The organism is Paenibacillus nasutitermitis (assembly GCF_014641075.1).
GTDB lineage: Bacteria > Bacillota > Bacilli > Paenibacillales > Paenibacillaceae > Paenibacillus_Z > Paenibacillus_Z nasutitermitis.
Genome location: NZ_BMHP01000002.1, coordinates 1 through 57,671 on the forward strand (window position 1 = coordinate 1; position 57,671 = coordinate 57,671).

General features: G+C 44.9%; 49 protein-coding genes and 1 pseudogene. 9 read left to right on the forward strand and 41 right to left on the reverse strand.

From position 1 onward, the window contains the following. Positions 1-425: 425 nt before the first annotated feature. On the forward strand, positions 426-869 hold the full coding sequence (locus IEY46_RS10090) for a hypothetical protein (RefSeq protein ID WP_229750214.1): 444 nt from the start codon (positions 426-428) through the stop codon (positions 867-869). Between the two features lie 384 nt (positions 870-1,253). Here the strand turns inward: IEY46_RS10090 and IEY46_RS10095 are convergent, their stop codons facing one another. Further along, complete coding sequence (locus tag IEY46_RS10095) at positions 1,254-2,228, reverse strand: stalk domain-containing protein (RefSeq protein WP_188991873.1); 975 nt, start codon at positions 2,226-2,228, stop codon at positions 1,254-1,256. Positions 2,229-3,075: 847 nt separating this feature from the next. On the opposite strand from IEY46_RS10095, the gene IEY46_RS10100 reads away from it, so the two are divergent. Continuing rightward, positions 3,076-4,104: a hypothetical protein gene (locus IEY46_RS10100; protein ID WP_188991875.1), complete on the forward strand. Its 1,029-nt coding sequence runs from the start codon at positions 3,076-3,078 to the stop codon at positions 4,102-4,104. A gap of 1,135 nt (positions 4,105-5,239) precedes the next feature. After that, positions 5,240-5,611, forward strand: a complete 372-nt coding sequence (locus IEY46_RS10105; protein ID WP_188991878.1) for a hypothetical protein — start codon at positions 5,240-5,242, stop codon at positions 5,609-5,611. Between the two features lie 169 nt (positions 5,612-5,780). On the opposite strand, the gene ltrA is transcribed toward IEY46_RS10105, so the two are convergent. Both ltrA and IEY46_RS10115 read right to left on the reverse strand, forming a co-directional pair. Further along, positions 5,781-7,172 (reverse strand): group II intron reverse transcriptase/maturase, encoded by a 1,392-nt coding sequence (gene ltrA, locus IEY46_RS10110; protein WP_188993680.1) that lies wholly within the window; start codon positions 7,170-7,172, stop codon positions 5,781-5,783. Between the two features lie 585 nt (positions 7,173-7,757). Further along, a complete protein-coding gene (locus tag IEY46_RS10115; protein WP_188991879.1) occupies positions 7,758-8,096 on the reverse strand; it encodes a helix-turn-helix domain-containing protein in 339 nt (112 codons plus the stop codon). A gap of 153 nt (positions 8,097-8,249) precedes the next feature. Between IEY46_RS10115 and IEY46_RS10120 the strand changes: the two genes are divergently transcribed. Further along, a complete protein-coding gene (locus IEY46_RS10120) occupies positions 8,250-8,567 on the forward strand; it encodes a hypothetical protein (RefSeq protein WP_188991881.1) in 318 nt (105 codons plus the stop codon). Between the two features lie 51 nt (positions 8,568-8,618). Here the strand turns inward: IEY46_RS10120 and IEY46_RS10125 are convergent, their stop codons facing one another. Continuing rightward, a complete protein-coding gene (locus IEY46_RS10125) occupies positions 8,619-8,882 on the reverse strand; it encodes a helix-turn-helix transcriptional regulator (RefSeq protein WP_188991883.1) in 264 nt (87 codons plus the stop codon). A gap of 527 nt (positions 8,883-9,409) precedes the next feature. Here IEY46_RS10125 and IEY46_RS10130 point away from each other — a divergent pair. The 4 genes from IEY46_RS10130 to IEY46_RS10145 are packed head-to-tail and all read left to right on the forward strand — an operon-like array spanning position 9,410 to position 14,577. Continuing rightward, positions 9,410-10,072, forward strand: coding sequence for a TnsA endonuclease N-terminal domain-containing protein (locus IEY46_RS10130; RefSeq protein ID WP_188991885.1), 663 nt, complete (start codon positions 9,410-9,412; stop codon positions 10,070-10,072). Beyond that, complete coding sequence (locus IEY46_RS10135; protein WP_188991887.1) at positions 10,069-12,057, forward strand: TnsB C-terminal domain-containing protein; 1,989 nt, start codon at positions 10,069-10,071, stop codon at positions 12,055-12,057. Before IEY46_RS10130 ends, IEY46_RS10135 begins: the two co-directional genes overlap by 4 nt. Positions 12,058-12,070: 13 nt before the next feature. Beyond that, entirely contained in the window at positions 12,071-13,057 is a 987-nt protein-coding gene (locus IEY46_RS10140; protein WP_188991889.1) for an ATP-binding protein, read from the forward strand. After that, on the forward strand, positions 13,057-14,577 hold the full coding sequence (locus IEY46_RS10145) for a hypothetical protein (protein ID WP_188991890.1): 1,521 nt from the start codon (positions 13,057-13,059) through the stop codon (positions 14,575-14,577). The genes IEY46_RS10140 and IEY46_RS10145 overlap by 1 nt, the downstream gene beginning before the upstream one ends. A 453-nt stretch (positions 14,578-15,030) precedes the next feature. On the opposite strand, the gene IEY46_RS10150 is transcribed toward IEY46_RS10145, so the two are convergent. From IEY46_RS10150 to IEY46_RS37025, 17 genes and pseudogenes are all read right to left on the reverse strand, one after another. Further along, positions 15,031-16,020 carry an alpha/beta hydrolase gene (locus tag IEY46_RS10150; protein WP_188991892.1) on the reverse strand — a complete coding sequence of 330 codons (990 nt, stop codon included), beginning with the start codon at positions 16,018-16,020 and terminating at the stop codon, positions 15,031-15,033. Positions 16,021-16,693: 673 nt separating this feature from the next. Next, entirely contained in the window at positions 16,694-18,064 is a 1,371-nt protein-coding gene (locus IEY46_RS10155; RefSeq protein ID WP_188991894.1) for a sensor histidine kinase, read from the reverse strand. After that, entirely contained in the window at positions 18,061-18,735 is a 675-nt protein-coding gene (locus tag IEY46_RS10160; protein WP_188991896.1) for a response regulator transcription factor, read from the reverse strand. Before IEY46_RS10160 ends, IEY46_RS10155 begins: the two co-directional genes overlap by 4 nt. Positions 18,736-18,924: 189 nt before the next feature. Next, positions 18,925-19,065 (reverse strand): annotated as a pseudogene (locus IEY46_RS10165) (Virginiamycin B lyase); the annotation flags it as partial. 1,041 nt (positions 19,066-20,106) lie between these two features. Further along, positions 20,107-22,836 (reverse strand): family 78 glycoside hydrolase catalytic domain, encoded by a 2,730-nt coding sequence (locus tag IEY46_RS10170; protein WP_188991898.1) that lies wholly within the window; start codon positions 22,834-22,836, stop codon positions 20,107-20,109. A 53-nt stretch (positions 22,837-22,889) separates the two neighbouring features. Continuing rightward, a complete protein-coding gene (locus tag IEY46_RS10175) occupies positions 22,890-23,621 on the reverse strand; it encodes a sugar isomerase domain-containing protein (protein ID WP_188991900.1) in 732 nt (243 codons plus the stop codon). A 5-nt stretch (positions 23,622-23,626) separates the two neighbouring features. After that, complete coding sequence (locus IEY46_RS10180) at positions 23,627-24,538, reverse strand: ROK family protein (protein ID WP_188991901.1); 912 nt, start codon at positions 24,536-24,538, stop codon at positions 23,627-23,629. Beyond that, complete coding sequence (locus tag IEY46_RS10185; protein ID WP_188991904.1) at positions 24,525-26,447, reverse strand: DUF4838 domain-containing protein; 1,923 nt, start codon at positions 26,445-26,447, stop codon at positions 24,525-24,527. Before IEY46_RS10185 ends, IEY46_RS10180 begins: the two co-directional genes overlap by 14 nt. 53 nt (positions 26,448-26,500) lie before the next feature. Next, positions 26,501-27,691: an N-acetylglucosamine-6-phosphate deacetylase gene (gene nagA / locus IEY46_RS10190; RefSeq protein WP_188991906.1), complete on the reverse strand. Its 1,191-nt coding sequence runs from the start codon at positions 27,689-27,691 to the stop codon at positions 26,501-26,503. 63 nt (positions 27,692-27,754) lie between these two features. Next, complete coding sequence (locus IEY46_RS10195) at positions 27,755-29,146, reverse strand: ABC transporter substrate-binding protein (protein WP_188991908.1); 1,392 nt, start codon at positions 29,144-29,146, stop codon at positions 27,755-27,757. 102 nt (positions 29,147-29,248) lie between these two features. Further along, the gene (locus IEY46_RS10200; protein WP_188991910.1) at positions 29,249-30,151 is read right to left on the reverse strand and encodes a carbohydrate ABC transporter permease; all 903 of its coding nucleotides are present in this window, start codon (positions 30,149-30,151) and stop codon (positions 29,249-29,251) included. A gap of 12 nt (positions 30,152-30,163) precedes the next feature. After that, complete coding sequence (locus tag IEY46_RS10205; protein WP_188991912.1) at positions 30,164-31,042, reverse strand: carbohydrate ABC transporter permease; 879 nt, start codon at positions 31,040-31,042, stop codon at positions 30,164-30,166. A 49-nt stretch (positions 31,043-31,091) separates the two neighbouring features. Further along, positions 31,092-32,960 carry a glycosyl hydrolase family 28-related protein gene (locus tag IEY46_RS10210; protein WP_188991914.1) on the reverse strand — a complete coding sequence of 623 codons (1,869 nt, stop codon included), beginning with the start codon at positions 32,958-32,960 and terminating at the stop codon, positions 31,092-31,094. Between the two features lie 237 nt (positions 32,961-33,197). Further along, positions 33,198-34,208: a LacI family DNA-binding transcriptional regulator gene (locus IEY46_RS10215; RefSeq protein ID WP_188991916.1), complete on the reverse strand. Its 1,011-nt coding sequence runs from the start codon at positions 34,206-34,208 to the stop codon at positions 33,198-33,200. Between the two features lie 225 nt (positions 34,209-34,433). Next, positions 34,434-35,327: a Vgb family protein gene (locus IEY46_RS10220; RefSeq protein WP_188991918.1), complete on the reverse strand. Its 894-nt coding sequence runs from the start codon at positions 35,325-35,327 to the stop codon at positions 34,434-34,436. A 23-nt stretch (positions 35,328-35,350) separates the two neighbouring features. Then, positions 35,351-35,986, reverse strand: coding sequence for a streptogramin A O-acetyltransferase Vat(I) (vat(I), locus tag IEY46_RS10225; RefSeq protein WP_188991920.1), 636 nt, complete (start codon positions 35,984-35,986; stop codon positions 35,351-35,353). 742 nt (positions 35,987-36,728) lie between these two features. After that, positions 36,729-37,151, reverse strand: a complete 423-nt coding sequence (locus tag IEY46_RS37025; RefSeq protein WP_373288787.1) for an S-Ena type endospore appendage — start codon at positions 37,149-37,151, stop codon at positions 36,729-36,731. A 185-nt stretch (positions 37,152-37,336) separates the two neighbouring features. Here IEY46_RS37025 and IEY46_RS10235 point away from each other — a divergent pair, with 185 nt between their 5' ends. Beyond that, on the forward strand, positions 37,337-37,723 hold the full coding sequence (locus tag IEY46_RS10235; RefSeq protein ID WP_188991924.1) for a DUF3992 domain-containing protein: 387 nt from the start codon (positions 37,337-37,339) through the stop codon (positions 37,721-37,723). A gap of 132 nt (positions 37,724-37,855) precedes the next feature. On the opposite strand, the gene IEY46_RS10240 is transcribed toward IEY46_RS10235, so the two are convergent. The 20 genes from IEY46_RS10240 to IEY46_RS10330 form a co-directional block, all read right to left on the reverse strand. Continuing rightward, positions 37,856-38,110, reverse strand: coding sequence for a glutaredoxin family protein (locus IEY46_RS10240; RefSeq protein ID WP_188991926.1), 255 nt, complete (start codon positions 38,108-38,110; stop codon positions 37,856-37,858). A 113-nt stretch (positions 38,111-38,223) separates the two neighbouring features. Continuing rightward, on the reverse strand, positions 38,224-39,147 hold the full coding sequence (locus tag IEY46_RS10245; RefSeq protein WP_188991928.1) for a DUF8832 domain-containing protein: 924 nt from the start codon (positions 39,145-39,147) through the stop codon (positions 38,224-38,226). A gap of 270 nt (positions 39,148-39,417) precedes the next feature. Continuing rightward, positions 39,418-39,768 carry a metal-sensitive transcriptional regulator gene (locus IEY46_RS10250; RefSeq protein ID WP_188991929.1) on the reverse strand — a complete coding sequence of 117 codons (351 nt, stop codon included), beginning with the start codon at positions 39,766-39,768 and terminating at the stop codon, positions 39,418-39,420. A 76-nt stretch (positions 39,769-39,844) separates the two neighbouring features. Continuing rightward, a complete protein-coding gene (locus tag IEY46_RS10255; protein WP_188991931.1) occupies positions 39,845-41,290 on the reverse strand; it encodes an MFS transporter in 1,446 nt (481 codons plus the stop codon). 996 nt (positions 41,291-42,286) lie between these two features. Continuing rightward, positions 42,287-42,616: an ArsR/SmtB family transcription factor gene (locus IEY46_RS10260; RefSeq protein ID WP_188991933.1), complete on the reverse strand. Its 330-nt coding sequence runs from the start codon at positions 42,614-42,616 to the stop codon at positions 42,287-42,289. Further along, a complete protein-coding gene (locus IEY46_RS10265) occupies positions 42,613-43,128 on the reverse strand; it encodes an SRPBCC family protein (protein ID WP_188991935.1) in 516 nt (171 codons plus the stop codon). The genes IEY46_RS10260 and IEY46_RS10265 overlap by 4 nt, the downstream gene beginning before the upstream one ends. Before the next feature lie 16 nt (positions 43,129-43,144). Further along, complete coding sequence (locus IEY46_RS10270) at positions 43,145-43,606, reverse strand: SRPBCC family protein (RefSeq protein ID WP_188991937.1); 462 nt, start codon at positions 43,604-43,606, stop codon at positions 43,145-43,147. Positions 43,607-43,846: 240 nt separating this feature from the next. After that, on the reverse strand, positions 43,847-44,125 hold the full coding sequence (locus tag IEY46_RS10275; protein ID WP_188991939.1) for a hypothetical protein: 279 nt from the start codon (positions 44,123-44,125) through the stop codon (positions 43,847-43,849). A 20-nt stretch (positions 44,126-44,145) separates the two neighbouring features. Next, positions 44,146-45,426, reverse strand: a complete 1,281-nt coding sequence (locus tag IEY46_RS10280; protein WP_188991941.1) for an ArsB/NhaD family transporter — start codon at positions 45,424-45,426, stop codon at positions 44,146-44,148. Positions 45,427-45,529: 103 nt separating this feature from the next. Continuing rightward, on the reverse strand, positions 45,530-46,687 hold the full coding sequence (locus IEY46_RS10285; RefSeq protein WP_188991943.1) for a cation:proton antiporter: 1,158 nt from the start codon (positions 46,685-46,687) through the stop codon (positions 45,530-45,532). 310 nt (positions 46,688-46,997) lie between these two features. Continuing rightward, on the reverse strand, positions 46,998-47,246 hold the full coding sequence (locus IEY46_RS10290) for a YczO family protein (RefSeq protein WP_229750215.1): 249 nt from the start codon (positions 47,244-47,246) through the stop codon (positions 46,998-47,000). 207 nt (positions 47,247-47,453) lie between these two features. Continuing rightward, positions 47,454-48,350: a hypothetical protein gene (locus IEY46_RS10295; protein ID WP_188991945.1), complete on the reverse strand. Its 897-nt coding sequence runs from the start codon at positions 48,348-48,350 to the stop codon at positions 47,454-47,456. A 128-nt stretch (positions 48,351-48,478) separates the two neighbouring features. Then, positions 48,479-49,585: a hypothetical protein gene (locus IEY46_RS10300; RefSeq protein WP_188991947.1), complete on the reverse strand. Its 1,107-nt coding sequence runs from the start codon at positions 49,583-49,585 to the stop codon at positions 48,479-48,481. Positions 49,586-49,632: 47 nt separating this feature from the next. Continuing rightward, entirely contained in the window at positions 49,633-50,955 is a 1,323-nt protein-coding gene (locus tag IEY46_RS10305; RefSeq protein ID WP_188993684.1) for a deoxyguanosinetriphosphate triphosphohydrolase family protein, read from the reverse strand. Positions 50,956-51,089: 134 nt separating this feature from the next. Continuing rightward, positions 51,090-52,367: a 2-oxoglutarate dehydrogenase complex dihydrolipoyllysine-residue succinyltransferase gene (gene odhB, locus IEY46_RS10310; RefSeq protein ID WP_188991949.1), complete on the reverse strand. Its 1,278-nt coding sequence runs from the start codon at positions 52,365-52,367 to the stop codon at positions 51,090-51,092. Then, a complete protein-coding gene (locus IEY46_RS10315; protein WP_188991951.1) occupies positions 52,360-55,284 on the reverse strand; it encodes a 2-oxoglutarate dehydrogenase E1 component in 2,925 nt (974 codons plus the stop codon). The genes odhB and IEY46_RS10315 overlap by 8 nt, the downstream gene beginning before the upstream one ends. A 244-nt stretch (positions 55,285-55,528) precedes the next feature. Further along, positions 55,529-56,032: a hypothetical protein gene (locus IEY46_RS10320; protein ID WP_188991953.1), complete on the reverse strand. Its 504-nt coding sequence runs from the start codon at positions 56,030-56,032 to the stop codon at positions 55,529-55,531. A gap of 207 nt (positions 56,033-56,239) precedes the next feature. Then, entirely contained in the window at positions 56,240-56,374 is a 135-nt protein-coding gene (locus IEY46_RS36745) for a hypothetical protein (protein ID WP_268239501.1), read from the reverse strand. Between the two features lie 132 nt (positions 56,375-56,506). Next, positions 56,507-56,941 carry a disulfide oxidoreductase gene (locus tag IEY46_RS10325; protein ID WP_188991954.1) on the reverse strand — a complete coding sequence of 145 codons (435 nt, stop codon included), beginning with the start codon at positions 56,939-56,941 and terminating at the stop codon, positions 56,507-56,509. Continuing rightward, positions 56,941-57,654, reverse strand: a complete 714-nt coding sequence (locus tag IEY46_RS10330; protein ID WP_229750216.1) for a DsbA family protein — start codon at positions 57,652-57,654, stop codon at positions 56,941-56,943. The genes IEY46_RS10325 and IEY46_RS10330 overlap by 1 nt, the downstream gene beginning before the upstream one ends. Between the last annotated feature and the right edge of the window lie 17 nt (positions 57,655-57,671).

Sequence of the window (57,671 nt, forward strand, 5' to 3'; positions counted from 1 at the left end):
ACAGATAACAAGAAGCACGGATGAGTCGGAACGGCACTATCCTTACGGACGAAGATCCTGTCGGGCAGCATATCTGACCTCCACCTTATGGACAGGTTGAATGAAGGAATGTGGGAGCGTAGACTCTGTGAGATGTGGGAGGGTTCACCGCCATGAGCCATGTGGAGATCCAAAGGTGCAACCATACTTTACCTGAGTAGCCACTTTCTACAAGGAGTGGTCTGGGAGGAGACTTATTGTGCCTCCAACAGCCCCATAAATTTCTTCATTTACAATTTCGTTCTATTGAGATGTTATCTGTTAAGAAGAACACTTGGCCAAAAACCTAAGAAAATGCGAGAATTTAAGAGCAAAGTGATTCTCCATAGAGGGAGGATAGTTCCAATTATGGTAATATGAGGTTAAGCGTGAATGGAGGCCAAATTATGTTAAGATCTAGGTATGGGATTATTTTCATCGTATGTATGATTGCACTAGTTGGTTGCTCTAAAGATAACAATGTCAAAAAAAATGAGTATAGTTTGCAAGATGTTATTGTAGCTATTGAATCACAGAATTTAAAATTGGCATCATTCGGGATGACAGGTACTTTACCAACATTGAATGGAATTATTCCAGAAGTAAACTCGATTGAAGGCGAAGCAACAGCAGATCACACTGATCCTGAGTTTGTTTATTTCTATATTTTTAGTACTGAAGCAGCTCGTAAATCCGGAGTTAAAGAATTTAATAAGCAGATGAAAGACGCCAAATTCACAACGTATCCTTTTTTGCATGAGAAAGGAAATATACTCACTATTTATTGGGCTAAATCAAAAGAAAAGCCACTCTTTAATGAACCGATTAAATCAGCAATTGAAAAACTCTAAAGGTCAACTGACCGTCAAGAGAAATTGCGATTAGCCGTTCAACTAACGGGAAACGTTAGTTCAACTTCGAAGGGGCTGCGCCACGCGGTAGCCCCAACTTATTTTTTATCCGAAAAAATCACGTTAAACGCCAAGACTCTTATTATGATCTGGGTCTATTCAGTTAATCCTCCGATACTGCCTGACGGATGTGTCGGAGGATAAGAACATATAACGTATCGGGTCCGCGGAGTTCGCGGATTTTTGTTTTTTTCGTGATACATGTTCTTTCCCAAGACATGTATCGGTATCCGAAAAGGACAAGAACTTATAATCTTATCCCATCCCTTTTGCCTACCGGCCCCTCCTGATAGAAGCAATAGACTTGAACATCCGCTGAGGCTGTTAATTTTGCGGGATGGGAACGACCTCCTTGCGCACCTCGTCCGGCTGCGTCACGGTTAGCTTTCCGGACGAGTCGGTCACGGAACCGCCGACTGTATGCTCGAAGCCGATCCGGGTGACCTTACCGTCCAGTCCGATCAGGCCGCTTTCCTCCGTGCTGGAATCTCCGGCAATGCCTCTGCTATAGAATACCAGGGGCTTGTCGATTTTCGGCGTCGGACCCGTACGGTCCTTCAGCTTTTCCTCCAGCAGCAGTTGAAAGCTATCTCCAATGGTTCCGTCAAAATGGGCCTGCCATGTCGCGACAAGGAAATCGTCCTTGTATTCGTAATAGGTCGCCGTCTCGTTGCCCTCGATGGTGAAGAAGCGGAGTGCCTCTCCTTCGGGAAAGAGGAAGGCGGTACTGTAGTCCTCGAATTCGTGGAGCGTCCGCAGTGGCGTATGCTCGTAATGGGCTCCAGTGAACATCGCTACCATGACCAGATTCCTGCTTGCGGCCAGATCGCCGGTATAGAGCGCGTCCCGCTGCTTATCCGAGAGTGGCGACTCGATGGCGACCGTGTTGTTTTTCCATTCCACCTTGTAGCCGTACTGCTCGGAGACGAAGCGCAGAGGCACATAGACGCGATTATGGACGGCCTTCACTGGCACGTCGAGCGAAATCGGACCCGACGAGGACGAGTTATTCCCCAACGTCTCGGTCGCGGCCGTCTTCTTCCCGACGGTCAGCTTAATCGTCTGCGACCATTTGCGGACGACCACGGTGTCCGTTTTCGCATCCCAATCGACGGCGGCGCCCAGTGCTTCGGAGACAGCTCGGATCGGCACGAGCACCCGTCCCTGATCGTAGATGGGCGGACTGTCGGTCGCGATCGGCTTGCTCCTCACCGTAATGCCGATATCCACGGTGGCGAACGCGGTTGTACCGACGGATAATGCACCGATGACGGCGAACGTGCATAGAAGCTTTTTCATAGTACCCACTCCTGTTCTCATGACGGCAGCGTTCTTTCCGAATGCATACCAACAATCTCTATTCGTATGTTAGACGCGGGTGAACTTGAAAAAGTTTCCATCCATAGATTGGCTGACTACAGACTCATGGATCGGCTGCCTTCGTTGCGCTAACGGGCAGTTTAATACAACTTTTACTATTTTTGGGCGTCTAAATAGAGACGGGAAGGTATAAATTTACAATATGAGAGAGGACTTCTTGTCATAAGGATGCAATTATAAGATAGAATGTTACTTTTATGGCACTAATGCTGGCTTTATGTTGTATTCAGAATAAAAGAATGGAGAACTCTGTTAGGGGGAAGGGATTATTAAGAAGAGATATGTGGTATTTCTAATCGCACTGCTATTGCTGCTAATGGCTTTTACAAAGCCTAGTTCTAAAGATTATAAAATGTTTCTACAAAATGTCCAAGGGCTTAAATGCAATCCTGCCGATAGTTCGAATTGCTTTCATTCTGAGAATGATTTGTTGGCGTCACATCTTACGCATTTATTTTTTTATATGACAGCCGAATCTTATATTTTCGGGGACGTGGACAATAAAATATGTGTAATAGGTATTTTTAATCATTTCTTTGTAATCGAAAATAATCTTCACCCTGATTCAGATAAAAATTAATCGCAATTTCATTGGTTTCGCTAACGTGTACGATAGCTCAATATCTACATCTAAGGCAGCCGGCCAGTATGAGCGGCTGCTGCCTTCATTAAGCTTAAGGGCAGGATTGCGTAATTCTTTTATATTGACGCAAGAACAAACGTTCCCTAATATTAATGTTAAAGTAATACAATTGGAGGATACTGAATGAAAAAAGTTAATGTGCATTCACAATCGCGTTATTGGAGCTTAGTAGATGATTTGGACCAATTTGACCTTGGTGATTCAGATGCACAAGTAAGTGAATGGCACAACTTTAAAGCATTAAACTTAAATAAAAATGGTGTTGCCACCTTTTTGAAAAGTGATATAAAACTAGAAGCATTTCGCTTACAAGCATATGTCGCAATTCCAGAGGCTCCGGGATTTATTGGACTTGTCTTTGGTGCGCGTGATTCATCAAATTATGAATTGATATATCTTTCTCCAGGCAATAACGATGGAAACGGAGAAATCCAATATGATCCTGTAATGAACGGGTCAACAACTTGGCAAATTTATAATGGTCCGAATTATTTAGTGAATGCACCTTATATAGTAGGTGAGTGGATTAAATTTACTCTTGAAGTGCATCAAAAAATTGCGAAAGTATATGTTGGAGATACTGAAACTCCTCAAATGATCATTTCTAGTCTTCAACATGGAACTGTAGAGGGTAAGATTGGCTTTTGGGGGTACTTGCCAGTTTATATTCGAGATTTATCGATAGAGGATCTTTCTGATCAATCATTTGATGAATACGAGAATAACCCAATAATAAGCAAAGGGTTTATAACAGATTGGCTTGTATCGGATCCTTATTTTGAAGATTCACGTATAAGTAATTTAAATTGGACGAAAACTGTGACCGAGGAGAATGGTACATTAAACTTAAACAGACTCTATGCATCTGTAAAAGATTCAATCGTTCAAGCGAAAAGTTCTGTTTCAGTGGTTGAGGAAACTCAATCAACAATATCTTTTGGTTTTAGCGACCATCTTAGACTATGGATTAATGATCAAGAAATTTATAATGGATCTTGGTTGTGGAGTCCACCGGAAAGTGATGGTCGGATTCGTCCTGAACATATCACTATTCAAGTTAAATGGAATGCAGGCACTAACTCAATTCGCGCAGAAATTACTAGTAGAGAAACAGTATTTGGCTGGGGTTTTTGTCTAAAAACAGGGATTTAGTCTTAAACTAACGGGCAGGATAGTTTAATCCCCTCGCGAATACTTCAAGTATGGAAAGTCACGAAGTTCATATTCGGATTCCTTAAGAAGGTGGAAATCATTTTTGAGAAGATGTATGCAAAAAACGTAATGGATTCATTTTATTACCTTTTCATTTTTATTAGATCTGAGCCACTGAACCCTGTGCTATATCAAATTTTATATAAGTATAAATCTTGGTTACACAAAGACCTTAAGATTAATTACCGCTCAGTTAATACATTGATAAAAGAATTGAACTTAGTTGATGATCATCAATGCAAAACTCGTATAATCTCAAACCTTAAGAAAATAAGCGTTTTTGATAGAGCTAGAAATATTGAAAGAATCTATTTGAGTATTCTTCCGATCCAGTACATAATACAAAGTTTAATAAATGTAATTGATCAGAAGGAGACAGAAAAAATTAGAATTATGGCAAGTTCAGTACATAACTACCCATCATTTATTTTAGGTAAGTATTATTGTAATTCAATTGATTTCTGGAACGAACATATTAACTACTACAATAGAACTTTTCAAAGCGATTTTATGTACGACTGGAAGCATTTATTTTTAGAGTATTACCCAAAGAACGAGAATTGATTGTTAAGCTAACGGAGAACGTTAGTTTAACGAACAGGCAGCAATTGTACATTTATCACCCATAAAAGAACTCTCCAAAAGCGGATATTTCTTACATTTTTGTCCATGTTTTTGCGGGTGGTGTCAGCTACGCTGGTACTACCCCAGTTTAGCAGGAAGGCGGCACAAGTCGTAGCGCCTAGCGATACGGCTGGACCCCAAGAACGTTATCAGGGGATGGGAACGATAATTATCCGAAAGGTGCTGATACTGCTAATCCTAATTAGCGGACATTGTTCTTCCTGATGGAATATGTTATGTATTAAAAACCTTTTCGGACAATCATCTGCCGAGCATTCAATGATAGACTCAAAATAATATACAAGCAGATGGTGGCATATAAATCTAGAAAGGAGATGCGGACGATAACAACGGAATGCTATACCTTGGCGGATGCAACTTAGGGGTAATTGAGTCTAATTCAAGTTTAGAGGCGATACTCTAAACCAAGCGAAAAGGAAGGGGACGTGCAATGCATATCCGGAAAAATGCATTTATTTTTATTTTAGTTTTTGTTCCTTTAATGACAACTTTACTTGGATGCTTCAACAATTCCAGTCAGTCAAATGATGCAAATAATAATGAAATTCTAGGATTAACAAAGGAGATAAGAAAAATAACGTCGTCTCAATTGGCTCAAATAACAAAGGATATGACATACAGAGAAATGATAAATACACTAGGTAACACCAAGGATATTGGATCTGGAATTAAAATATTCAGATATGAATATGAAAATGGTCAATTCCTTGACATTAACATTTATGAGCATAATCTTGATGTGAGAATTCGTGAAGAAGTCTACAAACACATTCAAAACATGTTGAATAATAAGAAGCCATAATTCAAAAAGATCAGCCTAGAAATGCTGGCTAAATGATCTGCTAACCTGAGAATCTGCCGATACTAAAAATAAATGATTGAAAAAATTAGTATCGAGTAGGAGGGGGCGGCTAGCCCCCGTCCTCTCACACCACCGTACATGCGGGTCCGCATACGGCGGTTCCAAAAGGTTAACAAAGCTCCATATAACGAGAAAGTAAACTTTTCAGCCCTTTCGCTTCCCAATAGGAAGTCGGGAGGGCATTATTTGTGTTTCGAGACATCTCCCATGCCCCTCTTCTGGAGTTGGCCATGACAAAACAGGCCCACTCCGGAACTCCCAATGCCCGAAGCTCACGGATGCGCGTTCGCACGCGTTTCCATTGCTTCCACAGGCACATGCGGAGCCTTCGGCGGATCCATTGGTCAAACCTCTCGCAGTGGCCTTTTGCCGCTGCGAGCCGGAAATACCCGATCCAGCCAATGAGGTAACGGTTTAGTCGCGTAATCCGACTCTCCAGCGACATCGATCGCGTTCGGTTCGTTAGCTCGCGCACCTTCTCTTTGAATCGCGAGATGCTGTGCGGGGCTAAACGAATCGTCGCTATCTTGTCCTTTAGAAAGCTAAATCCAAGGAACTTGCGGTTCCAGGGACGGTCTACCGCGCTTTTCTCTCGATTCACGTTCAGTTTTAGCTTTCCTTCTACGAAGCGTGTGACCGACTCCATCACGCGTTGTCCTGCACGTTTACTGGCAACGAAGAGGTTACAATCGTCCGCGTAGCGAACGAAACGTAATCCTCGTTTTGTGAGTTCCTTATCCAGATCGTCCAGCAGGATGTTCGCGAGAAGCGGACTTAATGGCCCGCCTTGCGGCGTGCCTTCTTCCGTTTTCGCAACCACACCACCTGTCATTACCCCGGCGTTCAGGTAGGACCGAATGAGGGTTAAGACACGCTTGTCCGTTACTCTCCGAGCTACTCTTGCCATGAGCATGTCGTGATTCACACGGTCAAAGAACTTCGCCAGATCCATGTCGACCACCCATCTGAGGCCGCTTTGGATGTACGTTTGCGCTTGTTTCACGGCGTCATGCGCCCGTTTTCCTGGGCGAAAGCCGTAGCTGTACCAGGAAAAGTGGGCGTCAAAGATCGGGTTCATCACTTGCAGAAGAGCTTGTTGAAGGAAACGGTCCATCACGGTCGGGATGCCGAGCAGCCTTACGCCGCCTCCGGGTTTGGGGATTTCCACCCGTTTGGCAGGCGTCGGTCTGTACGTTCCCACAAGAAGTTCGGTTTTCACCACTTCCCAGTGGGTTTTCAGGTAAGCCTGTAGGTCGGCTACGGTTACGCTGTCCACACCAGGTGCTCCTCCGTTTTGGACCACTCGCTTGTACGCGAGCCGAAGGTTATCTCCTTCGAGCATTCGCTCCAACAGGTCGTTAGGGTCTTTGCGAGAGGAAGGGGCGAGTTGTGCCGACGAAGAACTCGGCGCTCCGGCATACCTTGACGGCTTCACCGCTTCTCTTTGCCGTGAGCTCTCTGGCGAGATTTTCTGCTGTCGTTGCTCTTCATGCGAACGCATCGTTTTCCTCTCTCCTTTCGGTTTGGTCCTTCCGGTTTCCGGCGTCCCGTACTCCCGTACTATGACCTCTGCTGACTCCTGCGGGTTCAGCACAGCCTCTCGGCTTTGGTTACGAAGTCTAGTTCGCGTTTCCCGCAGGTCTCCCCAGATAAGAACGTCATCTTTCCGCCCGCGCCTGCCCAAGTATACGGCTGCGGCCCTTGGCAGCTTTGGATTTCGTCATGTTATGGTGACTCATCCGACTGCAACCGCCTCAAATTGGATTCGTGTACCTCAGGCCGTGCTTTTGCCTCCAGCTTCCTTCAGATTCCGCCTCACAGCGGACACCCTTGCTCTTGGCTAATGGTAGGCGCTTGCCAGCCCCCATTCCGGACTTTCACCGTAGAGATGACGCCCATGCTGGGCGTACATATAAAGAAAGGAGCCTTCGATGGCTCCTTTCTTTCAGGGGGCGATTTTTGCACCTTTAAAAGGGTGAAGGGGAGAGAGTGAGAGCAATTTGCTCTCAAAATGTCCGGCGTTAAGTAAGAACCCAAAACTGAATAAACTGCCAAAAACCCAGCATCAATACTGATGCTGGGTTTTTCATTCAAAAAATTCATTAATAAATAAATCCACTTTCTTTAAATCATTTACCTTCATTGTAGCAAGTTTTTGGGTTAATTCATTAATTAATACATCCTTACTATTCTGGGTAGATCGAGTATATTTCCCATATGAAAATAATTCCACAATGTTAGTACCTAGTGCAGATGCAACTTTTTCTAGATTTAAAATAGAGATGTTTTTTTCTGCTCGTTCTATTCCGCCGATATAGGAAAAGTGACAACCAACCTTTTCTGCTAGCTCTTCTTGTGATAATCCAAGTGCTTTCCTCATGTCACGTATACGCTGTCCAAGTAATTTAAGAATCGTAGGTTTCATAATTACACCTCATTAGTAGTGTAATCATTGAGCGAGAAGGCTTACATCCCCGATTAAGTATCATTTCATTAATTTAATACTTATAAGTATTAATTTATGTAATAATGAGCATGATGAGAGTAACACTTCAAAAATTAGAAGAGGTGATTGTAGATGCACGACGACACCAGCCTTAAAATAGGAATCGCAAAAGTTACACCAAACGGTCTGATCTTTAATGACAATGTATATTCAAGCCCCTCAATGTTAAAAAGCCAGTGGTTCCAATTTGCAGATCGCGATGGGGAGTGGGAGCTCCCAGTTTTATACCTTACGGAAGAGAGCAATCATGTTTTTTTGTTTGATCAAGATAAAATGGAGATTGCCTCAGCGGTAATCAACGAAGTCAAACTTAGTGATGAGGTTCTTCAAGCATATTATGAAGCCTTAAACAATCTGAAAAGTCGACTGAAGGGAAATAAGAAAAGATGAGCTTCATTCATATTAATTATTTCGTGATGATGCAATTAAAATATTAAACACTTAACTTTCTTTAATGTTGTTGGGAAGAATTTTATGGATTGGTACATCTAGTACGAAACAAATTTCGTAAATAGCGTGTAATGTAATATTCTGCTGACCATTCTCAAGATAAGAAATGGAAGGCCTAGAGAGTTTTACTCGCTCACTAAGCTCCACTTGTGTAAAACCTTTACTTCTGCGTGCTCCTCTAATCCGCCTTCCAATTTCGGAATATAACTTTGATTCGTTTCTCCAATCAACGTGGTCATAAGAAGCTTTTTTCATCTCAAATTCTCCTCTAATAATCTCTCTTTTTCACTAGTATTCCCACAAAAAATAGATTCTAGAACTCTAACAAAGAAAAGAGAAATTCATAGGATTCAAAATCAAATAATTAAATGTTTATAAAACTGAATACTAAACTGAATATTTAACTCAATATCATATATATATTAGTTAGTCTATTAATATACCACTAATTAAACTGGGATCCTTCTATAAGATGAGCCCATTTTCAATATATATCAAAAACCTAAAAAAGTGCTTTATCAGGTCAACATAATAAGATCTCCATCACAATTTGTAAGTTCAGGCCACATTAAATATTAGCTTTGATTAATGATATTTCTTAAAAATGTATTTTTAAGCCACATTTTGGAGATAGATATCAAAAGGAATACCAAAGCAGTTAACGATCAAAGAAGAAGAAATAAATGGAAAACTAATAACTTAAGATGAACATGATGTAGTGGAAAAGCGATTCAGAACATCAAGAGTCTAAACGATAACCGCGAAAGGTTGGTCAATATTAAATGAATTACAAACCAATCATAGTCCCTCGAAATAAGAAATATGGAAATAATTACTGGGAGACAAGAGGTCCTAAGGTAGAAAAGAGGGACGTTATTTTATATAGTGACTTGGAATTTGATCACTGGTTGACTGTCGAATGCGATCACAATGTAAACACATATTGTGAACAGCCCAAAGAAATAACCTTCGTTATAAATGGTACGCTGCGTAAGAGCATATTCGACATGGTGATATGCGATTTTAACAGTTTGCCAACATTTGTTGAAGTGAAATATGAGTGCGAATTAAAACCTTCCCATAAAAAATATGAGCGTACAATGAGACAAATTGAGGCTCAAGTTAATTGGTGTAACCATAATGGGTTTTCCCATGAAGTTCGCACAGAAAAGACAATAAGAAAGGGAAGGCACACTATTGAAAACAAGCTTAGAATAATTTCAAATATACAAAATATTCAAAGGCCAACCCATTGTACAGTAGTTTCTAAATTACTCGAGTCTCACAGAAAAATTAAGGTATCAGATCTTTACATGTTGCTCCATGGGCAATTAGAGAAGTATGACATCTTAGTAACTCTGCACTGGCTCTATTATGAAGGAAAAATCGCCGCTGACCTGGATGAAACTATTTGGGGAGACAAAATGGAGGTGAGTTTAAGGTGAGAATTCGTCTAACAGAAATAGAGGGACTTTTTGAAGAACAAAAGAATCCCCAATTATGGCCGACCGTTGATGAATATGAATTAGACGAGGTGGATAAGGATGTTTACCTCAGAAGAAAAACTGCCGTTATGATGTACTTCAAAAGGGAAGGAACTTCAGAAGTTATCAAGAATGCAACCTTAATTGGTAGACAAGAATTGGTCCGCCTTATTAAACGTTGCATGATTCTTGATGAAAATGGTGTTGTGTGGGGATTCAGGGGGTTAATCCCAAATAAAAAAGTCAAGCCATATAAATTAAAGATAGTTGAAAATAAGCGAAATGAATCAAGAAAGTCCGGAGAGTTTATCCTACTCCTAGAAAAACATCCTGACCTCAAGGACTTAATCGATGACCTGTATCTAGGTCGCAATAGGAGGTCCCTTGAACCGGCAATGAAACCCAGGTACATTCATAAGAAATTAATTGATGCATGTAGGGAGAAAGGATTACCCCACTCGGAGTATCCATTTACAACCAAGTGGATGGGATATAGAGCATTACAGAGATATTTGAGACGCCTTGGATATCTCCATTTTAGTGCAGCAGTTTCAAGACATGGAGAGGATGCTTTACAAAAAGCTAGAAGTGCAGGGGAAGGCGAACAAAACCATCCTTCGATCTTAATGCCATATCAAAGAGTCCAATTTGATGGACACCGCATTGACGGCAGATTTGTGGTGGAATTAGTAACACCAGAAGGGGACGTGGTGACGGTGGTCTTGGATCGATTCTGGATCTTAACACTTCTTGATGTAGCTACCCGTAACATTATTGGGTATGTAATTAGCTTAAATAAAGAATACAGTGCCAGTGACGTTATGCGTTGCGTGCGCAATGCCGTTTTGCCTAAAGAAAAAATAAAGCTTACTATTGAAGGATTAACTTATCACGAAACAGGTGGGTTTCCTTCAAATGTGTATCCAGATGCAACTGCCTGGGCAGTTTGGGATGTGTTATGTTTTGATAACGCAAAAGCTCATTTAGCAAATATAGTTAGAGACCGGCTAAAGCATTTAATTGGCTGCACAACGAATCTTGGACCAGTTGCTCTTCCCATGCGTAGAGGGTTAATTGAAAGATTCTTCAAAATACTTGAGGAATCAGGTTTCCATCGATTACCGAATACGACAGGTAGTAATCCAAATGATCCAAGAAGGACCTCGCCAGAAAAAAATGCTGTTAAATGGAATATATCCTATGAGCATTTAAAAGAACTGGTGGATGTATTAATTTCCAACTATAACGGTACACCTCACGGAGGTATTTATCATCAGTCGCCTCTTGAACTACTCGAAAAACGCATGAGCAGCGGATTACTTCCACGAAGATTGGAGGAAGGGAGGAGATCAGAAATGTTGTTCTTACAAACCTCTATAACACGAACTGTCCGAGGTTCCATTACATCGGGTAGGAGACCTTACATTCAATATGAAGGAGAGGAATACCGCAGTGAGAAGTTATCGAACTCAGCTCATCTAATTAACACAGATCTGAAGATCCATGTGAATGTTGACGATATCCGAACCATAAAAGCATTCCTTCATGATGGCAGTGAATTTGGTTATTTAACTGTCGCTGGAAAATGGTCCCTCACTGCGCATTCCTTAGAGACTAGAAGAGCGATTAACTCATTAGTTCATCGCAAGTTACTGCATTTCACAAATAATGATGATCCAATTTTCGTCTACACAGATTACTTAATGAAAAATGCAAAAAAAGGAGGTAAGAAAGGAACATTCAACAAGATCACCAAAGTTAATGAGGCTGCTTCTAAGAATTCACCGGTTAATGCACCTGAAGAATATACTCGGGCATTAGAAACAGCCCAGGCACAGGAAGCTGCCTTGGATAAGGTAAGAGAAATGAATCAAATCCAACAGCAAGAAATTGAAATAGGGCACTATGAAAAAATGCTAATTAAGTTCAAAACAAAATACGTCTGACAGGAGCAATAGAATGGAACGACCAAATATTATAGTGGGAACACATCCAATTGAGATGGGACACTATCTAATGCCTACAAAAGAGGTTCTCCGTCTAATGGAGGGTATCTTCAAAATCGTAAATAATCGGATACCCGGTATGATTGTTTACGGTCGTCCAAGGCTAGGTAAATCTTCTGCTGTTAAATTTGCAATTGATTACCTCCCTAATCAATTAGGTGTCTCATTACCTCTTTTGATTGTAAATACAAAGTTCTATAAGAGTCCAACAGAAATCAAATTTTACAGTGATATGCTTGCTGACTTCAAGTTTCCGTTTTCCAATAAAAGGGATCCTTCGGAGCTTAGGAGGCAAATTGTCTCTTTTATGCTTGAAAAGGCAGAGAAGTCTACACAACGCAGGATAATTCTTGTTATGGATGAAGCACATCGATTAACTGAGCATCACTATAACTGGCTGATGGATATTTATAATGACCTGGATAAAGAAAGGATTAGCTTATCGGTTATTTCTGTTGGACAAGAAGAGTTACTAAACAGAAGAACCTTTTTTCTTAAGGAAAAGAAGGCACAAATTATTGGGAGATTTATGACTCATGAACACCGTTTTTGCGGGTTACGGTCACTCGATGATATCCGGTTTGTATTGAAATGTTATGATTCTGCTGAAATTTCACCATATCCTACGGATAGTGATTGGAGTTACAGCAGGTACTTCTTTACCGAAGCATACGATAAAGGAACTCGATTAGAGCACGACGCAAAAGTTCTATATGAGTTGTTTAGCGAAGTTCGAAAAGAACATGGTGTTTCTGCGGAGTTCGAAATCCCAATGGAGTACTTCGCATTTACTGTTGAAAATGCCATGAAAATTTACGGTGCACATGGTGATCGGTGTGATTGGATTTCCCGAAATCAATGGAAGCAAGCGCTAAAGCTATCCGGATATATTGAATCAGAAATTTATATGGCATTAGCGAACGAAGGGGCAGATTCATAATGAAACAAATAAATATTATTTGGAGAAAGGAGTGGACCAAGGAGTATGAAAGTCCTTGGTCCATCTTCGAGAAAGTATCTTTGGCAAATCTTGCTGCTCGTAACGTTATAATCCGTGAATTCGGTAGTAGTGATGTAAAAAAGTTGAAGTCGGCAATAGGTAACATCTGGAGGGAGTTTATCACCCTTGAAGGATTTGACGAAGATATTCTTACGAATGTCTTAGGCTTTAATCTAAAATATCAGAATAATCAAACCATCAATAAGATTATCGGTCCATTGCACAAATACCACCATTGGCCAAATATTTGGTTTAGAAATCATTTGAGATGGTGCCAACAATGCATCAGTTCCGGCTTTCATAGCTGGCTGCATCAATTTATATTGATTGACAAGTGTCCTTATCATGAGATGGATTTGATGGAGGAATGTCCGAAATGCTTTAAGCAAATTCCTTTTCTATTAAGTGATGTTCGCCTCAGCAAACCGTTTACTTGTAAATGTGGTTTTGCTTTGTCTAATCCAATTAAATGGTTATGGCGGGATTGGAATAAAGCTTATGTACTTCAAAATTCGTCCGTTCTCCAATGGATATCAAATTATGGGGGAGCTGTCGAGGATGAAACATGGCTTTTTCTTCCACAACATACCAGCTTAGAATTAATGTGTTGTATAAAGCCGCAGCAAATACGACGCTTTTCCAATCAACACAATAATATGATACGAGGGAGTAATTTCAGGTTAACACTAGAACAGAACAAGGCAATATTCGATGATAATAAAGATATATTTAAGTCAATCGATCGATACTTACGTAAGACGATTCTATATAAACATAGCCATTGCATTAAACAATTTAGGGAACTCCGAAATACGGGTCAAGTAGAATTTCCTAGGATTTGTCCATATGCTTATGCTTATGTTTTTTGGAGACAATCTATTTTGAAGAATTCCAATTTCTATCGTGTTAATAGAAGGGCAGACGATATAGAAAATGACGATATAAAGACATTAAGTGAAACCCATTTACTTTTTGCCACCAAACTGATTGGAGACGAGCTCAAGTATCTGTACGAGCAATACTTAGAGATAAATAAGCTTAAAGAGAGGAATTTCCAATTATTGCGATGGATATTAAAAAAATTCACAGCAGATTTTTGTTTTAAATTTTTTGATGAATGGTTATTGATTGCAGGTGATAGAAGTGAATCTAAAACAGTTCCCAGATGGACCAATATCTATCCAATGAAGCAAGTCAGCATTTCAAAGTTTATAATCAAGCTGAAGAAACCAACCGAAGATTTCATAGAGGTTGCGTATTACACAAAACAAACTATGAAACAGCAAACCATTACAGAATACAAATGTCCGAATTATTCGCAGCGAAGTAAATACATTATTAACACAATGAGGACCTATGATCCATTAGGAGTTGCAATGGATGTATATTCAAGTCCAACCAGCGAAAACAAACAATTTAAAAAATACGTAGACCAATATGTAGCTCGATTAGAAATATAAAACAAATCAACAAATCAGCGTTACCGAATTAAAATGGTAGCGCTGATTTGTTTCCGGGAAGGAAAAGCCCAGAAGAGCGCGACTCACCTTAGTATAGAAGTTCTTGTCGTTTTTGTATAGAAGTTCTTGTCGTCCGACAACAATATTATTAAAATGCTTGTAATGGGGTTTTTCTGGTTTACATACATATGTACAAAATACGGGTTTTGTGTAAATGTACATCAAAATCCGTGACAGATAACTTTCTTTGTCACAGTCTTCCTTCTTGTGCATGCCCCCCCTTATCAGAAATGCCTTGGTCTTCTGCTTCGGAATGTTAGGTTGATAAATTTGGTGTTATTTAATAGTGACGCTGATAAGTTCCTTGATCGATTAGTTTCAAACTAATAGCAGTTTTTGGTAATCTGATCAGCAAAAAACCGTCCACCACAAGGACGGTTTTTACATGCTTTTTCAGTGCACTTCCTTTATTTCGTTCATAAATTCTCTAAGGTCTTTAACGATCTCTTTGGATTTTGTATGATGCAGATAATGATCGCCATCCAGAGTAATCACTTTTCCGTGCACGGAATCTTTAACTTGTTCTTCATGCAGCGGTATCCAATCTTTGACGCCTGTGTTGTTCGATTGTATAAAAAATAAAAGCGGAAGATTTTTTTGGAATTTTAAATTTCGAGCTGCAACAAAATTAGGATAAATATGTTCCATTTCATTTAAAGTGGTGGATTCATACATGTTTTTGAGAGAAAGCAATCTTATTTGTTCTTTTGTCTCATTATCATACGGCAGTCCAGCATATGGATTCTCACCAAATTTAAACATCAATCTGCCGAAACCTGATTTTTTAAGCAGTTTAAAAGTTTTTATTGGAAATTTAACATCCATACCGCCTTGCGTTGGAACGCTGCTATCGATCCCGACAAATGCACTTACTTCGTTTTCATATTTATTCACATAATCCAGTCCATAAATGCCTGCAATGGAGTGACCCATTAGAATATATCGGTCAATACTAAGACTCTGTAAGGCTTCGTGAATTTCACTCACAATATTCGCTGTGCTTCGTTCCTTTTCAGTTCCATCACTTAATCCATAACCAAATGGCTCAACCATGACGACTTTGTAAAATGGTGATAACTCTTCTATTAGCGGCTTAAAATCAAGAGCCGGTGCTGCTGTTCCATAACCTGGTAGTAGTACGACTGTTTCTTCGCCTTTTCCTTGAATCAAAACATTCATATTATTCCCATCTACAGGTACTAACTGTCCATAGGATTCGATTCGTTTCGCCTCCGAATTACTACTGATTACATTCGTGATATAGACAATACCTAGAAAAAGAACAATGGCGATAACGATTGCTCCTATAATTTTAAGTAAAATGTTTCTCACTTTTTTTATCATCGATCCATTCCTCGTTTTCTTTTCCTCTGGTTGTGTCACTGTCATCTTCTCCTGTCTTGAACTGTTCATTTTGATTCCTTCATTTGCCGCTAATGAGATTTAACTGACACATCACCTATTAATGAATTAATTTATTTCTTTCATAAATCTTCTAAAGTTTTCTGCTATTTCGTGCTCGGGTATCCATCGATCCGTTGTTGAATGATTCGCGTGGATAAAGAAAATAACAGGAGATTGGAAGGGAATGTCAGCTGTCAGCAGCTTTAAAATTGGCATACATACTCTCGGCCTCATTCAATTGAGTTGAATAATTCATGTTTTTGTGTGTCAGAATTCTCAATGGTGACATTCATCTGTTTTCCATCTACAGACACATATTGACCAAAAAGCTCCATTCTTTTTTGCTCCGAATGACAAATACTTTAAGCAAAATGTTTAACACTATCATTGTTTTTGTTCCACTCCCTGTTTTCTTCTCTGTTTCTTGTGTCAAACTCATCTCCTCCTGTTTCAACTCAAATTGGGCTAACGATCCGCTAATAAAATTCTACAAGACGAAGATGTACTCCCTATGACGACTGTATGAACAGAGTATGAACTGACAAAAAAATGCCACGTCTCACATACAAGGAAGCTTGTATGTGAAACATCGCATCAGAATACGGTTTAGACAATCCGACGGATATTTTGAACCTCCACATATCCTAAAAGCCTAACTAACGGTTGGTGGAGTGATTGGCAAAGTAACAATGAAGGTCGCTCCTCGACCTGGTTCGCTTTCCACACGGATGTCACCTTGATGAAGCGATACGATCTGTTTAACGATGGCAAGTCCCATACCGCTGCCGTCATACTTGCGACTGTGGGAACGATCTGCCTTGAAAAAACGCTCGAATATCCGCTTCTGGTCTTCGAGGGGAATTCCAATACCCTTGTCGGATATTTGAATGGTCACGCTTTTGATATCCTGCTTGATGCTGACGTGAATAACGCCGCCGTCCTTGGAGAATTTGATGCTATTGCCAAGCAGGTTCGTCCATACCTGGTTTAATTGATCATGATCAGCCGATAATCGAACAGCTTTCAAATTAAGCTCGAACCGGATGTTGCGAGCCGACCATTGCGGCTGGATGGCCACGATGACTCGTCTGATCTGTTCATCAAGGCTGAATGTGGTGAGCCGCTGCTGCTGTGACTGCGATTCAAGCAGACTCAGCAGTAGCAAACTATTGCTCATTTTGGACATCCGATTTGCTTCAGCGATGATAATATCGAGATATCGGCTTCGTTCATCAAACGGGAGGTCTACTTGCTTGAGCGCTAAAGCATAACCGGATATGGAGGTAAGCGGCGATTGAACTTCGTGAGACACGTTCGCTACGAATTCCCTTCGCATCTGCTCAAGCTGCTGCAGATCATGCATCATATCTTCAAAGCTGCGAGCTAATATGCCCAGTTCACCCTTTTGCTTAATATTTAGCTTGACATTGAAATTACCGCCTGCTATTTGCCGGGTCGCATTTGTCAGCTGTTTGATCGGTTTGATCAGGAACATCGCAGCAACCAGAATCAACAGACTCCCAGCCAGCAACGAATAGGTGGAAAAGTTCAATATCCATTTTATTACAAACGAGGTGGAAGGCGGAGCGATCCTTTCTATAAACATCGCTTTCGGGCCGGTATCAGTTGTGAGCGGCAATCCTAAAAGTGTCGTTGAAACACCAGTAGGATTGGTTTGTACAACTTCCCCATTCATTGCTTTTTCCACTTGTTTCATGGTCACTGTGGCAAGATTATGTCCATGAAGCGCTCCGTAAGACTTGAACTGACCTGTTGTATCGTAAATTCGAATATGATACGATTTCAGCTGATTCATATTGCTTACATATGTGTCCGCTTCGCCTGCGGGAAATCTCTCGTAAATCCGGGCGATATCCTGGCCGAAATAAAGCAAGGGGAGTTGCATATTTTCATTCAATTTATCTTTAAATATCCAAGTTGCCAAAAAAAAGGAGATGATCGTGCCCCCGATAACGGCAACAAGAAAAATCAGAACCACGCGTGTATATAGGGATCTGATCATTCGTATACCTCAAGCCTGTAGCCAAGCCCGCGCACCGTCTCAATACGAAAAACGGATGTAGCTGTGAATCGCTCGCGCAAGCGTTTAATATGTACATCTATCGTTCGATCATCTCCAGCATAATCGATCCCCCAAACCTGGTCGATCAACTGCCCGCGTGTATAGACTTGTCCGGGTGTACTGGCGAGCTTATACAGCAATTCGAACTCTTTGAGCGGCAGCGTGAGCGACTCCGTCCCTCTCATTACCTTATAGGTCTGCCGGTCAAGGATAATGTTGCCGAACTGGATCGTCTGCGCGGTACCCACCCGATATCGTTTCAGTAATGCCCTGACCCGGGCCGTTAACTCCAACGGATCAAAGGGTTTCGTCAAATAATCGTCCGTCCCAAGTTCGAACCCTTTAACTTTCTCCCATGTTTCCCCTCTTGCAGTCAGCATAAGCAGCGGGAGATCAGGATTGGCCTTTCGAAGCTCTTTGCATAACGTCCACCCATCCATAACCGGCATCATAATATCGAGTACAACAAGATCGATCTGCTTCGAGGCATAGACGGTTAGTGCTTCCTTGCCATCTGCGGCTTCGGCTGTTGCGAAACCTTCGTTGCGAAGAAATAAACAGACGAGCTCGCGAATGTTTGCATCGTCGTCAGCAACCAGTATTGTAGGCATTCGTTCCCTCTTTCCCTGTTTCCAGTCCCATATTGAAGTAATCATTATACTATATGTGAATTTGAATTACCCCTATTACTCCTATAATTTTAAACGTACAACCCAACGACTATGGGCATCATCATACATTCTAAAAATCATATAAGTTAGGCCACTCTAAATATTTAGAGTGGCCAAATAAACGAAAGTTCATTCCGAAACGACCCTCAAACATGCAATCTGATTACACTCTTCAGCGAACCAAACATTACCTTCAGGATAAACCGTAATGCCATGAGGTTCTGCATTTTTTGTTGGTATTTCATACTCTGTAATAGGTAAGGCTATGGTTTGCTCCTGGTTCTACCCACTAAAAGCCCCACGTTCTCCCCGCTAACGCCATCTAATGCTGACCATAAAAAAGGCCAGCCAGTTATACCTGGTTAACCTGTTAATAGGAAGAATTCGATATTTACACGGCAATTAATGAGAAAATTATCTTATCGCCCCACACTCGGTTCTCTTATACAATACAAGTTGTATATTCTAGTTTACATATTATTTATTATGTAACCTTATCTCTCAATGATCAATCTAATCGAAATCCAGATTCCGATAGAAGAAAGAGCGGATCGTCTATGAATCCTAAATTAGTCGTATCTTTACTTGCTCTGGCTGTTTTTCTCATTGGGACTGTGGAGTACATTATAAGCGGAATTCTCCCTCTGGTCGCAGCCGATCTTGGAATAACGACATCTTTGCGGGCATGCTCGTTATGGCATTCGCCCTTTCCGCAGCCCTTGGCACTCCTATCGTCATTGCCCTAACCATCCGAGTAGATCGTAAAAAATGCTGCTTTCGATGCTCGGTATCTTTATTTTGAGCTGCTTCCTCTTTTATTTCAGCCCCTCGTTTGAGATGATGCTGGTGACGCGAGTGAAAAAGGAACGAGATTCACCATCTACACCGGTCTTTCACTTCAAGTCGGCATGCTGTTGCCTTGGATAAACGGTTTGATTTACGCTATCATCCCGTTGGTCATGATTTGGATGATGGGCACATGGATGATATCCCCTTATCCAATTCGGTTTTGCTATCGGATCGGCAATCGGGGGAATGGTGATCGGTGGTTTTTCTATAAGCAACCTGGGTTGGCCCGCGTTCATCATGGTCTTGTTTGCGCTCCTGCTAGCTGTCCGGTTGTGCGCTTACAATAATAAACCGGAACATGTATATGATGACCATAAAAAACGAAACGTCTGTACCGATTGAATCTCAAGATCAAGTTCTTTTCATTTGCTTTAGGCAAGAACTGGATCGTTGTGCAAATATCAAAAAAAAGTCGCACCTTACGCGACTTTTAAGGAAACTCGTTTGTTCTTATCAATCGACCTATTCCAATTGAAAAGAGTAGCTGCCCGAACCGATCGTCAGAATAAGATTCCCCCCCTCTTGACGGAAACAAAATTCGTTGCAATTCACTAGCTCCGAATTATCAACACACCAAATGCATCGTCCCGTATCATGATCAGTAATAAGAGTGAACTTGCTTCCCTTATGCGCCTGAGGAAAATATATATCCGCACTGCAATTAGGGGGAATGACCACGTCCACATCCCAACGATCGGCGTTTTCCCGGGACCAGCGAATCGAGTATAGGCCTCGTATAGTATGCACCGACGCGGATGCATGGCTTAACACGCTTGTACCGAACGGCTTAAATATAGCCTGGCCAAATGCAACGGATTCTGGATGAGGCGCTATTCCTGCCAGATACTTGTAAAACCAGGCGCTAACGCTTCCGAACATTGGATGATTATGCGAATCATGGCCATCCCACGACTCCCATAAAGTCGTGGCGCCATTCTCGATCATGTACCCATAACCAGGGTAATCCTTTTTTAGCACCATCCCCAAGGCCGTATCAGTCTTCCCGCGTTCACTCAGTAAATCAAACAGGAAATACGTCCCGAATATACCCGTATCTAAATGTCCGTCCAGTTCTTCCTGGTAGTGCTGCAATACCCGCTCCCACACTTGATCGATATTCTCGTCAGGAACGCAGCCGAGCACGAAAGGGAAAACATCCGCTCCCTGTCTGCCGATGGAATAGCACGCTTTGTCGCGATCGAAAAACTCTTCGTTGAACGATCGGCATAGATTGCGGAACAAGTTGGAGAAAAGCCGATGATCCTCGGTATAACCAAGTACATCCGCAACCTGTGCCATTATCCTGGATATGTGAGCGTAATAGAAATTGTTGACCAATACCGGCGGAAGCTCGCTCTCCCCCGGTATGCACCAATCCCCCAGAAACCAGCTGTCCGGTTCTTCGAATCGGACCAAATACCCGCCTTCGTTGCGAGTGCCCAAATACGCGATCCATCGTTTCATCCCTTCGTAATGCTCCATAAGCAATCGTCTGTCACCATACATGCGATACATGAGCCATGGCATAATGACATACGCGCTTCCCCAGGCAACGCCTCCCCCGCCTCCATTGAACGGAGCCGTATGCGGGACGAATCCGGTCTGGCGGTTCTGCGAGTCGCTAATATCTCCGATCCATTTCGTATAAAACGATGCCATATCAAAGTTATATACGGCCGCTTCGGCGGTTAAGTGGCCGTCCCCGGTATAGCCAAGCCGTTCTCGGTGCGGACAATCGCTGGGCACTCCGCCGTGCAAGTTGGTCAGCTGCGACCATCGGTAAGCCGCCTGCACCTGATTCAGAAGCGGCTCCGAGCATTCGAATCCCCCTGCCGAAGCGACGGCTGCATGCACGACGACCGCATCCAGATCTGTAATCTCCGGAATACCGGGATATCCGTTAACTTCCGCATAACGAAATCCATGCCAAACAAATCTCGGCTCGTATTCTTCTTTGCCTCCGCCTTTCAGGATATAAACATCCGTCTGTACCTGATCTTCTCCTCCGGTACTTATCATATCGAGTTCGCCGTTTTCTCCGATCTCCTCAGCGAATCGCAATATCACGCGTTGTCCGGCGGAGCCCGTCAACCGAATCCGGACCCATCCTGAGATATTTTGGCCAAAATCAAAGATGTATACGCCTGGCTTCAGTTCCGTTCTGGAGACGGGAGCAATCGTATCGATGACCTTATCGGGAGGAGAAAGTTGCGATGTCAAACGTCCGGCTGGCGGACAAACAAGTCGGGCATTGTTCCAAGCGGAATCGTTGAAGCCGATGTCCGCCCAACCCCGCTGCTCAAGCCGCGCATCGTAAATTTCGCCGTAGAATACATTATTGAAAACAATCGGGCCCCCGCTGCATGTCCAGCTTTCGTCGCTTAGGATGCAGTCCACGGAGCCATCCTCGTACTCAATCATCAACTGCAGGATCAGCTTGGGTGACCCATAGCTCATCTTTCCTTCAATCGTTCTTTCAGCCTGGTTGTAGAAGCCGTTGCCCAGCATCAAGCCCAGTGCATTATCTCCCTGCGCAAGTGCTTCTGTTAAGGAATATTGAATATAGCTCACCCTCTTGGAGGTTTGATCGTCAAAGGGATAGAGCAGGCCTTCAATCCGGCGATTGTCATAATCCGTCCAATTCGGAACCAGAACATGGTCACCTATCTTGCGGCCATTTAAGTAAAACTCATAGTATCCAAGTCCCGATACATAGACCGTGGCCTTCCTTACCGTCTTATCGACGTGGAATGCTTTTCTAAATAATGGAGCTGCAATCTCCTCGCTGGCACTGATCCATTGTGCCTTCCACTCATGTTGATCCAGGATGCCCATTTCAAAAAAAGCTGCCGATCCGGCCTCTCCCTTCTCGTCTTCCTGATTCCAGCATTTGACCGTCCAGTAATAACGTTGTCCGCTGACGAGAGGCTTTCCCGCATATTCAATATGAAAAGTATCGGAAGATGTGATTTTCCCGGAATCCCACTGTTGTCCGATCCCGGCTGCTGCACTTGCTTCATCAGCGGCAACAATAATTTGATAAGCGGATTGCATTTGACCGCGAGCTGCCTCTGCAAATTCCCAGCTGAAACGGGGAACGCGCGTGTCGATTCCGATCGGGTTCTCGATATATTCGACTCGCAAGCGAGTGGGCCTAAGCCGGTTAGTTCCATATCTTTCATCAATGTCCATATCATAATTCCCTTCCAGCTCTTCAAGCTTCCTCTTGGATATGTTCTGCAGGTTTAGTAATACCGGATCCGTTCCTTGTACCCGTCTATCAATCCTTGGTTATGTTCTTCTCCCCCGGATATATTGCCGCTTCGAAAAACGGGAGGCGCTGCGCCTCGCTCCAATAGTTGTTCAACGACAGCGCATATCAACGTCTGAATGATCACGATGCCGGCTATCGTTGAAGAAGGTCCGATTTTGTTGGTAAGCTTTTCATGCGCCAGCATGGCGTCACCGGGAACGCCACAGTTATCCAGCACTTCATCCGCCACTTCAAAAAGACGCTTGCCGCTTGAATGCCGGGAGCATTCTTCCGATGAATGTTGAAGACTCGTTAAAGCAACCACATGCAGACCGCGTTCCTTGCATTCCAATGCTACTTCAATCGGAACCGCATTAATGCCGCTATTGGAAACAATAATAATCGTTTCGCCCGGACGCAAATCGTATCCGGATACAATAACTTTCGCGTAACCATGCAATCGTTCCAGCATGGACGTCCTTCCCACATTAATTTCCATCAGGGACGGTTCCAGCATTGCATTGATGCAGACCAGTCCGCCGGCTCTATTAAACGCATCTTCGGCAACCATGTGAGAATGCCCGCTGCCAAATAGATGAAGGACGCCGCCCTTCATAATGGAATCCGCTATCTTGGAAGCGACACGTTGAATCGTTTCTTTCTGAGAACGGCTGATCGAATCGATAACGTTCAGGACTTGATTCAGGTATTCATTCATCAACATACGCTTTATCCTCTCTCTTTCAAATCATTAAAGGCCATTACCGCCGCCCCCAGCATGCCAGCCTTTAATGGGTTGGCTGCAAGGATAACTTCCCAGTCCCGCTTAAGCTTGTAGCGTTCACCAATAATCTTGCGTGCCGGCTCCATTAGATAAGGACCGCTTTGACTTAGTCCTCCACCAACCAAAATGGTATCGACGCCAAATAAATTCAAACAGCTGACCAATGCCATTCCAAGCACTTGGCCGGCATCCTGGAATATTTGACGCGCATTGGCATCCCCTTGCCCTGCCGCCTCGTAAAGCAGCACCGCATCTTTCCCTCCTTGAGCCGACAACGCTGGACCGGAAACATATTTCTCCAGACAGCCCCTATTGCCGCACTCACATGGACGTCCATTCGGAAAAATGCAATTGTGGCCTAAGTTTATAATCGTGTTATCTCGACCCTTATAAATCCGTCCGTCTATGCAAAGACTTGCCCCGATACCAGTACCCAGACTCACAAATAGAAAACGATCCTTATGGCGACCACTTCCGAAATGATACTCGCCCAGTGCCCCGGCTTCCGCATCATTAATCACGCTTACGGGGAGACCCAATCGTTCTTCCAGCAGTCGGCGTAACGGCAGGTTGCCCCACCCCAGATTAACAGCCGTTTTGACGATCCCTTGATCTGTATCGATAACCCCCGGCGTGGACACCCCTAGTGAGCTTATTTTTCGGCTTCCCTTATACTCCTGAAGGAAATGCGCGATCGTTTCAACCATTGAATGGATGTCTGCATTCCCCTCGTCTGTTCGCTCTATAGGCTTGACTTTGAAGTTCAACACTTCGCCTTGCCCGCTTACAAACCCGAATTTCAGCTGAGTCCCGCCAATATCAAGACCCACAACAAGCTCCTGATCAAGGTTTATCATTAGCGGCCTCTTTTTTTAGACTGTCCACAAAATCAATCATGTCTGAGCATAGATGATCGGCGAATAGCTCGTGTCCGCTGGAGCCTTTAAGATCGTCCGACACGGATTCAATATAACGCCTGATTTCCATTCTGGCCTCGATCGCTTTATCCATGTAAGTTTCAATCAGGGACTTATCGGCGTTTTCTTCGAAAGCTTGTAAGTATCTCCCCATCATTTGATGATAGGTCGCTTCGGTTTCTTTTTGCGTAATATACAAGATTTGAATTTCATCCTGGATCATGTTTTTTTCTTTGCCGGCACTTATCACAAGGGCCTCTCCCAACAAGCAAACGCAGCTCTCGAGCATATTTAGGCTCATTTTTATTTTTTCAATGTGCTGCTTTTGAAACTCGGGGGATTGGGGCGGTATATTTCGAATATCATGCAGAACATCTTTATAACCGCAAAAGGCCAGGATTCCTGCAGATGCTTGTTCCAGCAGGCGATAATACTCCAGCATGATGCCGGAGCTAGCCGGATAAATCTGTTCGCAAAAGGCATTCAGTCCTTTCCGGTAATCGTAATTTACATCCCAGGAACTGTTGGCGTAGACGAATAAATTAAAGTCATAAGCCCACCAGCTGTACCGAAGAAAGCCCAAAGTAGTGATTTTGTTTACTCCGGTTTTTTTATACTCGGCTAAATCACGGGCAATAACTTGCGGGAAATGCATCTTCATTTTCGAATATAAAATCATGTCCGTGTAGTACTCCACCACGTATACTTGATGTCCGAATACTTCGACGGCATTGCTTGTCTTGCTGTAATATTTTCTATTCAATTCACAAGATGAATCATCAATACTGTGCGCGTAACATCTTTCTCTTGGCGCAATATAACCGACAACCTTCGGGTGTGGGGCAATAGTGATTTCCTTGGCATCCAGCGTATCATGGTATAGAACCATATCCCCTTTAATAGCAGGGTATTTCACGCTGATTTCGGCATAAATCTTATTGATGACATTCATGATCTGGTCTGGAATGGACATATGCCGGCACGATGAACACTCACACCAACTGCCATCATAAACATCGTCGAACCAGAGATGCAAAATGTCGATTCCGTCGTTAGTGGCTAATACATTCTCGACCCCCTTCAAAATCAAAGCGATCGCTTCATCACTGGATCCGCAAAAGTTCCCGTCCTTCCTTCTTACTCCATCCTTCTCCCTGAATAAATACGGTTTGGATTCAAACAATTCCCGATCCACAAACCATTGTGTTCCATGGCCACCAAACTCATACAGTAGCGATCTTTTTTTGATTTCGCTTTTTATCCGGTCCAGACCTTCAAGTTCCTTGTGAGGTTCATGATGCACCGTAATTGAGTTCAATTTGCTTTTACTGCACCAATCGATAAGCTCAACCATCTCTGCGCTCCACAGCTCACTGGGATTTTTGTGGCTGGCATCCATGAAGCTTCTGATTTCAAAATCCGGATTGACGATTTGACATATAGTTGGATCGATAACGATTTCCTCCAAGGAGGGAATAAACTCCCCTTTTGGGCCTGGGAAAAACCACTTGCATCCGATATGCTCCAAAAGCGCATAGACGGCAAAAAGGATCCCCCTGTCTTCCCGGCTGGTCAGAATCAAATTACCATGCACACCTACGATGCAATACCCGTCATACTCCAATTGATCTGCATCTATGCAGTTGGAGTTAGCTTGACGTTTACACCATTCCAAACCGCCGATGAATATGGATGGTCTGTTCTCGACAGGAGCGCCGCAAATGGGAAGCGTTCCATTAGTCGCTTTCGCTATATATTTTTGCAGTTCTTCTGCCGCAAACAAGGATATCGCTTTGTCATCGCATACGATGTTTACGCCGCAAACTTGATGGTTTACAATCTTTATCATTTCCGAGTCACCCTTTACCTCAAGACTAGGTTTTCTTAATATGGGAATCCGATTTAATGGACCGGTCGTCCTCGAACAAATACATGCTGCAGTTCCAAATCGGCGGAGAGGATCAGTAGATCTGCAAGCTTTCCTTTTGCCAGACTGCCCCTCTCCTGATCAAGACCCAGCAGGAGAGCCGGGTTGCCGCTCGCAAAACGGCTTACCTGTTCTACCTTGAGTCCCACTTCACGCGCCATGAATTGGAAGGCTTTAATCATAGTCAACATGGAGCCTGCCAGTTGTCCGCCCTCTTTTGTGCGGGATACGGAATCCTTTATGATCACATCCAGCCCTGCGCTGCGATAGCTCCCGTCTTCTAATCCGGCAGCGGAGATGGCATCCGTAATCAGAATGACTTGATCACTGCGCTTTAGCGCTGTCAGCATCCGAATACCGGCGGGGTGAACGTGGTGACCGTCGGCAATTATTTCAGCGCTGATCCGATCGTCGGTCAAAATCGCACCTACAGTACCGGGTTCACGATGATGCATTCCCCTCATCGCATTGAACGAATGAACCGCATGACGGAGACCATGTTTTGCCGCTTCGTTCATGCAATCGTAACTGGCATCCGTATGCCCGCAAGCGGGTATAATACCCCGATCGTTCAGCCAAGCGATAAGCGCTGAAGCGCCATCCAGTTCCGGCGCAAGCGTAAGAATACGAATCAATGCAGGGTACATGCTTACCCAGTGTTCTATCCATTCCAGCTGTGGCGCGACGATATACTCGGGATTTTGCGCGCCGGACCATTGTGGGCTGATGAACGGGCCTTCCAGATGGACGCCAAGCAATTCGGCATAACGCGTCTCGTTGCTTCGATAGACCGAAGCGGTATGGATCGCGCTTGTCAGGGCATCACGCGGGGCTGTCACGGTGGTGGCCAGCATACCGGTCGTGCCATGGCGCGCATGAAATCTAGTGATAGCATCGTATGCCTCAGTCGTTGCCTCCATAAAATCATATCCGGCTCCGCCATGCACATGTACGTCGATGAAACCCGGCAGCACCCAGCCGCCATCCGCATCAATCATAATGGCTGAAGTATCGTTTACTATTTTAAGGCCACGTTCTCCCCCGTCCTCGCCAATATAGACGATTCGCTGATTTTGCCAAACAATCGTTCCGCCTTCAATGACGCTGTTGTTCTCCGTTACGATTCTCCCATTACGAATAACCGTCACGCGCTCTTCGGAGCTCAATGCCTCCAGCCTCCTTTTGGAAGAAGAACCCGGGAAGCGGTTCTTCTTCCCATCGCCCGTTTCCTATTGCATAGCCTCTTCCGAGGCTTTCTGTACTTTATCCGCGCTGGCTTTCAAGTCTTGTTTGGGATCGAATATCATGTTTTTCAAAATCGTCCACTGATCGATCACTTGCGACGAATTCTTCTTGAAGGTAGGCAGTGGAGCAATATTTTTAGCTTGTTCAAGCTCATCATAAAACACCCTCAACTCAGGATTTGTCTCGAAATAATCGGGAACCCGTTCGAGCGCCTTTTTGTTAATCGGCAGGGTCGGCGTATTCCTCATCACAATCTCTTGCCCCTCCGGAGATGCCAGAAATCTGACGAAATCCTCGGCTTCCTTGGGATGCTTGGTGTCTCTCAAGACCGAATGAACAATGTTGCCCACAATGCTGTTCCCGGTTTTCCCTTCACTTGGAACCGGAAGCCTCGCATACCCGCAATCGCACTTATCCTGCTTCGCCCAATCAATCTGCCAGGGACCGTCAATTTGGAATGCGGCTTGCCCGGTGTGAAGAATCGCGAGAATTTTCCCCTCTTCATTTAAGCTGGCTGCCCCCGGGGGAGCATTCTTGGCCAACTCTCGCAAGAACTCATAGGCTTTCAAAGCATCGGGTGAATTAAAGGTAGCGTCCCCGTCAGCGGTACCGAAATCCGTGCCCATTTGCTTTACCCAAGGATGTGCCCGAAACATACTGCCAAGGCCGTCGGAAGCGTTAATCATATATCCGTAATATTCGCCATTGCCTTTTGCCGTAATGTCATTCACCATGTTGACAAGTTCGTCCCATGTTTTTGGAATGTCCTTGTCCGGATCAAATCCGGCCTTCCTCAGAACATCTTTGTTATATTGAAGAGCGAATGTGCCTGTCATGAAAGGCAAACCGTATATCTTATCGTTGACTGTAGCTACGCTTAAAGGTCCCGGCAGCAGATCCTGCTTCATCTCGTCGTCGATGCTGAGCTCTTTGAATGCATTCAACTTGGCGAACTCGTAAATTTGGGATTCACCCTGTACAACGTCCGGTCCTGTTCCCCCAAGCACGGCGCGCTGCAAATTAGCAGTCAATTCATCCGCCCAGCCATGGGATTCGAATTTCAATTTGACTCCCGGATACTTCTCCTCGAACGCTTTTTTGATTTCCGCTGTCGCGGCGGCCACGCCGATGATTTTTTCGCCTTTCTTTTTTGCATCCTCCTGCAGTTTTTTCACTCTTTCGTCATCGTAGAGCGATCCGCCTACCCAGACTACCAGCGTTACTTCTTCGACTTTACCAGCGGGATCATTTTGATTACTTTGCCCAACAGACTGATTCGGTTGATTTTCTGTTTTTTTATCCGAACTGCATGCAGCCAATAAGATAGTAAGAATAACTAAAATCGCTACCAGCTTGATCTTGTTTTTTCTTGCCATTTGCCAACCCTCCATTGAATTCATAGGTATGTTTTTTCGTTTTCCTGCCGACTTGCTCCATTAAACCGTTTCATCACCTCCTGCAAGGACTGTGCAGATCAGCTATCCTTTCAAACCGGACATCGCCAGCCCCTGCACAATTCGTTTCTGCAGCACCAGGAATAGAGCGACCGTAGGCACTGTGGCGAGTAAAGCGGCTGCGAACAAAGTCGGATAATCCAACACATAGTTGTTACTTAAATCCTGCTGCGTAAGATAACCCGGCAATTTCGTAATTCCAAAAGAGATCATCGTTATATTGGGGCCGCCGCTGTTGGTGTAAATCAAATTGGTCATAAAATCATTCCATATCCCGACAAAATCATTGATGAGAATGACGGCAATGACGGGTTTGAGCATCGGCGCAAAGATTTGGAAGATAATTCTGAACGTCCCCGCTCCGTCCATTCTTGCGGATTCTTCATAGTCATTCGGCAGTGTTTCATACATCTGCTTGACCAGAAATACGGAGTAAACCTGGACTAGACCGGGAAGCAGCATAACCCCCCATGAATTAAGCAGCCCATGGCCGCCGAAGAAGATGTCGTTACCGCCTGCCCATGGCCATCTGGCGTACATGACATATATCGGAACCATCGTCGTTACCGCCGGAATCATCATCGTGGAGAGAAGCAAATAAAACATGAATCTCTTTCCGAAAAACGTTCCTTTGGAAAAGAAGTAGCCCAGGACGAGCGAGGTCCCCACGGTCCAAAACATATACCAAATCACCCGAAGAATCGTATTCCTGAACCACAACACTACATCATGAATCTTGAAAATTTCCACGTATTTGCTGAAATCCGGTTTGCTCGCGATCGGAAATAATGAATTGGCGGTCGTAAACTCGTATGGGTCCATCAAGGAAACCAGAAAAGCGTACACAAGCGGATAGAGCATGAAAACTCCGCCGATCGTCAAAATAAAATAGGTCGCTATTCGCATACCGGTTGAATGATTCGTCATCGTGTCACCGCTTTAATAAATGGATTTGGTCAATCGAATGCTGATCAATGTACTGACCATGGCGATAACTAAAATCACCACGGATCCCACGCTTGCCATCCCCATTTGAAAATCGGAGAAGGCATCCTTCCATATCCGGTAGACAATGACTTGCGTCGAGCCGTTAGGCCCGCCTTTGGTAATAAAATAAATCGGTTCGAACAGCTGGAACAAAGCAATGACGCTGGTTACGAAAACAAATGCCGTGAGCGGGTGCAACAGCGGAATTGTAATGGCGGTCATCCTTCTCCACGCCCCCGCTCCATCCACCTTGGCGGCTTCATAGAGTGAAGGATCGATGGACTGCAGGCCTGCCAAGAACAGAAGCATTCCCGCGCCGACTCCCTTCCACAGACCAAACAGCGTGACCCAGAATATCATCCAGAAGGTGCTTTGCTGCCATTCGATTCGATCCAGTCCCATGCTGAGCAGAAATTTGTTAATCCCGCCATCCATCGGATCCAGCAACGCGAGTACAATTTGTGAAATGATCGCATAGGACGTCACAACAGGAATGTACCAGATTGCCCGAAAGATTCCTCTTCCTTTGATAGACTGGTTAAGCAGGAGTGCAACAGCAAAAGACAAAACCATCCATAGAACCAAGCTGATGCCGCCAATTTTTAACGTTTGATATAGGCTTTTTATATAAAGCTCTGAATTGAAGAACTTAAAGTAATTTTGCAGCCCAACCCACTTCGGCCAGCCGCTAATCGCATTCCATTCTGTAAAACTTAAATAAATCACGAAGAATAGTGGGAACAGGGAGAAGATCGACATATAGAGCATGACCGGTCCCAAAACGCTCCATGCTTCCAGGTTTGTTCTATATTTGCGGATTAAGCTTTGCACTGCGGGTAACTCCTTTCATCTTCCTCGGCATTTGTCTTACACTGCCGGATTAGTTGCTGCTTCTTGAAACTTCAATCCATTCTGCTCCATCGCAAATCAAGGTTAATGTGGTATTGGCGGAGGTAGTCAGATTCCCCGCTAATCGGAGATTTTGAGAATCATCGACAACCGTTAATGCATTGTTGAATTTCAATGTAATGGTATGTCCCGGCCATGTTGCCGCAATTCCTCCTATAGTGGTGGTTCCCGTAATGGAATAGAATTCTCCAAATGGCGGTATGTTCAAATTCGTATTGGAAGCGATTACATTAGAAATGTCTGAAACTACCCCTGAAATTCGTTTGGCAACGCCAAGATTCGTAATGCTGCCCGTCAAGCTGACATTCTGAATCGAATAATTGCGGGCATCAGCCGTAATGTAAATATCGTCTCCATTGTTTTCCAGGAAGGTAGAGTTGAATACGCTGACTGAGGGTGTATTTAATGGGGTCGCGATTTTCATTCCATAGTTTTCGCCAGATATTCCAGCCGTCCCGTTGTTTTGAATAATATTGCCCGTGAACAAGCCCGGAAAACCGCTTGATGCATCGATCTTAATCCCAATACCAGAGCTGTTAAAAATTCGATTCCCCGTAAACTCAACGGCTCTGTAGCCCCCGCTGCCGGAAATGACCAGGTTGCTGGCCAAGGGATTGCCTCCATCAAGCTTGCCTGCGCTCGCAATCCAGGAGTTAGCGAACGTAATTTCCGTCTTAATGCCGGTGCCTTGAATTCTAACTGGTGCATCATCTCTCGTGGCATCGAACCAGACACTATCGAAATAATGATTGGAGGCACGAGCATTAGGATCGATCAATAAATCGTTTTTTATAAAGCCGCCTATGTCCATATTGCTCATCATTACGGCATCCGCATCATATATTTTCACACCATAATTGCCGAGCGCGGTTGACGTCGGAGATACGCCGTCTGTACCGTCCGTGCCTCGGAGAAATCCTTCAGTGATATACAAATTGGCGCCTTGGGCAGCCGTCGCCTGGATTCCGGCCTGGATGGCGGCATCTGCACCAACCGAAGGTGAGGTGATATTCGGTTTTGTAATCCAGCACATTTCATAACTGGCAAACACAATCCCTTTATGCCAATTTTGCAGTTTCACATTATCAATAGTCGTTCGGTATTGATTGCCAAGGAAATTAAAATGGGCTCCCGCTGTTTTGGCAACTGCGCTGTCTACCGTAAAGTCTTTAAAACGCTGCCATCTCTGCGATTGACCTGGTGCAGTGTAGAATACGTCTGCGGTTGCCGATGTGGATTTGATAACAGTCAGATCCACGCCTGCTCCAATCAGATTCAATCTATCCAATCCCGATACATTTAAAGCGGACGATACGATATAAGTGCCGGTCGGAAAATAAATCGTGCCGCCACCGGTTTGGCTCGCGATGGCCTTCTTGATCGCCGTGGTATCATCGCTGGAATCCGTTCCGTCCGCACCCCACCATTGCGGGTAGATATTCACCGCCTGCATCTTCCCTTTCACATCGCCTTTTCCGGACAGGCTGGTAAAAATCTGATATAAACCTGCATCGACGCTCCCATTGACGGTAATCGTAATACCGCTATCGGGGACCAGTACAGCGCCTTTCTCGAACACGAGAACCGTATTCGAGGGAAACGTTATCGCGGATGCAAACCGGTACGTGCCTTTCGGAAAATAGATCTGGCCGCCAGAAGGCTGTGAAGCATTAATCGCGTTCTGAATAGCCGTCCTATCATCTGTTGCTCCATTGCCTGTCGCACTGTACAGTTTGACATTGTAGTTGCTATTGTCAGTACGGTAAGCTAATGCGATGTTTGGTAAGACACTCAGGGTCAACACCATTAATAAAGCCATCATCATCATCTTTCTTTTCATTGAATTTCACCCTCTCAAAAAATAATAGTGTAATCCTATTGAAAGAAAATTTTGCAATCAGAATTGTCACCGGTTCCCTCCTCCCTCTTGTCGCTTGATACATGTGTATGCATGGGATAGATCAAACCTGATCTCACCTCCCTTCCTTTTACTCCGAATGTACACGTGAACATTTCTGAATATTCTTATAACAAAGCTCCAAATAAACCAGCGTTTGGAACTCTGTTATCACATTTATCACATGCGCTTGGTAGACTCGCGAATCATTAAGACAGGTTCTATCATCATTTGCTGCGATACCCAAGGTGATTCAGCCAAATAGTTGAGTTTATCCAGCAGAAGCTGTCCGCCCTTTTGCCCCAGCGTATACTTCGGTAATGAAACGGAAGTTAAACTCGTTTCCAGAAAAGTGCTTATTTCATTATCGTCGAATCCAGAGACCGCCATATCGTCGGGTACGGATATCCCCCGTTCCTTCAGCCGGCGAAGCAAACCGATCGCGAGTTTGTCATATAAGCAAACCGTAGCGGTAACTCCAGGAATCTGCAGGATTCGATCGGCCATCCGATAGCCATCCTGGTAACCAAACCCAATCTCAAAGATATCCGCTTCCGAAAATGGAATGCCACATTCCCGCAATGCACGCTGTAACCCTTCAAGGCGGGCTTGCGTTGGCCGGGTATTTCTTTCTTCCGGAGCTAAACAAACGATGCGCCGATGCCCCAATTCCACCAGATGCTTGCCCAGTATGTAGCCGCCCTTCTCATCGTCAAAAGCCACATAGTCATTGTCATTCGACTTATTCGTGCTGAAACATACGTAAGGCAAGTCGATCTGCTCCAGCTCTTTCAAAAAATCGGATTCTCCCTTTGAGGGGACTGCAACCAACAAACCTGCAACTCTCAGCTCTTTCATATTAATGAGCCCTTTGCTGGCAAGCACCTTTTGGTTATCCGAATTATGGATAATCGTTCGGTAATTATGCTTGGAGAAAACATCGTCAGCGCCGCGTACAAGCTCAGCGTACAATGGATTGGAGATGTCCGTTATGATTAATCCAATCACATTGCTCTGTTTGCCCGATAAATTTCTGGCGAGCCGATTGGTCACATAGTTATGCTCACGAGCGATGGCTAATATTTTTTCCCTGGTTTGCGGTTTGACATTCGGTTTTCCATTCAGAACCCGAAGAACAGTAACATGTGACACGCCGGCAATGCTTGCAATATCTTTGATCGTAATGCTCAATTCCAACCCTCATTTCATTTATGTACACGTATAAACTTTTATGTTTTTATTATAATGGCCTGCAAATATTTGTCAACAAAAATATTGAAAGCGTTTTAGAGAGCCTGTGTCGCGTTCCATTATTAAATTTACATACAGTTCAGTTCTGCTATTCAATGTTACCCATCTTATAAAATATGGGCCGCTCTAACAATCAGAGCAGCCCATACAACACTTATCGAAAATTCAATCCGAAAATACCGTCAAACATGCAATCTGATTACACTCTTCGGCGAACCAGACATTTCCCTCAGAACAGACCGCAATGCCATGTGGTTCTGCATTCTTTGTTGGTATTTCATACTCGGTAATAACTCCGTCTGTTGTTATTCGACCGATTTGATTAGCCCCCCATTCCGTAAACCAGAGATCTCCTTTCTTCCCGGAAGCAATTGCATGAGGACGAGCGCCAGACGTCGGTATAACATATTCCATCATCTCACCTGATGTCGTAATTCTTCCAATTTTATTGCCATTAATCTGAACAAACCATAATGCGCCATCGGGTCCGCTTGTAATGCCGACTGGTCCCGAATCAGGAGTTGGAATCGAATATTGCGTAACTTCACCTTCTGTGGTTATTCGACCGATTGTATTGTTCTGATTCTCGGTGAACCACAATGCTCCATCTGATCCTTGTGTGATAAAAGAAGGAAAGACTTTGTGATTCGGCAAGTCAAACTCCGTGATTTCCCCGGATTTTGTTATCCTTCCGATTTTATCGCTATTCATTTCAGTAAACCATATTGCGCCGTCAGCGCCTTGCGTTATGCCAAATGGTGAAGAATCCACTAAAGGAAGTTCATATTCTGTAAAGAGGCCGTTCATCGAAATTCTCCCGATCTTATTAGCTTTATATTCTGCAAACCACAAGTCGCCCGATTCATCCGAAACGATGGACATAGCACCTGCATCCGATGTTGGGATAGGGAAAGAATTCATTTTACCATTGGCCGTTATTCGTCCAATTCGATTCCCTTTCTGTTCCGTATACCAGAGGGCTCCATCTTTCCCAACGGTTATTCCATAAGGCCACGAATCTGATCCAGCGATTGCATATTCGTTTATCGTGGTTTTCATAATATCTACCTCCGCTAAAAGTATTAAGATTTCTGTTTCATTTTTCTGAGCATATTTACATTTCCGCTTACGATCGCACCCATATATTGATTGATGATTTCTATATCGTGATCCCACCATTTGATTTCCAGTAACGCTTGAGTGATTTCTGGCGAGAATCGCTTACGTATTTCCTTTGCTGGATTACCTCCTACGATCGTATAGGGTTCCACATCTTTTACAACGACGGCTTCAGCAGCTATAATGGCTCCGTCACCAATGCGTACCCCCGGCATGATGGTTGCACGTCTCCCGATCCAGACGTCATTTCCGATAATCGTATCTCCTTTGATCGGCAGCTCTTCTATAGATGGAGTAAATGCTTCCCACCCGTTTCCAAAAATGTTGAATGGAAAGGTTGAACCGTCCATTCTGTGGTTTCCGCCATCCATCATAAATCTGGCTTCAGGCGCAATCGAACAAAACTTTCCCATTATTAATTTTGTTCCTATTATTTCATAATGGTACAAAACTTGATCCTCAAATGATTCTCCGCAAGATGCATCATAGTAGGAGTAATCCCCTGCAATAATATTGGGCCGGGTAATCATGTTTTTGATGAATTGCAGATTTGTATTCCCTGGTAGCGGATATTTATCGTTGGGATTCGGTCCTGTCATTTGACATCTTCTCCCTATTTCACAATTCATCTGCCATCAATCTATTATTAAACCAATATTAGCCACAAAAAAAACCTCCTTTCCGGTTATCGGATAGGAGGCATAAATATAAACAAAAAGACGTGCTGCTACAAAAAGCAGTCGTACTTCATGTTTATGTATAAAAGCCCACACTACTCCTATCCCGAAAACCTAAAAAATTAGATTTTTCTTTGGTGGATAGGATTAGTAGATCATCGGCTTTTGGTCACCCTTTCATTGCTTAATAGAATTAATTTACCATACCTTATACTTGGAATCAACTTCCACTACCCATTTGTGCCCCTCCAAATGTTCAAATGGTTAAGTGAAAAATCTGCTATTAAGCCAAAATTAATGAGAAATGTTCTTGTCAGCCGACAACACTTCGTATCTCGAATACATGTAAATTATGTAAGGGAATGTTTGTTTACATATTAATTATTATGTAACCTAATTGTCTTTCTTGGGGTCCGGCCAACATTTTAACGAAAATATACGCTAAGCCTTGAATAGTGTCTAATTAGATGATTTTTTACTCTAAGCTGGACGATAAGAGCAGTTGATAGATCGTGTAATTATAAGTTTTCGGTTTGTCCAATCTTAAAAGTTGTTCACCATCTGCAATATTAGCAGGATAGAACAAAATACAGGAGCCTAAAGTGCGGCGAGTTTTAGGCAAAGCAAAGTCGATTACGCTTGCATATCCTTTGCTCGGATTCCCTCATACCGCACTTTTCAAACGTATTTTTAATTCAAATTTTCCTGTACATTCGGTGATATCTTCCGCGCCAATACTCCTTATTTTGAAAGATTTTATATTATTTACTATAAACGCAGCTTCTTGAAATGGGTCTACTACCTGCTCTATTGTTTTTCCCCTCGAACCAAAACTTATAATTGCCCTCATCCGACAATCTGAACTATTTTCAATTTTTAATACACTCAAAGACGGACGTCGAATGCCCACAACCCGAAAGTATACATGTGACGTTCCATTACACGTTTGAAATATACGGCCACATATTTTTTCACACCTTAAGACCCTTCTTTTTTTTTCGCAATTTCGTTTTTTCTTTCTTAATGGGCGGCAACATGTTGTCACGTTCACGATTGTTTTTTGTTTTACCAGGTTAAATGCTCTCATCTTGCGCCCCACTTTCTCATAAAAATCATTCTCATTAGCTTATTTACTTTTCAGGTAATGCGAACCGGCACAATGGTCTATTTACCTGAAAAGTGAAGCCAATTGGGCGATTTGAGAGTCGATTAGCGGATGTAGGCTGTCCCATAAATGAATATGTATATGGTAACGCTGGAGGTGAGTTAAACATGAGTGGATGTAGCTGTAATAAAGGCTCAAAAGATGATTGCTGCTTTACTTGCTGTAAAGAAGAACACATGGTTCAGGATAAGATTTGTTCTAGCTTTGTGATAGCCACTGGAACAGCGGCACGGACGATTTTCACATCTGTTGGTGTTGATGCGCGGAATTTTTTCGCTAGCGGAACGATTACCTATGGAGATGGTACAGGTACCATATCCGTACAATTTTTACTTGGTACAACTCTAAGCGGACCTGCTATTTTGGTAGACCCAGGTTCCACCCTAAGTTTTACCAAAACAAACTTTAATTCCATTCAGATTACCGCAGCAAGTGCAACAGCAGAAACTCCGGCACAAGGCGAACTTTGCCTTACTCCACGCTATCGGGTATAAAAAACAAGAGCGAACCATTTTAGAAAGGTTCGCTCTTTGTTTTTTATAAGGCTTAGCGTAAATTTTCGTTAAATGTTGGCAGTACCCCTACTTGCCCTAAAAAAATCCCGGCCGATTGACCGGGTCATACGTTTATTGCAGAAGCTTACTTATCTCGTTCAAGTTTTCCGCGAAACCAATGAACACCTTTTCTTGAATGACAATGGTCGGTACGATCTGCTTTCCGGTCAGCTCCAGCACTTCTTCCGCATATTTCATATCTTCTTCGCAGTTGAATTCGATAAAAGCTATCTTTTTCTCATTAAAATAACGCTTGGCAAAATGGCAGTCACTGCAGGTCGGAATCGTATAAATCCGGATCGGTTCTGTCTGATTGATATCTGACATGGATGTTTCTCCTCCTTTAAGATGTGATTTGTTTCAACAGCTCCATCGAGATTCAAACCACGGCTTTGCTGAATTTCTCTTCCCTTTTGACTGTTCCTTGTGACATAGCTCCGTTATTTCACATTGACGACGAATGGAACAGTGAAGACTTCGCCATTGTGCTGAAATTGTCCCCAAATTTTGTACATGCCGCTTTGTGGAAAAGAAGTCGCGAATTGCGCTTCTGGTCCGGACGCATTCTCGTCGATCGGATGGACATGAAGATACTGCTCCACATCCTTCGAAAGAATCACTACATGGCCGACTGCGCTTAAATACGGCTGCAGATTATCGATTCCCTTCTTTGTCTTCGCATCTCGAATGTTGAAAGTCAAGGTCACATCTTCATTCGGCTTGGTGGTGCTCATTGCCAGCTCGATTTCCTTGCCATTGACTTCTTTCATCAGTTTCGTGTCAGCTGCAATCGCGGCATGCTTGCCTTCCTTTCCTTCCACCTTCACCCAATCGCTAAGTGTGGTATTGGCGCCACCCGTCGGAATAAAGTCCGCAAAAACCTTGTACTCACCGCCAGCCGGAAACGATGTGTTCACCGTAAATGTTCCGTCTTCCTTAAACTCGGGATGGATGTGATTAAAGAATGACAAATCGTGATTGACGATAATGAGATGAAGCAGCTTCTCATGATTGATATCATAATTGTTGACCGGTTTCCCGTCTTTATCCTTCACTTGAATGGTTAATTCCGTTTCTTCATTTGCTTCTGCAGCACCTGCGGTAAAAGCAAACGATGCTTGAAGATCCTCCATTGCAGACCTCTCATCTGTACCATGGCCGCTATGGCCGCCTCCGTGCTCCATATTTTCCGCCTCCGTTTTCTCATTTTCTGCAGGCTTCTCGACGTTCACTTGCCCGTTGCTGGCCGCATGACCGGCATGGTTATTTCTGCCGGTGGGCTTCTTGTCCTCCGCTTTGCCGCATGCGGCCAATACACTAAAAGCAAGCACCGCTGCAGCGACGAGGATGATTTTCTTCTTCATAATTCGTACAACTCCGTTTCACTTTAAGTTAAGGATGCAAAGCGCGCTGAAGCCGCAAAACATTAAGTACGACGGACACTGATCTAATCGTCATACGCTCCAAAGGGTAAGAAGTCCAATCCTTCTATCCGATTCAGTCGGAGTACAATAGACATTTTCTCTTTCCCGATTAAAATTTACCACTTTCGATTATTTTACAATACCCCAGTACCCTATAATGTAAAGCGTATAAAAAGCAGCCTCGCTGCTGATTGAAATCGGTCCCGACCGTTACTTCATGAGTTTATTGATCGTCGTTATTAATTCTGTTAATACTTCAGTATCCCCTTCTTGAATTCGTTCGATGACGCAACTTTTCATATGATATTCGAGCAGAAGCTTCCCGACACCGTTCAATGAAGCTTGCACTGAAGCGATCTGATTCAACACATCGTCACAGTAAATATCTTTCTCAATCATGCCTTTAATGCCGCGAACCTGTCCCTCGATTCGATTCAATCGGTTGAGCAGACCACTCTTGGCTTTATCGGAATGATGGCTTATACGCTCACTCTCTCTATGAGAGCAGCAGACCGGATCTTGCTCTATCGCTTGTTCTATAAGTATCGTTTCTTCGCTCATCGGAATCCCTCCTTGTTAATAATTCAATGGGCTCCAGTTAACTACGATGATTTGGCTCTGGAGATTGATTTATGGATTATATGACTGCTGTGTTGCTTGCTTCAGTTTGCTTAGGCGAACGAATAAACACAAACGCTAGAACTGCACCTGCAAATGCGACGATACCAGACCACAAAAACGCTTGTTGAAAGCCTTCGTTTAGCGCGGCGACTGGGTCAACTCCGGTTTGGAAAGCAGTTGTTGAGCCTGCAATCGCAACCATGATAGCCAAACTGATAGCTGATCCAATCTGGTAGCTCGTATTGGCGAGACCCGATGCAAGCCCTGCTTCTTCGGGTTTAGCTCCTGACATAGCGGACATAGTAGCCGGAATATAGGCAAGCGACATGCCAAGCGCCCCAAGCAAGGAAGCTGGAAGCACATTGGCGATGAAGTTCCCATCAACCGGCGTATTGCCAGCGAACAGAAGCATCGAACCTCCGAGTGCAATCAATCCAATGATCAGGTTTGCTTTTATCCCGAATTTTCCGATTAATTTACCGGTAATCAAAATCATGAAGATAGCAATTAGAATCGTCATCGGCAGCAAGCCCACTCCACCGGCGAAAGCAGAAAACTTTAACACCTGCTGCATATAGAGATTCAGGAAATACCACAGCGGAATCCAACCACTGGCCAGCATAATAAGCGCGATATTGCCTGCAGCCAAATTCGGAGCTTTAAAAATCTTCAGTGGAACAAGCGGCTCTTTTTTAGTTTTCTGAACGATCAGGAACAGGATAAATAACACGACTCCTGATATAAGCGTCCACAACGTGGACGGCGCTCCCCACCCATTGTGTTCTGCAGTAACAATGCCATATACCACCAACACCAAGGCCGCTGTGACGAAGACGGAGCCAATCACATCAATACTGCCTTTTCTTCGATTTCCTTCGGCCAAAAGTCCTGGAGACAGAAGCAATGCAATAATACCGACAGGTACGTTTATGAGAAAGGTCCACTGCCAGCTTAACCATTCGGTAATAACCCCACCGAGAAACACGCCGGCTGAACCGCCGGCAGCAGCTGATGCGCCCCAAAAGCCTAATGCTTTCCCTATTTCTTTGGGATTGCCGCTGAAGAGCATCATGACAATAGTTAACGCCGATGGGGCTATTAATGCCGCACCTAATCCTTGCAAGGCGCGCCCCACATTAAGCGACTCCTCATTCCAAGCCAGTCCCGCCAGCAAAGAAGCTAACGTTAGAATAGAGAATCCCCACATGAATATGCGTCGCTGGCCAAATAGATCGGACAATCGGCCACCAAGCAACAGTAACCCGCCAAAGAAAATAACATACGCATTGAAAACCCACTGCAAACTTGCCTGCGAATAACCGAGCGCTCCTTTTATGGCTGGCAGTGCAACGCCAATAATGGATGTATCCATGATCACCATAAAATTAGCAAGGCATAGTATTGCCAGTGCCATCCAGCGCTTGGGATCTGCTTGCGGTAAAGCCTGTGTTTGATTTTTCATGATTTTCTTTCTCCTCCTTTTGATACCAATTATTAAAAATTTTCGTGTTTATATGATATATAGTATAGCCCCCTACCCTAATTGTCAATGAGGATTTGTCATATTCCTTCTCTGTTGTTAACGAATTTAAAACTGAACTAGGAAAAGGCTCGTTTCAACGCTGTTTATTTGCAGCCAGATGTTGTGCCTTCACCCATACGGAAATTGATGCACTTTCCATATTCAAGTCTTCATGAAGCCCCCACCCACAAAACGTGAATTTCGTAAGCTAAAGTGACGAACTCAGCAAAATCGCTGCTTTTTCCTACACTAAGGATGCTGCTTGTTTTTGCACCTCGAGGCTTAGCCCGTTTTTCACAAAAGACTTAATCGCTCGTTCTATTATCAATCTCGAGTCGTAGCTCGGAAATCAAAAAAGAACAGGAAAAATTGGTTCCCCTGTTCCTTCACCATAGCTTACGTCCGTCTGCTTGCGGCTTCCATGCGGATATATCCATCCGTTGACATGACGGATGACCAGTCAGTAAATAAGTTCAAGATTGTCAGCGGCCACTATATCATTCGTATAATTTTTTTCGGTATTAACGGATATTGGGATGAAGAGTCCAGGAGATCTTATCAGCAACTATGCGAGTTGGGATGATGGATAATGAAGGCTGGAGTTTGTGGGTCAGAAGATTCTTGCCGCGAGACTCAAAAAAGACTTGAACGTTTGGAAAAACAGAAAATAATCGGATGGTTATCCGGTGCCTTCTCCTTGTAAAGACCACACTTCGTTGAATACGTTGTTTACAGCTAGTATAGACAATTAATGAAAATATACGCTAACCGGATAATAGGCTGCTGAAATGATTCAGCAGCCTATACGATGTACTACCAGCGAAGCTGTCATGAAGTGCCAAGTACCAAAATAGTTCCTCACTGCGAACTTACCTGGTACTACTCCTAGATGTATCGGAAGACGTGAAACCGGGCATGTGTCAAAATAGCTTGGCGCTATTCTTCACGATCAAGAAGAGCTTCAAGATCATCCAGCTTCCCGGACCAGAAGTGTCGATACAACTCCAACCATTTATCGATTTCCTGAAGCGGCTCCGGACGCAGAGAATAGATGCTTTTTTGAGCAACCGATCGTGCTGCAACCAAACCGGCTTCCCTCAAGATTCGAAGATGCTTGGAAACTCCCGGCTGACTCAATTGGCAAATGTCCACAAGCTCCCCCACTGAACGATCACATATGCGAAGCAAGTCAAGTATCGTTCGTCTGTGTGGCTCCGCTAAAACTTCGAAAATACTTTTAGTGTCATCGTCGGCAATGTAATTCATTGGTGCGAATTCATGAAGTTATCAGTACGTTTCGAATATTGCTGCGTCATTTGCTTCTCAAGTTGATGCTTCGGCACAGCGCCATACGTAACTCCATGCTCCAGGTAATATTTGAGCAAAGTCAAAGCCTCGCCCCATCCGACCGCGCAATCAGCATATGCCTTCAAGTCCGCGTCGGTTTGCTTATAGCCCGACTCCGCTAATGAAACCAAAGTCCCTTCGCCCAGTTCCGTTAAATCGAAGGAAATCGTCGTCGTCGATTCGCCCGGCGTCCACTGATAGACAAATTTCTCGCCAGGAATCGCTTCGAGAACCGTTCCCCCATCCTCGAGCGTGATATGGTCGGGCCCAAAATCTTGGAATCGAAAATGAATCGTTCCGCCCGGTCTTGCTTCTACGGTCGTTCCCTGCGTAAACCACGCATCCCAGCCCGCACCGGTTGCAATCGCCTCATAGACCTTGTCCGGCGCGGCGTTTATAAACGTACGATGGTGAATAGAAAGTGTCTTCATCTTTTTTCTCCTCTTTTTAACTCATTTTCGAAGCATATGTCGTGCGCATTTCCTTCACGCGCTCCCAAGGGAAACGGGTAAACTGTTCATTAAGAACATCATCAAGCGCTTCAAGATGCACATGCCAACCGGCCAAATAATCGGGAACAACGGCCGATTCATTAAAAAAGGTATGCGTGAGATGAAGATGGCATCCCTCGCCTTCGTCCTTTAACCTCCATCGCACAACAGAATGTCCCAAAGCTTCCTCTAACCACGTATATTCCAACTCGTACGGCGGATCGACTTTGGTAAACTTGCCCTGTACGACATCCCCGTTCTCCCACCGAAAGACAAGCTGGCCATCCACACTCAATTCCAGCTCCGACTGTACGGTTAACCATTTAGCGATCTGCTCCGGGCTCGCGATGGCCCGCCATACTTTTTCTACAGGATGCCTCAAATACCGCTCGAAACTCACGATACGACGACCATCCATATGTAAAACCTTCCCGTCCACATAATCCCTCCAACCATAATTTATTTACCCTTTACGACCTTTATATTACCACATGGTTATATAACTGTAAAGTAATTAAGGTGAGGTCACAACACACTTCTCTTAATGCCTAATAGCGGCACTGACCGCCGGAATCTGTATTGGGTCGCTAAAAAAGCATCTATCATAACGGCTGCTGCCATTACTCCAGATGCATTTTTTTCCAATGATACTTTAGTATCATGCCCATTCAACACTATTCACTAATTGGTGCTTCATGAGCTGCAAGATAAAATCAACATAATAATCCGGTCGGACGATGACCCGATAATGATGGTTCTCATACACATAAAACAGGACATCTGTAAAAATGTCGTTACCCTCAAAAAGTTCCTTCACAGCTTTTATCGCCTTGATGTTTTTTTCCTCTAATAGATGAATGTTAAACTCAATGTCCGCATTGTTCGGCGTTTCCTCGATTTTGATTAGATTGTTATTGTAGGAATACGATAATTTCATCTTGTATCGTCCTCCTCCATTTACCTTAAATATCTTACATATATATACCCACTAGAAATAACGATTGATAACAGCATCAGAGGGAAGCCATATTTCATAAACTGGAGAAATTTAATTGGATACCCTTCTTTACCGGACATGCCGGCTGCAATCAGATTCGCGCTTGCGCCAATCAACGATCCGTTCCCTCCCAGGCAAGCCCCAAGCGCCAGACTCCACCAGATCGGCTCCAGGTTGCTGACTCCCATTGTGCCCATATCCTGAATCAACGGAATCATGGTTGCGACAAAAGGAATATTGTCCAAAAAAGCGGAGGCGATTGCGCTTAACCACAACACCAGCATCGAGGTCGCGACCACATTTCCATCGGTCAAATCGATCGCGTAGGCGGCAAGCTTGGAGATGACGCCTGTTTCTACAAGACCTGACACCAGGACGAACAATCCGACAAAGAAAAAGATGGTCGTCCACTCCACTTTGGTGAAAGCCGCCTCCATCATACGCTCCCCGGTTAGAAGAAGAAGCAGAAACGCGCCGGCCAAGGCGACGGTAGCCGACTCCAAATGCAAGGATTGGTGAAGGAAAAAACCAACTATGGTGACTCCGAGTATGACTAGGCACTTACGCAGCATGTTGTGATCGGAGATCAGCTCTTTCTCATCCAAGTCCATGATGCTTTGCGTTAACTCTGGTGTCGTTTGAATCTGCTTCCGGAACAATAATACAAAGACCGGGATATAAACCAGCATAATAATGGCCACGATCGGCGTCAGGTTATTAATAAAAGCCATAAAAGTCAATTCCTTTACGGCACTGCCGATCATAATATTGGGTGGATCGCCAATCAACGTTGCCGTCCCCCCTACATTCGAAGCAATAATTTGAGTAATCAGAAATGGCACCGGCGGTACGCGCAGCTGCCGGGTTATACTGAAGGTCACCGGAACCATGAGTAGTATAGTGGTGACATTATCCAAGAATGCCGATCCGACAGCCGTAATCAAGGCCAAGGCAATCATAATCAGAACCGGCTTTCCCTTGGATCTTTTGGCCGCCCAAATCGCTATAAATTTGAATAATCCTGTGTCAGCCGTAATGCTTACAATAATCATCATGCCAATCAGCAGTCCCAATGTGTTGAAATCAATATGGTGTAGTGCAGTTTCCTGATTTACGATGCCCAAGGCAACCATCAGGAGGCCGCCGATCATGGCCACTATTGTACGGTGAATCTTTTCAGAAATAATAAGTGCGTAAATAACAAGAAATATCCCTATTGCCCAAAAGGCCTGCTGCTCCATAATAGTAGTGCCTCCTGAATATATGCTTTATCCGCCGTCAACACCTGATTATTACCCAAATATCGAAATCCGACCTCCATTTTTGCTCATCCATATTATAATCTCATTCAGTTGCTTCTGCAGCAATTGCTTTTTTCGGAAAAACGATCTTAAGAAGCGGTGGTGTAATCAGCGTAGTGAGAATAACGACCAGTACCACGGAAGTGAAATAGTTCTGCGGCAGCAGACCTGATTCGAGACCGGATGCGGCTATGATTAAAGCAACTTCTCCCCGGGAAATCATACCTGAACCAATGGCAAGCGAGGAACGGTTACCGAATCCTGTGATACGGGCTCCAATTCCCCCGCCCACCAGCTTTGTTAGAACGGCAATTACTGTGACCAGAACGATAAACAGAATTTGATTTCCCAGCCCTTGGAATGAAATATTCAAGCCTATACTGACAAAAAACACAGGTACAAACAGCGTATACGCAATCGGCTCGACTTTTGTTTCTACATCATGCCTGAATTTGGTCTGGGAAACGGCGATTCCCGCAGCAAAAGCGCCAATGATTCCGGCTACGCCCATCAACTCGGCAAAATAAGAAAAACTAAAGCAAATAATAAGAGCGCCGCTCATAACAGCTTCGCTGACCCGAAAGGGAGCAAGTATGCGCATAACCCATGGAACGGCAAACCATCCGGCAACGAGTATAACAATGAAAAATAAAATCTTTTTGGAGAGCAGAATGCCAAGAGAGATATCTTCCGTGCCCAGCAAGCTCATCATCACCGCAAGCATGACGACAACGATCACATCGTCGACAACAGCAGCTCCCAGAATAGTCGTCCCTTCCCGGGAGTTAAGCTGATTCATTTCCTTCAACGTTTGGACGGATATGCTGACGGATGTTGCACAGAGCAGCAAGCCCAAAAATAATGACTGTGTATTGGATAGTCCAAGTGTCATGGCAACGCCATATCCGCCGATAAACGGGAGAATAATACCGCCGACAGCTACGGCAAAAGATGCTTTCCAATTTTTTCGCAATTGATCCAAATCGGTTTCCAGGCCCGCAATAAACATCAGCAGCAGCACGCCGATCTCGGAAAAATAGGAAATAAACGCATCTGCGTGTACCCATCCCAAAACTGCAGGGCCAAGTACAATACCGGCTAGAAGCTTGCCCAATACCGCCGGCTGACCCAATCGGACTGATAAGTCGCCTGCTACTTTAGTCGATAACAGGATCAGAACCAAATAAAAAATAAACTCCATTTACACCATTCCCTTCTAATTACCATCGAAATCCCTGATTGCATCTTGCTTTTCCTGTCAAGGAACGGTACCCTGATCCTATCTTTCCCTCATCGGCCAACTTGATTGCATGGTAAAGCGGCAATGAGTGGAATGGAACAAAATGACCACAAAAAAAGAGCCCGAAAATTCACGGGCTCTCTTCAAAAAAACACAGAAAGAGCCTGTAAATGACAGGCTCCTCCAGGTGGTCCGTATTTAATTGACTGTTCTTATTATACATGATTTCCCGCAGACAATACAAGAACCTTCTGCAATTTCCTTCAAACTCCTAAAAACCGCTCTTGTATTTCTCCGGGCTTGATGAAGTTTTTTTCGTTTGATCTTTGTTTTTCTCATCCTGATGTTGAATTTTCAAATCTTCAAGTGGAATGGAATCCACATTCTGCTCACTTTCAAACCGATCCAACATACTTTCCTTATCCGTGGACAGCTGCTCCGGATGGTCGGGATTAAGCTGCTTGGGTTTAGGTTGTGTCTGATCCTCAATCCTCTTCTTGTTCGCTTCGGTACTCTCCATGGTTTCTCACCTCACTAAAGGGTATACATGTCCTTACCTTTTTTGAGGTACTGCCAAACAATAGCAGCACGAAGCATCCACAAAAAGAAACAGTAAACTCAAACGTAAACGAGATGAATGTTGTAGAATATGGCGAAATATTTATTAATGCTATACATTATTAATGAGATTAAGGTTACATAATAATACTTATGTAATCTTAAGGGGTTATGAGGTCAGCCGTCTCTGTACCATATCTGCAAGTTCCTCGGTATTATCCCAAACAAAAGGTTGAAAATGCTGAAACAGATCTGCCGGCAGTTTTGCGGCATCCTGGCTCTGAACGGTCCAAATTACAGGAATCTGTAGTCCGAGCGCCAAACCTGCCGCAAAGAAAACTTCCGGCGACTGACCTGTCAGATCGGCAACAACCAGTTTGCTGTCCGTAATAGTTTGCACATTATAATCAGAAGGCCCGTCCCCTTGCGCATCGTCGCTGAGCAGCGGGGAATACCCGCATTCTTCAATGCGCGGAAGGACCTCGTCCATCCATACTTCGCGGTTAACATTCTTCTCATCGAGACAGATTAAGCAAGGTTTTAGCCTTTTCGCCCCCGACAGAGCAGCCGCTTTGTCCCAGCCCTCCTGTGTCAGCTTAAACATCGTACCAATCCGCTCGATCATAAGCTCTTCTTTAAGCCGTTCGATAATATAGACAAGCTCCTGCAGATTAAGCGAATAGGTTAAATTATAGCTGTCTGATAGCTTGTGAATCACAACCGGATGACCGGGAGCGTCGGAATGTCTGTACAGATGCTGGAGCAAGCGCTCCCCTTTCTGTTCGATCGTCACAGGTATAGAAGGCAAATGCTCAATGCGTTCCAAATCGTCAAAGGACAGCATAACCGTTTCATCACAATCCGAACGTTCCCGTATGTAAGCGGAAATAATCGGAAACATTTGACGCTTAACCGAATAGGACAAAGCATGAAATTTATCATAGCTTTCTTTTTGCAAACTATAAGAATCACCTGGCGCACATGAGCAGCCTACAAAGCGTTCATTCTCACCATTAATTTGTATAGGCACCATACCATCGCAAAATAAACATCGTTTCATATCCATTTTCAAATACACCCCTTCCACTATCCATTCGCACAGTGTAACGGATAAATGGGGGTTTGGGCGATTAAGTTTCTCTCATTAAATGAGAATGTCTTTCATTTATCCTGTAAATTCCAATATTCAGCGGATTACCTGCGCTCTTCTCTTGCCGAAAACGAGGATTCCCAGATGAATTGCGCACCGGATTTTGAATCGCTATAGGCATTTACAAACACATATCCGGCCGGGATTTCTTCCCCCAATATCCGGACCGGAGTTTCACCCACCTGATAAACGCATGGATATGGACAGCTGTACCAGTAAGCCTTTTCGGTGATTTTCCCATCCGCAAGCAGCTTCTCAACGGTCGCTTCATACTCACGGTCTGTTTTGGAAATGACGGCATTGGCCCAAAAGCTCTGAAGCTCATGCTCCGTCTCTCCCCACTCGCCTAAGTGCTTGAATTCCTGAATGGCAAGCGAAGAAGTAACTTTCCAGCAATCCTCATTATCCAGCCTGGTCCTACCAACAAATTCATTATGTATGGAATCTTCTGCTTCTTCGTCCCCAGCGAATAGCTCCGGATCTGTCAATCCCTGGGTGACCTTGATATAGTCCGATAAAGCTTTCCAATATTGGGAACGGACAAGCTCATAGCTTGCTTCTTCTTCCTCTCCCGAGATGCTGCCGGTCAGCGTGAGAAGGATGGCTTCGGCCGAGTTCTTCCATCGCAAAGCTTGCTCATACAACAGAACAACCGGATTTGTTAGGCCGCTCTTCAGACGCAGAAATTCCATATCCAGAGAAACCTGCTCCTCCATCGCATTCGCAGCGCGTCTTAAGCCCTCCAGCTGTTCCTGCCAATAAGCGGGCGGCCCTTCCGCCTGAAGTCCCAGTCGAACGGGAAGGAGCAGTGAGGATGATGGATAGCCTTCTGCTTCCCGGTTGGCGGATTGGAGCAATTCGGGAATCCGGCTATACAATATTTGAGCTTGATAAAGGTTCAAGGAATCGGCTGTATCTTCCTTGGGAGTCTTGTTGACGGACCTTGCAGTGTCATCGCCCATGAGGGCATCGGCGATCATTTTCAAGCTCCGCGAAGCCTCGAGCAGAACCCGTGCACGTATTGAAGCGCAATTCTCCAATTGAGCTGCCAGCTCATAAACTTGTTCTCCTACGGATCCAAAACTGTCTACGGAGACGAGCTTGGCCTCCTCATCGGATGATTTGATATGAAACCGATTTATTCGTGCCAAACCGTATCAACTCCTCTCTTTAATTGAGGGGAAAACAAAAACGATGATCAATCCATCTCATAAATCGATCCTGACCGGCTGGTGAAAAATTCCGCATACACCTTCTCGGCATAAGCATCGGTCATGCCAGAGATATAGTCAGCGACCATACGCTCCCACGACCATTTATCCTTTAGCATCCGGTAACTCTCAATCCAATCCGGAGGCAGGATCAGCCTGCTCGTCTCCTCCACTTTAAAGCAATCCCATAACCCGTTAATAATAATCTCGCTCCGCTTATGGAGACGCTGGACGCGAAAATCCTTGATCAAGGTGACCCACGCCAGTTTCTTGAGAATTTCCATTGTACGGAGCAGCTCCAGATCCTTCTGGCCGTCGCGTACAAACGTAACCCGTTTCCAGCCTGAGTCCGGGTCATCGATAATGCCCACCTGGTTGGCAAAACGCCTTACCCAGCGCGCTTTCATTTCCCTTCTTGTGCGGGAAGGCTCGCGGTTGCATTCGATGTAAATCGTCTCCCATTGCTGGACATATTGACTGAGCACATGCTTCACCATTTTTTTCATATCGACCTGTTCCCAGCTCATAACCCCGTTGCCTGGATCGTCAACGATTTCCGCGATAACATGATCTACCAACCAGTCATCCTCGAATAAATGGCGGTTCATCTGGATTTTGCCTGCACGGATGCCATCTTCGATATCATGTGTCGAATAAGCGATATCATCGCACAGATCCATTAACTGGGCCTCCAGGGTCGCTGCACCTTCGGGCATTCCCCAAAGCTGCCGGAGATAGTGAATGCCTTCCCACTCCATACTGTAAACGCCTTTGATCCTGCCTGGCTGATCAAGGCTAAACGGATATTTGTTGATCGCCAGCAGTACAGCGGCTGTAAGGTCCAGACCGCTTTCGCTGCCTGCCCGTTTCTCAAGAAACATCAGAATCCGGAAGTTTTGCGCATTGCCTTCATAACTAAGTCCACATTCCTCGTTAAGCAGCACATTCAGTACTTCCTCCCCCTTATGACCAAACGGAGGATGTCCGAGATCATGGGCAAGCGAAGCACATTCCACGACCTCAGGGTCCAACATTAGGCCGGGGTGTTCTTTTCTGGCCAGAAAAGCATAGCTTTTCCCCAGCCTTCTGGCCACCTCGCGTGCAATTTGGGATACCTCAAGCGAATGTGTCAGACGCGTACGATAATAGTCGCCCGAGCCTGCACCGAATACCTGGGATTTACCCTGCAGCCTGCGGAAAGCCGGAGACTGAATAAGCCTTGCGTAATCTTTCTCATATTCATCCCGATCCTCATTGGAGTGGACATGTTCGGAGTCGTTCAGCCTGATTTTACGGACATTTACGTTGATATTCGTCACCCCCCGCTAAACTTGATCTCCCTATTTTATGACACTAAACCTTACAACGTTATTTGTCCATCCGATATCAAACAAGCTGACATCCGAGTATCCGGACATCAGCTTGCTTGGCCTATTAGAGGTTATTAACCTTCCAGCAGAAGGGATTCCGGATCCTCAAGCAGCTGCTTGAGCGTGACCAGGAAACGTACCGCTTCGGCGCCGTCTACAATACGATGGTCGTAAGAAAGCGCGACATACATCATCGGCCGGTTGACGGTAGTCTCTTCGTCGATGGCAACAGGACGAAGTTGAATTTTATGCATGCCCAGAATACCAACCTGAGGCGCATTAAGAATAGGTGTCGATAGCAGGGAACCGAACACGCCACCGTTTGTTATGGTGAAGGTTCCGCCTTGGAGATCATTCAGCGCAAGGCTGTTGGAACGGGCTTTCTCAGCCAGACTGCCGATCTGCTTCTCGATCTGCGCAAAGCTTAACGTATCCGCTTGACGGACGACAGGAACGACGAGTCCTTCTTTCGCAGAAACGGCAATTCCGATATCATAATAGTTCTTGACGACAATTTCATCGCCCTGAATCTCTGCATTGAGCAGCGGGTAAGCCTTGAGCGCACCGACAACCGCTTTGGTAAAGAAGGACATGAAACCCAGTCCCACATCATGTTTCTTATGGAAGTCCTCTTTCCGTCTTTTGCGGATATCCAGAATAGCGGTCATATCAACCTCATTAAAGGTAGTCAGCATGGCTGCTGTGCGCTGCGCTTCTACCAGACGGTTGGCGATCGTCACCCGGCGGCGGGACATTTTGCGACGCTCTACCGGTTTGCCAGGCTCGCTTGCTGCCGGAGCGGAAGGCGCTGCCGCTGCCGGGGCGCTAGCGACAGGCTTCTGTCCGCCGTCAGCGTAAGCTTTAATATCCTCTTCGCGGATACGGCCAAGCGGGTCGCTTGGCGTAATGCGGCTCAGATCAATGCCGCGTTCGCGCGCAAGCTTCCTGACAGCCGGCGATGCATTGTATGAAGAGCTGTCACCAGCCGTTTCTTTATTAGACTCAGGTGCTGTAGTTGCTTCTGCAGCAGCTTTGGCCGGCTCTTCCTTCTGCTGGGACGGTGCATTTTCCTGCCCGCTTCCGCCAGCGGAAGCTGCCGGTTTGGCAGCGCCGCCTGATCCGGCTCCGATCACGCCGATGGATTCGCCCACACTTACGGTTTCGCCCTCCTGACGGAGGATCTTTTCTACGACGCCGCTTTGCTCGGCGCTGATTTCCATATTTACCTTGTCTGTTTCAAGCTCCGCCAGTACGTCGCCCTGACCGACTTGATCCCCTTCTTTAACATGCCATTTGGATATTGTGCCTTCTACGATTGATTCACCCATTTCGGGTATTTTAATATCACTCATCGCCGTTATCCTCCTTCGCATTAACTGTTAATGTGCCACGGTTCAAAGCGACTGAAATGATGCGCTGCTGTTCCATGTTATGAATATATTGAAAACCGCTCGCAGGACTGGATCGTTTAGGCAGTCCGATGTAACGAACGGCCGATTTGCGTGGTGCGCGTGCGCGGATACGCGGTTCGATGTAATTCCAGGCGCCCATGTTTTGCGGTTCTTCCTGTACCCACACAATTTCCTTCAAATTCGGGAATCGTGCAATAATGCGCTCTACATCCCCTTTGGGGAAAGGATATAATTGCTCAACGCGGGCTATATGCAGCCAGCTCCAATCTTTAGTTTCTGCGTTTTCCCCATCCTTGCCGGCTTCCAGTGCAGTTGCCAAATCAATTGCGATCTTGCCGCTGCATAGAATTAGCCTTTCCACTTTTCTGGCGCTGCTGCCCAGTCCCGGCTGCTCCAGAACAGGCTGGAAGGCTCCTTCGCTCAACGCTTTCGAGTCGGAAGCAACAAGCGAGTTGCGGATCAGGCTCTTAGGTGCCATTACGATTAACGGTCTGGCCTCTTCCGTATTCGTTATTGCAGCCTGGCGCCGCAGCAAATGGAAATATTGAGCAGCCGATGTCAAGTTGGCAACCGTCCAGTTGTCTTCAGCCGCAAGCGAAAGGAAACGCTCCAGTCTGGCGCTTGAATGCTCCGGACCTTGACCTTCATATCCATGAGGAAGCAGCATAACCAGACTGGAATTCTGAGACCACTTCACTCGTCCTGCTGACAGGAACTGATCGATAATGACTTGAGCCGCATTGGCGAAGTCCCCATATTGGGCTTCCCATATGACAAGCGTTTCCGGCGAATGGACATTATATCCATAATCAAAGCCAAGTACAGCTGCTTCAGAGAGCGGGCTGTTGTAGACCGCGAATGAAGCGCGCGCTTCCGGCAATGTGTGTAGCGGGCAATGCGTTGCGCCGGTCACGGGATCGTGAAGCACCAGGTTGCGGTGAGCAAAGGTTGCGCGCTCGGAATCCTGACCGCTCAGACGGATCGGCTTGCCGTCAGCCAGAATGGTGGCAAAAGCCAGCGTTTCCGCTTGTCCCCAATCTACCTTGCCGCCTTCGTCGAGCGCATCGGAGCGGCGCATCAGAATACGCTCCAGCTTTCCGTATACGGTAAAGCCTTCCGGCCATTTCAACAGATTCGCATTGATGGAACGAAGCTTGTCATGAGGCACAGCGGTATTGATTTCCTTGCTGCGCAGCCGGGCGCTCGTATCCATCCTGCCGATTTTGCCCTGCTTTTCATTGTCCTTGACCAAATCCAGCTCCGCCTGCAAACGGCTCAGCCCTGCCTGTTTGGTCTCTTCCAGCTTCTCATCCGTAATCAAGCCCTTGCTCTTGAGCACATTCTCATAAATGGATACGACGCGCGGATGATTGCGCTGCTTCTGATAAAGCAGCGGTTGGGTCGTCTCCGGATCATCCGTTTCGTTATGGCCATACCGGCGGTATCCGATCATATCGATCAAGAAATCCTTATGGAACTTATGGCGATATTCGCAAGCCATGCGGACTGCGGCAATACAGGCTTCCGGATCATCCGCGCTCACATGGACAATCGGGATTTCGTAGCCTTTAGCCAGGTCGCTGGCGTAATGCGTCGAGCGCGAATCGCTGCTTTCGGTTGTAAAACCAATCCGGTTATTGACGATGATATGAATCGTACCGCCGTTCTCATAACCTTGAAGCTTCTTAAAGTTCAGGGATTCCGCTACGATCCCTTCTCCGGCAAAAGCAGCATCGCCATGGATCAGCACAGCAGCAGCAGCTCCGAAGTCTGGGACGGGATATCCCGGCTTGGACCGGTCGTCCTGGGCAGCGCGCGTGAAACCCTCTACAACCGGATTCACGTACTCCAGGTGACTTGGGTTATTTGCCAGCGAGATGCGCGTTTCAACGGTCTCTCCCGCTTTTACGGAACGATGGGCGCCAAGATGGTATTTCACGTCTCCCGTCCAGCCAAAGCTGATGCCGATTGAACCTTCGGACGGAATCAGGTCTTTATTAGGCGCGTGATGGAACTCCGAAAAAATCGTCCCGTACGGCTTACCCAAGACATGAGTCAATACGTTCAGGCGTCCACGGTGGGCCATCCCCATCAAAATATGCCGGGCACCGTCATGAGCTAACTCACGTACGATTTCGTCCAGCATGGGGACAAGCATATCGTTTCCTTCAATCGAAAACCGCTTCTGTCCAAGGAAAGCGCGCTGCAGGAAAGTTTCGAACTGCTCGACCTCGATCAGCCGGTTGAGCAGCGCCGTCCGCTCTGTTACCGATAGCGGCTTTGCGGCCATTCCTGATTCCGCCTGGCGGTTAAGCCAGATCCGTTCATTCTCTTCGTGAATATGTCCAAACTCAAAACCGAGCGACTGCGTATAGGTTTCTTGAAGCTTTTGCAGCGCATCCCAGCCGTTCTGAATGGATTCGGGAGCTTCTTCCCATATGAGCGAAGCGGGAATGGCTTTCAAATCTTCGCGGGTCAATTGAAAGGTCTCTGGTTTGAGCAAGCTCGTATCCGTACTGTTGGAAAGACCAAGCGGATCGTTCTGTGCTGCCAAATGCCCGTAAGTACGAATATTTCTAACCAGCTTCCCGGCATCGACGACTTTCTTCAAAAACGCGGGATCTGCGGAAATGGTTGTTTGAACAGCCGCCGCTCCGTTCGTAACGGAAGAGGCTTGTACGGCTGAAGCTGAAGCCGGGGATGATGGAGGACCCCATCGTTGGAACAGTTCCTTGTACGAGGAATCGACATCATCCGGGTTTTTTAGATATTGTTCATACACTTCCTGTATATAGCCTAGATTGGGTCCATAATAAAAATGCCATGGTGACTGACTGATATCGTGCTCCGTCTTCATTACCGCTTACCTCCGATTATGTTAGATAAATGGTTTAGACTTGCTTCTTTCCCTGTTTATTAATGTTACATAAGCTCATCCCTATATCATTATACGCAAGTATGTACCGGGGAACAAATCAATATCGGTATAGGTCTAAGTCAAAATCTGTATAGGTCCCGAGAAAAGAAGATTGCATTCAAAAAAGACCTTGCTGCAAGAACAAGGTCCTTCCCTTCCATATTCTGTCCTGATACGACAAAATCTATGGGATATATTGTTGAACGATTTTTACAACCTTATTGTTTTCAATCGTCAAATGAAACGGATATGCGCCAAGATCAAAGGTGTCATTGTCAGCAAAAGCTTCGCTTAGCTTGTTCAGATCGATTTGTTCATTCCAGGTAACATCCAATTCGTCCAGATTCCCCGTTCTGTTATAAATCTGCATGATCACCTCGGCATTGCCAGAAACCTCGTAAGTGTGCAACTCGCTGCTTTCGTTCAGAATATAATATTGATCCGGGGCTTCATCCAGACCGGAATCCTTGTTATGTTTCAGAAATACTTGATTCGCGGCATCCCCCTCAAACCATTGAATATCGTCAACAGTGAGATACGTTTTTCCGTTGTCCTCATCGATCTTATTTATAAAAGCGGTATGCGTCTTCGGATTATTCGGTACAGGGTGATAGTCATTGTCGTTAGCGAAGCTCAATTGGGTCATCATGAGAAAAACGACGGCGGCAAATACCATAATTTTACGCATATAACTGCCTCCTTCCCGTCTGTCTGTATGTAACCTGTGAATGCAGTTCCAGGTGATTTTCATCAACCTCTATAATAGATATTGGACAACTAAAGCGTATACGAAACATATTTTGACATAGACTGGTTATTTTCGCCACTTGTCCTCCACTGTTCTAAACGGAACGTTTCCGGATAAAATCGATGATGCCGCCTAGAGACTGCTTCTCTACAAGCCCGTCGCACCCGAAGTTTTGGGAATGGAAGAGATGCCAAGCTCACTTAGCGTATCGCCGATCAAGGATACCCCCTCCTGCAGACAAGGGTCGTTCTCTCGGCTTGGATCAATATCCAGTACTACCATGCTGCCGTTGCGTCAATCTAGCATTTGTTAACAAAGGAAGGACATCGAAGAGCACCCAAAAAAAGCCGCGCATTGCGCAGCTTCTGAATTGTATCGTCTTCTGAGCAGCAGATGCCGCATCAGATGAACTTATTAAGCTTCCTCAGTCTCAGCCCCGCGGCTTCTTCCCAATAACAGAAACACCGTTATGAGAATAAAAGCGATCAGCGCAAGGAAAGGTATCGTGATGAATCCGAGCCAGTTGATATAATCGCCGCTGCAGGGAATCCCGCTCGTGCAAGGCATGATATCGGCGAAGCCGGGAACCTTCTGTTCCATATAATGATAGAGTGAGATACATCCCCCAAGAATGCTCAGCGGAAGCGCGTACCCAATGATTTTACGGTCGTTCAGGTAGCTGGCGCGCCCCAGTAAATAAATCAGCGGGTACATGCAGATCCGCTGCAGCCAGCACAGCTTGCAGGGCTCGTACCCCATAATTTCACTGAAGAAGAGGCTGCCGCCAACTGCAACCATAGCGACGACCCACGATAAGTATAAACTTAGCGAATGGATCTTTGCCCGCATTACGATTCACCTATTGCACTGTCAATCGCTTTCTTCAATGCCGCATAATCGAACACATTCTCAAATTTAACGCCATTGATCAATAGAGTCGGCGTAGCTGTGACTTTGGCGTCTCTCTGGGCGAAGTTAGTATGCTGCTTCACTTCGTCAAGGTAGGTCTGGTTCTCGATGTCCGTTCGCAGCTTGTCGTAATCGACCTTGATTTCATTGCTCTTTGCGAGCTCGGTCAGAAAATCCGGTGTTGCCCACACGGCATGCTCGTCCGCTTGCTGATTTTTGAATAACGCCTCATAATATTTCCAGAATTCATCATTGCTCTGATGGAATACGGCTTGGGCAGCCAATGCTGCAGTGGTGGAATCTTCCCAAATAATTGTATCATTCATGAAATAAAGCGAGGCTTTGCCGGTATCGATATAATCGGCTTTTAATTGCGGCATAATTTGTTCCGCAAAATATTTACATGATGGACATTTGTAATCGCCGAACTCCACGATCTTGACCGGCGCATCGGCCTGACCCATCACCGGAAGCTGATCATAAGCCACCTCAAGCGGTTTGGCTTTCGGCTGGAAAATTATAGCGATTGCAATTATAGCGATAAAGCAAACCCCTGTTGTCCACATAATAATCTGCATGCGTTTTTGTTTCTTTTTTCTCTCTTGCTCTCTTCTTGCTTTGTTTGTCAGTTTAATTTCCGATTTGTTCTGCACAGACACCCTCCTATAGC

Excerpts from the sequence above, each read along its gene's own strand:
- IEY46_RS10090 (WP_229750214.1), top strand. The coding sequence starts at position 426 with ATGTTAAGATCTAGGTATGGGATTATTTTCATCGTATGTATGATTGCA.
- IEY46_RS10095 (WP_188991873.1), bottom strand. The coding sequence starts at position 2,228 with ATGAAAAAGCTTCTATGCACGTTCGCCGTCATCGGTGCATTATCCGTC.
- IEY46_RS10100 (WP_188991875.1), top strand. The coding sequence starts at position 3,076 with ATGAAAAAAGTTAATGTGCATTCACAATCGCGTTATTGGAGCTTAGTA.
- IEY46_RS10105 (WP_188991878.1), top strand. The coding sequence starts at position 5,240 with ATGCATATCCGGAAAAATGCATTTATTTTTATTTTAGTTTTTGTTCCT.
- ltrA (WP_188993680.1), bottom strand. The coding sequence starts at position 7,172 with ATGCGTTCGCATGAAGAGCAACGACAGCAGAAAATCTCGCCAGAGAGC.
- IEY46_RS10115 (WP_188991879.1), bottom strand. The coding sequence starts at position 8,096 with ATGAAACCTACGATTCTTAAATTACTTGGACAGCGTATACGTGACATG.
- IEY46_RS10120 (WP_188991881.1), top strand. The coding sequence starts at position 8,250 with ATGCACGACGACACCAGCCTTAAAATAGGAATCGCAAAAGTTACACCA.
- IEY46_RS10125 (WP_188991883.1), bottom strand. The coding sequence starts at position 8,882 with ATGAAAAAAGCTTCTTATGACCACGTTGATTGGAGAAACGAATCAAAG.
- IEY46_RS10130 (WP_188991885.1), top strand. The coding sequence starts at position 9,410 with ATGAATTACAAACCAATCATAGTCCCTCGAAATAAGAAATATGGAAAT.
- IEY46_RS10140 (WP_188991889.1), top strand. The coding sequence starts at position 12,071 with ATGGAACGACCAAATATTATAGTGGGAACACATCCAATTGAGATGGGA.
- IEY46_RS10145 (WP_188991890.1), top strand. The coding sequence starts at position 13,057 with ATGAAACAAATAAATATTATTTGGAGAAAGGAGTGGACCAAGGAGTAT.
- IEY46_RS10155 (WP_188991894.1), bottom strand. The coding sequence starts at position 18,064 with ATGATCAGATCCCTATATACACGCGTGGTTCTGATTTTTCTTGTTGCC.
- IEY46_RS10160 (WP_188991896.1), bottom strand. The coding sequence starts at position 18,735 with ATGCCTACAATACTGGTTGCTGACGACGATGCAAACATTCGCGAGCTC.
- IEY46_RS10170 (WP_188991898.1), bottom strand. The coding sequence starts at position 22,836 with ATGGACATTGATGAAAGATATGGAACTAACCGGCTTAGGCCCACTCGC.
- IEY46_RS10175 (WP_188991900.1), bottom strand. The coding sequence starts at position 23,621 with ATGTTGATGAATGAATACCTGAATCAAGTCCTGAACGTTATCGATTCG.
- IEY46_RS10180 (WP_188991901.1), bottom strand. The coding sequence starts at position 24,538 with ATGATAAACCTTGATCAGGAGCTTGTTGTGGGTCTTGATATTGGCGGG.
- IEY46_RS10185 (WP_188991904.1), bottom strand. The coding sequence starts at position 26,447 with ATGATAAAGATTGTAAACCATCAAGTTTGCGGCGTAAACATCGTATGC.
- IEY46_RS10195 (WP_188991908.1), bottom strand. The coding sequence starts at position 29,146 with ATGGCAAGAAAAAACAAGATCAAGCTGGTAGCGATTTTAGTTATTCTT.
- IEY46_RS10200 (WP_188991910.1), bottom strand. The coding sequence starts at position 30,151 with ATGACGAATCATTCAACCGGTATGCGAATAGCGACCTATTTTATTTTG.
- IEY46_RS10210 (WP_188991914.1), bottom strand. The coding sequence starts at position 32,960 with ATGAAAAGAAAGATGATGATGATGGCTTTATTAATGGTGTTGACCCTG.
- IEY46_RS10220 (WP_188991918.1), bottom strand. The coding sequence starts at position 35,327 with ATGAAAACCACGATAAACGAATATGCAATCGCTGGATCAGATTCGTGG.
- IEY46_RS37025 (WP_373288787.1), bottom strand. The coding sequence starts at position 37,151 with ATGAGAGCATTTAACCTGGTAAAACAAAAAACAATCGTGAACGTGACA.
- IEY46_RS10235 (WP_188991924.1), top strand. The coding sequence starts at position 37,337 with ATGAGTGGATGTAGCTGTAATAAAGGCTCAAAAGATGATTGCTGCTTT.
- IEY46_RS10240 (WP_188991926.1), bottom strand. The coding sequence starts at position 38,110 with ATGTCAGATATCAATCAGACAGAACCGATCCGGATTTATACGATTCCG.
- IEY46_RS10245 (WP_188991928.1), bottom strand. The coding sequence starts at position 39,147 with ATGAAGAAGAAAATCATCCTCGTCGCTGCAGCGGTGCTTGCTTTTAGT.
- IEY46_RS10250 (WP_188991929.1), bottom strand. The coding sequence starts at position 39,768 with ATGAGCGAAGAAACGATACTTATAGAACAAGCGATAGAGCAAGATCCG.
- IEY46_RS10255 (WP_188991931.1), bottom strand. The coding sequence starts at position 41,290 with ATGAAAAATCAAACACAGGCTTTACCGCAAGCAGATCCCAAGCGCTGG.
- IEY46_RS10260 (WP_188991933.1), bottom strand. The coding sequence starts at position 42,616 with ATGAATTACATTGCCGACGATGACACTAAAAGTATTTTCGAAGTTTTA.
- IEY46_RS10265 (WP_188991935.1), bottom strand. The coding sequence starts at position 43,128 with ATGAAGACACTTTCTATTCACCATCGTACGTTTATAAACGCCGCGCCG.
- IEY46_RS10270 (WP_188991937.1), bottom strand. The coding sequence starts at position 43,606 with ATGGATGGTCGTCGTATCGTGAGTTTCGAGCGGTATTTGAGGCATCCT.
- IEY46_RS10275 (WP_188991939.1), bottom strand. The coding sequence starts at position 44,125 with ATGAAATTATCGTATTCCTACAATAACAATCTAATCAAAATCGAGGAA.
- IEY46_RS10280 (WP_188991941.1), bottom strand. The coding sequence starts at position 45,426 with ATGGAGCAGCAGGCCTTTTGGGCAATAGGGATATTTCTTGTTATTTAC.
- IEY46_RS10285 (WP_188991943.1), bottom strand. The coding sequence starts at position 46,687 with ATGGAGTTTATTTTTTATTTGGTTCTGATCCTGTTATCGACTAAAGTA.
- IEY46_RS10290 (WP_229750215.1), bottom strand. The coding sequence starts at position 47,246 with ATGGAGAGTACCGAAGCGAACAAGAAGAGGATTGAGGATCAGACACAA.
- IEY46_RS10295 (WP_188991945.1), bottom strand. The coding sequence starts at position 48,350 with ATGGATATGAAACGATGTTTATTTTGCGATGGTATGGTGCCTATACAA.
- odhB (WP_188991949.1), bottom strand. The coding sequence starts at position 52,367 with ATGAGTGATATTAAAATACCCGAAATGGGTGAATCAATCGTAGAAGGC.
- IEY46_RS10315 (WP_188991951.1), bottom strand. The coding sequence starts at position 55,284 with ATGAAGACGGAGCACGATATCAGTCAGTCACCATGGCATTTTTATTAT.
- IEY46_RS10320 (WP_188991953.1), bottom strand. The coding sequence starts at position 56,032 with ATGCGTAAAATTATGGTATTTGCCGCCGTCGTTTTTCTCATGATGACC.
- IEY46_RS36745 (WP_268239501.1), bottom strand. The coding sequence starts at position 56,374 with ATGGTAGTACTGGATATTGATCCAAGCCGAGAGAACGACCCTTGTCTG.
- IEY46_RS10325 (WP_188991954.1), bottom strand. The coding sequence starts at position 56,941 with ATGCGGGCAAAGATCCATTCGCTAAGTTTATACTTATCGTGGGTCGTC.